At 62.4% G+C, this 57,671-nt stretch carries 25 protein-coding genes and 1 pseudogene (1 of these 26 running past the window's edge); 12 read left to right on the forward strand and 14 right to left on the reverse strand.

Annotated features, from left to right (window positions below):
- From CAF87_RS29065 to CAF87_RS21975, 3 genes and pseudogenes are all read right to left on the reverse strand, one after another.
- Nucleotides 1-145, reverse strand: a pseudogene (locus CAF87_RS29065) (IS30 family transposase); the annotation flags it as partial.
- A 102-nt stretch (nt 146-247) separates the two neighbouring features.
- Nucleotides 248-1,225, reverse strand: a complete 978-nt coding sequence (locus CAF87_RS21970) for an alpha/beta hydrolase (protein ID WP_085733029.1) — start codon at nt 1,223-1,225, stop codon at nt 248-250.
- Nucleotides 1,226-1,235: 10 nt separating this feature from the next.
- Nucleotides 1,236-1,679 carry a TspO/MBR family protein gene (locus CAF87_RS21975; RefSeq protein ID WP_085733257.1) on the reverse strand — a complete coding sequence of 148 codons (444 nt, stop codon included), beginning with the start codon at nt 1,677-1,679 and terminating at the stop codon, nt 1,236-1,238.
- Nucleotides 1,680-1,868: 189 nt separating this feature from the next.
- On the opposite strand from CAF87_RS21975, the gene CAF87_RS21980 reads away from it, so the two are divergent.
- On the forward strand, nt 1,869-2,702 hold the full coding sequence (locus CAF87_RS21980) for an oxidoreductase (protein ID WP_085733030.1): 834 nt from the start codon (nt 1,869-1,871) through the stop codon (nt 2,700-2,702).
- Between the two features lie 21 nt (nt 2,703-2,723).
- Nucleotides 2,724-3,662 carry an AraC family transcriptional regulator gene (locus CAF87_RS21985; protein WP_085733031.1) on the forward strand — a complete coding sequence of 313 codons (939 nt, stop codon included), beginning with the start codon at nt 2,724-2,726 and terminating at the stop codon, nt 3,660-3,662.
- On the opposite strand, the gene CAF87_RS21990 is transcribed toward CAF87_RS21985, so the two are convergent.
- From CAF87_RS21990 to CAF87_RS22000, 3 genes are read right to left on the reverse strand one after another with little or no spacing between them, the layout of a single operon-like run.
- The gene (locus CAF87_RS21990; protein WP_085733032.1) at nt 3,659-5,668 is read right to left on the reverse strand and encodes an FUSC family protein; all 2,010 of its coding nucleotides are present in this window, start codon (nt 5,666-5,668) and stop codon (nt 3,659-3,661) included. The genes CAF87_RS21985 and CAF87_RS21990 overlap by 4 nt on opposite strands.
- Nucleotides 5,665-6,717 carry a multidrug transporter subunit MdtN gene (gene mdtN / locus CAF87_RS21995; protein WP_085733033.1) on the reverse strand — a complete coding sequence of 351 codons (1,053 nt, stop codon included), beginning with the start codon at nt 6,715-6,717 and terminating at the stop codon, nt 5,665-5,667. Before mdtN ends, CAF87_RS21990 begins: the two co-directional genes overlap by 4 nt.
- A 9-nt stretch (nt 6,718-6,726) precedes the next feature.
- Nucleotides 6,727-6,996 (reverse strand): YtcA family lipoprotein, encoded by a 270-nt coding sequence (locus CAF87_RS22000; protein WP_085733034.1) that lies wholly within the window; start codon nt 6,994-6,996, stop codon nt 6,727-6,729.
- 248 nt (nt 6,997-7,244) lie between these two features.
- Here CAF87_RS22000 and CAF87_RS22005 point away from each other — a divergent pair, with 248 nt between their 5' ends.
- Nucleotides 7,245-8,501, forward strand: a complete 1,257-nt coding sequence (locus tag CAF87_RS22005; protein WP_085733035.1) for a CdaR family transcriptional regulator — start codon at nt 7,245-7,247, stop codon at nt 8,499-8,501.
- Between the two features lie 4 nt (nt 8,502-8,505).
- On the opposite strand, the gene CAF87_RS22010 is transcribed toward CAF87_RS22005, so the two are convergent.
- Nucleotides 8,506-9,090: a TetR/AcrR family transcriptional regulator gene (locus CAF87_RS22010; protein ID WP_085733036.1), complete on the reverse strand. Its 585-nt coding sequence runs from the start codon at nt 9,088-9,090 to the stop codon at nt 8,506-8,508.
- 211 nt (nt 9,091-9,301) lie between these two features.
- Between CAF87_RS22010 and CAF87_RS22015 the strand changes: the two genes are divergently transcribed.
- Nucleotides 9,302-9,979, forward strand: coding sequence for a type 1 glutamine amidotransferase domain-containing protein (locus CAF87_RS22015; protein ID WP_085708558.1), 678 nt, complete (start codon nt 9,302-9,304; stop codon nt 9,977-9,979).
- Between the two features lie 106 nt (nt 9,980-10,085).
- A complete protein-coding gene (locus CAF87_RS22020; protein WP_085733037.1) occupies nt 10,086-11,207 on the forward strand; it encodes an alkene reductase in 1,122 nt (373 codons plus the stop codon).
- 48 nt (nt 11,208-11,255) lie between these two features.
- On the opposite strand, the gene CAF87_RS22025 is transcribed toward CAF87_RS22020, so the two are convergent.
- The 3 genes from CAF87_RS22025 to CAF87_RS22035 all read right to left on the reverse strand — a co-directional run bounded on the left by CAF87_RS22025 (nt 11,256) and on the right by CAF87_RS22035 (nt 15,592).
- Complete coding sequence (locus CAF87_RS22025; RefSeq protein WP_085733038.1) at nt 11,256-12,791, reverse strand: diguanylate cyclase; 1,536 nt, start codon at nt 12,789-12,791, stop codon at nt 11,256-11,258.
- Nucleotides 12,792-12,988: 197 nt separating this feature from the next.
- Nucleotides 12,989-14,533 (reverse strand): class I SAM-dependent methyltransferase, encoded by a 1,545-nt coding sequence (locus CAF87_RS22030; RefSeq protein WP_085733039.1) that lies wholly within the window; start codon nt 14,531-14,533, stop codon nt 12,989-12,991.
- Nucleotides 14,534-14,635: 102 nt separating this feature from the next.
- Nucleotides 14,636-15,592 (reverse strand): threonine dehydratase, encoded by a 957-nt coding sequence (locus tag CAF87_RS22035; RefSeq protein ID WP_085733040.1) that lies wholly within the window; start codon nt 15,590-15,592, stop codon nt 14,636-14,638.
- Between the two features lie 104 nt (nt 15,593-15,696).
- Here CAF87_RS22035 and CAF87_RS22040 point away from each other — a divergent pair, with 104 nt between their 5' ends.
- From CAF87_RS22040 to CAF87_RS22070, 7 genes are all read left to right on the forward strand, one after another.
- The gene (locus CAF87_RS22040) at nt 15,697-16,533 is read left to right on the forward strand and encodes an AraC family transcriptional regulator (protein WP_085733258.1); all 837 of its coding nucleotides are present in this window, start codon (nt 15,697-15,699) and stop codon (nt 16,531-16,533) included.
- 142 nt (nt 16,534-16,675) lie between these two features.
- Nucleotides 16,676-18,175, forward strand: a complete 1,500-nt coding sequence (gene proP, locus CAF87_RS22045; RefSeq protein ID WP_085733041.1) for a glycine betaine/L-proline transporter ProP — start codon at nt 16,676-16,678, stop codon at nt 18,173-18,175.
- 130 nt (nt 18,176-18,305) lie between these two features.
- Entirely contained in the window at nt 18,306-19,145 is an 840-nt protein-coding gene (yghU, locus tag CAF87_RS22050) for a glutathione-dependent disulfide-bond oxidoreductase (protein WP_085733042.1), read from the forward strand.
- A gap of 38 nt (nt 19,146-19,183) precedes the next feature.
- Entirely contained in the window at nt 19,184-20,683 is a 1,500-nt protein-coding gene (glcD, locus tag CAF87_RS22055; protein WP_085733043.1) for a glycolate oxidase subunit GlcD, read from the forward strand.
- Complete coding sequence (gene glcE / locus CAF87_RS22060) at nt 20,683-21,747, forward strand: glycolate oxidase subunit GlcE (protein WP_085733044.1); 1,065 nt, start codon at nt 20,683-20,685, stop codon at nt 21,745-21,747. Before glcD ends, glcE begins: the two co-directional genes overlap by 1 nt.
- A 3-nt stretch (nt 21,748-21,750) precedes the next feature.
- Nucleotides 21,751-22,983 (forward strand): glycolate oxidase subunit GlcF, encoded by a 1,233-nt coding sequence (gene glcF / locus CAF87_RS22065; RefSeq protein WP_085733045.1) that lies wholly within the window; start codon nt 21,751-21,753, stop codon nt 22,981-22,983.
- Nucleotides 22,984-23,898: 915 nt separating this feature from the next.
- A complete protein-coding gene (locus CAF87_RS22070; protein WP_085708741.1) occupies nt 23,899-24,672 on the forward strand; it encodes a helix-turn-helix transcriptional regulator in 774 nt (257 codons plus the stop codon).
- 63 nt (nt 24,673-24,735) lie between these two features.
- Here CAF87_RS22070 and CAF87_RS22075 read toward each other — a convergent pair whose 3' ends face one another.
- The 4 genes from CAF87_RS22075 to CAF87_RS22090 form a co-directional block, all read right to left on the reverse strand.
- Nucleotides 24,736-26,694, reverse strand: coding sequence for a MacB family efflux pump subunit (locus CAF87_RS22075; protein ID WP_085733259.1), 1,959 nt, complete (start codon nt 26,692-26,694; stop codon nt 24,736-24,738).
- A 2-nt stretch (nt 26,695-26,696) separates the two neighbouring features.
- Entirely contained in the window at nt 26,697-27,845 is a 1,149-nt protein-coding gene (gene macA, locus CAF87_RS22080) for a macrolide transporter subunit MacA (protein ID WP_085733046.1), read from the reverse strand.
- 66 nt (nt 27,846-27,911) lie between these two features.
- Entirely contained in the window at nt 27,912-42,557 is a 14,646-nt protein-coding gene (locus CAF87_RS22085; RefSeq protein WP_085733047.1) for a non-ribosomal peptide synthetase, read from the reverse strand.
- Nucleotides 42,554-57,671 carry the 3' portion of a non-ribosomal peptide synthetase gene (locus CAF87_RS22090; RefSeq protein ID WP_085733048.1) on the reverse strand. It continues 1,151 nt past the right edge of the window, so only the last 15,118 of its 16,269 coding nucleotides appear in the window; the start codon falls outside the window, past its right edge; it ends in the stop codon at nt 42,554-42,556. The genes CAF87_RS22085 and CAF87_RS22090 overlap by 4 nt, the downstream gene beginning before the upstream one ends.

Raw genomic sequence — 57,671 nt, forward strand, 5'->3', positions numbered from 1 at the left:
CTGTTTCCGCCAAGATGCGCTGTATCGATGAATGGTTTCGATCAAAAAGTTGGGCGATGTGCTGGAGAGAGTCGCCTTTCTGCCAGTGATCCCACATCAACTTTTTCTGGCTTTCGGTGTAATAGATCCGCGGTCTCTGCTTCATCTGCAACACTCCTTCTGCTTACACAGAATTTAGTTGTGTTGCATCGACCGGTTGAATCCACAGCCGATAGCAGACATTCGTGGCCGCCGAAACCGGCCCTCATTAAAACACTCCCCCCTCAAGAATTTGCCCCGAAACCCAAGCCCGACCATACCCAACCACCCTCCCCGCCAACCCCAACGGAAAATGAATCACCCCATGCGCCGTTTCCGGCAGCAAATGCACTTCAACCTCCGCCGCCCTGCCCCAACGCTCAGCCAGTTCAAGCGTGTCATCCCTGAGCGGATCCAGCTCCGCCGCAAACATCAACGCCGGCGGAAACCCGGTGACGTCGCCGTACAGCGGAGACAACGGCGGCTGCCGGCGTTCTTCGTCGTTCAATCCCGGCGTGAGCATTTGCAGCGCTTCAACCATCCCCGGCCCATCCAGCAGCAAGGTCTCGGGCCCGGCATTGCGTACGCTGGGGGTTCCGGTCAGGTCGTAGACGCCGTAGTACAGCAGCGCTCCGCTCACCCGTTTGAGCATGTCCGGCCATTGTTTGAGTTGCAGCAGGGTCGCGGCGGCGAGGTGGCCGCCGGCGGATTCGCCCACGACGATAACGGGCAGGTTCGCAAATTCGTGGCATTCATCGCTCAGCAGCCAGCGGGCCGCCGTGAGGCAGTCCTGCATGACGCCTTCGATCGGGGTCGAGACCACAAGCCGATAATCGACCGAGACCACGGCCACGTCGCAGGCGTTCACCATGCCGATGTTGAGGTGGTCGTTCATTTGCGCATTGCCGATGACCCAGCCGCCGCCATGAAAATCCAGTACCACGCCTTTGGCCTTTGTCTTGGGTCGGATGATCCGCACCGGCACCGATGCGCCGTCGACGCCCACCACTTTGCGTTCGGCCTCGAGCCCGTGCTTGCGCAACTTTCTCGCGCCGCCCAATTGGCTGAGGCGCAGCAGCATCTGAATCGCTCGCGGCATGATGCGATTGCGGATGCGAAAGCGCGGCAGCCGGGCGAGCTTCTTGTTGAAGGCGCGTAATTGCGCCAACTCGTTTTCGTCTGCGTGCCAGTCCATTGATGTCTTCATTGCGTCCTTTTTATTCGCGGTTGTTGCGCAGAATAGAGAAATTCAACGCCGCCGCGACACACAGCCATGCCAGGTAAGGGAACAGGATCAAACCGGTAATCACGTCCAGGCGCAAGGCCAACACCACCATCGCGGCGACCACCAGCCACAGCAGCGTGATGATCAGCATGCCGGCAAAGAGGCGATGGGCGCCGAAGAATACCGGTGTCCACAAGGTGTTCAACGCAATTTGCGCTGCCCACAGGGCGAGGATCGTTTCGCTGCCGGGTGTCAGGGTCAGGCGATAACCGACCCACGCGAGCAACAGGTAGATCGTTGTCCAGGCAACGGGAAACACCCAGTTGGGCGGAGTGAAGCGTGGTTTGACCAGCGATTGGTACCACGGGCCCGGCTGGAAAATCATCCCGGTGCTCGCTGCCGCACCGCAGGCCAACAGGAAAATTAGAAAGGTCATCGTCTGTCCTTGGCTGATATCAGCGCGTTGGGTCTGTTCCAGCTTGGATGCCCGGAGCCATGCAAAAAGTTCATCGGGCGTTATCTCGCCTCCTTGATAGGAATAGGCAATGCTCAAAGACAAACCGACATAGGTGGGCGTTTCTTCGATGGATACCATGAGCTGAAACCCCATTCACCGGAGCCCGTCATGTCCACCACCAAAACCCTTTTCATTACCGGCGTCAGCAGCGGCTTCGGCCATGCACTGGCCAAAGAAGCACTCGCTGCCGGCCACCGCGTTATTGGCACCGTGCGCAAGGAAGCCGACTTGCACGCCTTTCAAGCGCTCTCCGTGGATAACGCTTACGGGGTGATGCTGGATGTCACGGACTTCGACCGGATCGACGGCGTCATTGCCGAAGTTGAGGCGACTCATGGCCCGGTCGATGTGTTGATCAATAACGCCGGTTACGGTCACGAAGGCATCTTCGAAGAGTCGCCGCTGGAAGACATGCGCCGTCAGTTCGACGTGAACGTGTTCGGTGCTGTCGCCGTGATCAAGGCGTTCCTGCCCTTCTTTCGCAAGCGCCGTGCGGGCCACATCATCAATATCACCTCGATGGGCGGCACGATCACGATGCCGGGCATCGCGTACTACTGCGGCAGCAAGTTTGCGCTCGAAGGCATCTCCGATACGCTGAGCAAGGAACTGGCGCCCTTCAATATCTTCGTGACTGCCGTCGCGCCGGGTTCATTTCGAACCGACTGGGCCGGTCGCTCGATGCAGCGCACACCGCGCAGCATTGCCGACTATGACGCCAGTTTCGATCCGGTGCGCAAGGCCCGCGAAGAAAAGAGCGGCAAGCAGCTCGGCGACCCGCAAAAAGCGGCTCAAGCGATGTTGCAGATCATCGCCAGCCCGTCACCGCCGGCGCACCTGCTCCTGGGCAGTGACGCGTTGCGCCTGGTGCGTGAAAAGCTCGAACACGCCGCCAGCGAGATCGATCAGTGGGAAGCGTTGACTCGCTCCACCGACCATTGAGCGGCCAATAGAGAGAACGCAATGAAGCAGGCCGACGCAGGCACCTCGCGCATGGTGCAGCTCATGGAAACCCTCGCACCAGTTGAGGGCTATAACCTCAGTGCGCTTGAAGGCGTGCGCTTCCTGCGTTCGAACCGGCCGCTGACCCGCACACCGGTGCTGTACGACCCGGGCATCGTGATTCTTTGCCAGGGCCAGAAACGCGGTTATCTGGGCGATGACGTCTACGTTTACGACGCCCAGCATTATCTGGTGGTGTCCGTGCCGATCCCCTTCATCATGGAAACCGATGCCACCGAGGCCGAGCCGATGCTCGCGATCTACATGCACCTCGACTTCCAGTTGGCCAGCGAGCTGATGCAGCAAGTGGATGACCTTCACGGCGCAAACGATGCGCAACCCAAGGGCATGTACGCCTCACCGATGGACGACAAGCTCCGTGCTTCGACGTTGCGTTTTCTCGAAGCCATGAGCATTCCGGGGGACGCGCAGATACTGGGGCCATCGCTGCTGCGGGAAATCTACTACCGCATTCTGACGGGCGAACAAGGCGGATCGATGCGTGCCGCGCTCAATCGGCAGGGGCACTTCGGCAAGGTGACCCGGGCGATCCGCAAGATCCACAGTTGTTATCAGGAGCGCCTCGACGTCGAGCAACTCGCCCACGAAGCCAGCATGAGCGTGCCGAATTTTCACCTGCACTTTCGCGGTGTGACGGACACCTCACCCATGCAATATCTGAAGTCGACACGTTTGCATCAGGCGCGGCTGTTGATGCTGCGCAATGCCATGACCGCTTCGGCAGCGGCGTTCAACGTGGGTTATGAGAGCGCCTCGCAATTCAGTCGCGAGTTCAAACGCTTCTTTGGCAGGACGCCGCAGGCGGAGATCGAATGGATGAAGGCGACGTACGCCTTGCCTGCGCCGACGACGCCCTCGGAATATGTTTCGTCGCATTAACTGGCGGGCAGGTTTTCCACACTCGCCAACAACTGAAGAAAATGCACTTTCAGTACATCGTCCGCCAGCCTTGCGCTGGCGTATTCCCGCAAGCGCTCCAGATCCCCGCTCGCGACTGCAAAGCCCTGCTGACCTTTCAGTTGCTGCGCGTAGTCAGCCAGCACGGCGGCAGTTTCGTTGCACAGTTCAAGGGATGTCAGCCAGGCTTCGCCTTGCGACTGACCGTGAGCCAGTTCCACCTGAAGCGCATCGATTGTCATGGCGATGGTTCTGAGTCGCACCAGCAATTCCTGCATACGAAAAACCAGCACTTCCTGATGACTCTCGGCGACCTGCCAACCGGGCTCAAGTGCAACCCGGGCCACCATCGCCTGGCAATCGGCCAACTCACTCCACACCCGCAAGTCACGGCGTGCCTCATCGGGTGTTCGCCTCGTTTTCAGCGAATCCGCGAGCCGGCCAACCAGCGTCGCCAATCGCTGGCGCAGCGTTTCACCCTCCGCCTCGGGCCATAGAAAGGCGTGAATCAACAGGGAGATCCCGACACCCAGCAGCACACCGATGATGCGATCACGAATCTCCGTCAGGTTGGTGCTGGGTTCGAACTGCTCCAGTAACGCCAGCGCAAAGGTGAATACGATCTGCACACCGGCGTAGCTGATTCGCTCGGAGCCAGCGGCGATCCAGGAGCCGAGCGCGATCACCGGCAATGACATGAACAACAGGCCGACGATCCCGTCGATGTGCGGAACCACCAGAATCACCATCGCCAATGCCAAAGCGCTGCCCACCAGCGCACCACCGACACGCAACGTCGCGCGCATCCCGGTGGCGCCAAGGCTGGGTTGAGCGACGATCAGGCAGGTCAGCATGATGGTGTGGATGCCTTGCCAGTCCGTGCCCATGTAGAACAGATAGCAAAGCGATGCGGCCAGCAGCGTCTTGACGGCAAACTGTGTGTACACCGGGTTTTCGAAGGCATCCGGCACCCACATCGGCGGCCCCTTCGCCTTGGTTTCCGGGGCGCTGTCAGCCGCCTGCACATTGAGAAAAGACAACAACTCCAGGCGCATTTCCTCGTACACGCCGGGCAGACCGGACGTATCGATCTGATCAAGGGCAGACAATCCTTCAGGCGCTTGACCCGTTCCCAGAGAAGCCTCCAGATCAAGCACTGCCTGATGCAACAACTCGGTGGCCCGTGCATTCGCTGTGGGCGGCGGCAGGTGAGCCGCCAGCGTCAGCAGTCGGGAAATACTGCTGATGCGCGCCAGATGTGCGGCCTGCTGACTGCGATAATCGGCGTCGCGCATGCAGGCGAATCGCAACAGTTGTTGCGACGCCAATACGCTGCGCTGAATCGCGGCGGCACCCAACGCCGCCCCGCTCTGCTCGCCACTCAGACACCGGGCAACCGTGAGCAACTGGGAGCGCAGATGATTCTGCAATTGCCTGACAGGCTCCGCCGGCAACAGCAATGTGTTGACCAACAGCGTCAGGCCGATGGCGTAACTGACCGCCACCCACACCCAGAGCACTAGACGCAAAACGGCCTCGGCCTGATCGGTCAGGTCGACGAAGGTCTGGGCATAGATCACCACAATGCCGACCACGAAAAACACCACGCCAATCCGCGTGACCCGTATCAGATACGCACTGCAGAAAAACAGCACGCTCGCCCCCAGAATTCTCAGCAGCGGGTATCCATAGGTGAACTTCAGAAGCAGGATGGTCAGGCCGATCGCCAGCGTCGCACCGACCAGGAACAGCACCCCGACCATGCGGGTCAGCACCACGTTGGTCTGCGTCACGTAGAAGACCACGATCAGCGATAACGCCAGCAACGGAACCTGCAGGGTCATCGAAATGATGATCACCAGCGCACTGCCCAGCAGCGTGCGCAACAGAAGGTTCATACGACCGGGATAGGGCTGAAGCTCATCGACCAGAAACCGGTACAGGCGCTCCAGACCGCTCCGGTTCCAGTCTTCCGCCGAGCGACTCATTGGCCGGTCTTGGCCGATTCGTCAGGGCGCAGCACCGCGACGGCCGAGGCGCCGATGCGGAACAGTTCCGGGTCGGGATCCTGCACCGAGATCTTCACCGGAAACCGTTGCGAAACCCGGACCCAGTTGATGGTGCGCTGGACACGCGGCAGGCCTTCGACCACGGTTCCGCCGTCATCCGGCAGCACACCGAAACTGAGCGAATCCACCCGGCCCTGAAAGCGCTTGCCGGTGTCGCCCAACAGATAAAGCGTGGCGGACGTGCCGGCCTTGATGCCTTTCAGATCGGTCTCGCGAAAGTTCGCCACCACGTACCAGTGGCGTGTATCGATCAGTGTGAAGATCGGTTTGTAGGCCGAGGCGAACTGGCCGACGGTGGTGCGCAAGGAGGCGATTCGCCCGTCGAAAGGTGCGCGCACTTCGGTGAATTCCAGGCTCAGTTCGGCCAGGGAAATCTGCGCCTCGACTTCGGCCCGCTGCGCCACCAGCGCATCCACGCCACTGACGGCGGCTCCGGCTCGTTGCGCCTGCAATCGGGAGGCGTTGAGTTCGGCAGCCGTCGAACGCTGGGCCGTCCGCGCCTGGTCCACCGCTTCCACGGACACGTAGCCCTTGGCGAGCAATTTCTCCAGACGTTGAAGGGTGTCGTTGGACTGCGTGGCCTGCGCCTTCGCCCGCTCGACCGATGCCACGGCCGATGCGGCTTCGTATTGCTGGGCGTTCACGCTGCGTTGAGTCAAACCGATTTGATGATTGAGGGTCACCAGCCGCGCCCGGGCCTGATCCAGTGCGTCCTGATACGGACGTGCGTCGATGCGGATCAACAGATCGCCCTGCTTGACCAACTGGTTGTCGCGCACCGGCATCTCGACGATCCGGCCGTTCACTTCCGGAACGACATCGATGGTGTCGGCATACACGTAGGCATCATCGGTACTGGGCCGGGTTTCGGTTTGCCAGAGCACGTAGCCCAGCAGCAGAAACGCCGCCAGCACGATCAGCAGCGCCGGCACACGGCTTGAATGCGGTTTTGCGTCGGGTTTATTCATGGCGGGCATTCATCCGTGGAAGACGACGAGCCACAACAGCATCGCCAGGAGACCGGTCAGTGCCGGGTAACTCAATGCCAGAGGAGAAATGCGTTCGCGCAGCGAATATTTGCCCAGTACCACATGGATCGCCGTGGTCGCCACAACGCCGCCGACAATGCAGAACAGCCAATCGGGAAAAGCCGCACCGAACAGTACAAGCGAGGGGGATGTCGAGCATCCACTGAGCAGGAGAACGACAGGTATCAGTGCCAGCCTGACGGGATCGGATGAAGGCATGTCTACCTTCGCAAGTGACGACTGACGCAAACCGGAACCTCTGGGCAAGGAATTGACCTGCGCACCTTACCGATCCGGCCACGGCCCCGATATTGGAAAAAAACATAACTTCGTTGTGACAGTAAACAACCGGAAAACCGGGCTAAAAGCGTTGTTGAACTGGCCTGGTGAACGTAAGAGTATAGAGCGCGCACAGACACTCGCCCGCGAGTGAAATCGACACTTTCAGGCGCCAAAAGGTGAACGCAATGACGCCCATTCCCACCCTCAGCGCTCGACTTGCAACGATCACCCGAGAGTTTGCGAACACCCCTTCCCTGCTCACCGCAAAGATCAACCACCAGCTCAACGGGATGGCAGGCTACAAAGACCTCACACCCGAAGCCCGCAAGGATCTGGAAAACTCCCTGAGCTACACCGCGCGCCTGTGGTGCGAAACGCTGCTGACCGGCGAGGGCTTGTCGCAGGACACTCGCCGAACGCTGAAGGAGATCGGTTGCCGGCGCGTCCATCAGGGTGTGCCCCTGCAATCGCTGATGCGCGGGTTCAGCCTTGGGGTGCGTGAAATCTGGAGCGGCTACCTGGAACTTGCCAGAGACGACGATGCGTTGAGCAAAGAGTTGTTGTTGCAGATTTCCGGCTACATGTTCGATTTCTTCGACGACATTGCCGAAGAAGTGGTCCAGGCGTATCTGGAAGAACAGATTCAGAAAGTTCGCTGGAGGGAGCATCTGCATCAGCGGCTTTATCACTTCCTGTTGCATTCACCGCACGATACCGAAGGATTCGAAGACACCCTGTTGGCACTCGGCCTGGACGCCAGCACGCCCCGCGTGGCGCTCGCGCTGGAACTGCCCTTGCGCCCTGTCCAGCCGTTGCAGCGCGAAGACGAATTCGACCGTATGACCCTGCAGATTGCCCGGCACCTGAAGATTCCCGTCAAGGAACTGATCCGCGTCTGGTACCGCGACAGACTGGTGATCTGGCTGCCGGGCATCAAAGGCGAAACCCTCACGCAATGCGACCAGCGCATGTGCGAAAGCGCCGCGTCACTGCCGGCGTTGCTGCCGTCGTTGCGTGGCATCGGCATCGGTCTGCTGAATCAGGGGATCGCCGGCTGGGTCGGCACGGCGGAAGAAGCGATCAAGGCCATCGACCTGTTCCCATTCAACGGGGCCGAAGTACGTGTCAGACGCTATTCAAGCGTGCTGATCGAAGACAGCGTGCGCAGCCACGACAACACTCTCAGATACCTGATGTCGCTCATCGAGCAGCTCAGCCATGAACCCGACCTGCTGCTGACACTGGAAGCGTTTTTCTCAAGCGGCCGTCACCGCGCCCAGACCGCCAAGACCCTCGGCATCCACCCGAACACCCTCAATTACCGGACAGGGCGCATCGAGAACCTGCTGGGCGCGGATCTGAATGACATCAACTGGGTGAGCCGGCTGGACACGGCTCTGAAACTTCGCCGGCATTCGATCAGCAAGGGACAAGAGCGCTGAAAGTTCAGGCGTCCAACAGTCGCCTGGTGGTCGTCATCGCCGTGTCCAGCGACTGCCCGGTCCGTTGCAACTTGTTCAACAAACTCGCCCCCAGCCACAGCTGATAGAGGGTTTCCGCCAGTTGCCGGGCATCGCCGTCGGGCAGGCATTGATCGGCCTGGCCCTGCTCGATGCAAGTGGTGATGCGCGCCACCACGCGCTCGGCGCCATCGCGCAAGGTCAGGCGCATGGCTTCGGACAGATCGGCCACCTCGGCACTGAGCTTCACCACCAGACACTCGTCACCATGCCCCTCCAGCGTGCAGCGGTCCTGCCAGCCTTGCCAGTAGTCCATCAGCCGCTCGCGGGCATTCAGGTCGGGCAGCGTCAGGCGCCGCTCCATGTCGGCCAGGTAACAGACGAAGTAATCCTCAAGCAGCGCCTGGCCGTACAGCTCCTTGGATTTGAAGTAGTGATAGAACGAGCCCTTGGGCACACCGGCGGTTTGCAGGATCTCGTTCAGGCCGACACTGGTGAAGCCCTTTTCGGCCATCATCCGGTGGCCGGTGTCGAGCAGGTGTTGGCGGGTGTCGTCGTAGGTCGGTTTCATCGGGGCGCAGATTACCAGGCAATAGACCAGTCGTTTAACTCGAAGGAACGGGAGTTTGCCACACCAGTCCATGAAAAACATGCGGATAAAAAATTACTAGACGACTGGTCTAATTGGAATCTATGCTGCGCCCCGACAAACCCTTTCCCCGGTGTCGATCGTGTGCGAATCCCTCGCACAGCCACGACACCCGACCCACCCAAGGTGCTCTATGAAAATCTTGATGGTTCTGACTTCCCACGATCAGCTCGGCAACACCGGCAAGAAAACCGGCTTCTGGCTCGAAGAGTTCGCCGCCCCTTACTACGCCTTCAAGGACGCCGGCGCCGATATCACCCTGGTCTCGCCCGCTGGCGGCCAGCCACCGCTGGATCCGAAAAGCGACGAACCCGACGCCCAGACCGCCGAAACCGACCGCTTCCGCAAGGATTCGGCGGCGCAACAAGCGCTGGCGAATACCGGGCGCCTGGCCGATGTCAGCGCCGAGGATTTCGATGCCGTGTTTTATCCAGGTGGCCACGGCCCGCTCTGGGATCTGGCCGAAGACAAGCATTCGATTGCCCTGATCGAAGCCTTCGCCCGCAGTAACAAACCTCATGGTTTCGTCTGCCACGCCCCGGGGGTGCTGCGGCATGTGCTCGGCGCTGACGGCAAAGCCTTGGTCAAGGATCGTGACGTCACCGGCTTCACCAATTCCGAAGAAGCGGCTGTCGGTCTGACGGATGTGGTGCCGTTCCTGGTCGAAGACGAGTTCCAGCGCCTCGGCGCCCGTTACTCCAAAGTCGCCGACTGGCAGGTGCACGTGGTGACTGACGGGAAACTGGTCACCGGCCAGAACCCAGCCAGCTCCGCCGCTGTCGCCGAGAAACTGTTGAAGCTGCTCGGCTGACATTTTCAGCCGTCATCCACCCGGACGCCGTGCGCGTGTTGCACGGCGTCTTTTTTGGCCCGACCACTAGTCGACTGGTCTAATAAACCCAATCCAAGGCACATCCATGAATCACAGCAGTTTCTTCAAACCCGGCACTTTGGGTCTGCACACCCTGAAAAACCGCATCGTGCTGCCGCCCCTCACCCGCCAGCGCAGCACCCAGCCGGGCAACGTTGCCAATGAATTGATGGCCGAGTATTACCAGCAACGCGCCGGCGCCGGTTTACTGGTAACGGAAGGCACGCAGATCGAGCCGCGCGGCCAAGGTTATGCGTGGACACCCGGCATTCATACCCCCGAGCAAGTCGCCGGATGGCGCAAAGTCACCGAGGCTGTCCACGCCCGGGACGGCGTGATCTTCGCCCAGCTCTGGCATGTGGGGCGCGTGTCCCATACGGCTTTGCAACCCGACGGTGCCGCACCGGTTTCGGCCTCTGCGGTAGCCACCGACCGGGTCAGCGTGTTCATCGAAACCGCGCCTGGTGCCGGCGCCCTGGTGCCACCGTCCGCCCCTCGCGCACTGACCACCGATGAAGTGCAGGAACTGGTTCAGCTGTACATCCAGGCCGCGCGCAATGCCATGGAGGCAGGTTTCGACGGGATCGAACTGCACTGCGCCAATGGTTATCTGGTGAACCAGTTCATCTCGGCCCACAGCAATCTGCGCACCGACCAGTACGGCGGCTCGCTGCACAATCGCCTGCGCTTTTTACGTGAAGTGGTGGCTGGAGTTGCCGAGTGCATCGGTCGTGAAAAAGTCGGTGTGCGTTTCGCCCCGCTGTTCACCACCACCGACGAGGCGCGTACCTACCTGGGCATGGTCGAGGAAGATCCGCACACCACTTACATCGAAGCGATCAAGGTGCTGCAGGACGTGGGCATCGCCTACCTGTCCATCGCCGAAGCCGACTGGGACGATGCCCCGGCGATGCCTCTAACGTTCCGTCAGGCAGTGCGCGACACCTTCAGCGGCGCGATCATTTACGCCGGGCGCTACACCGCAGCATCCGGTGCGCAGTTGCTCGATTCGGGGCTGGCGGATTTCGTGGCCTTCGGTCGCCCGTTCATGGCCAACCCGGACCTGCCGGCGCGCATCGCCAATGACTGGCCGCTGAATTCACTGAATCCGGCCACGGTCTACGGTGGCAATGCCGAAGGGTATGTGGACTACCCCGAGTACGCGTGATGACTGCCGATTATCGGTAAGGCGCAACACCCGACCGTTCAGCACTGCTCACACTGGCAGTGGTGAACGGGAACTGTCGCCGGGAGCCTGCCTTGCCATCCGGTTCCGCCCTGTGCTCTTCGCCTGATACAGCGCCTGATCTGCCGTCTCGATCAGCGCTTGCACCACGGCCAGTTGTGGACCCGCCGCCGCGGTGACGCCGATACTGACCGTCACCCGACCGAACGGGCTCGCCGGGTGAGCAATGTGCTCTTGCGTCAGTCGCTCCAGAATCAGTTGTGCCACGACCGACGCCCCCTCGCCATCGGTGTCGGGCATGATGATCGCCACCTCTTCCCCGCCATAGCGTGCCACCAGATCCGACGGTCGCCGCACACAGGCTTCAAGCACTTTTCCCACCCGTTGAAGGCAGGCGTCGCCGGCAACATGCCCCTGGGAATCGTTGAACAGCTTGAAGTAGTCGATATCGATCATCAGCAAGGCCAGCGATGTCCTGTCACGTTGAGCACGGCGCGCTTCCATGGCCAGTGTTTCATCGAAACAGCGGCGATTGGCGAGGCCCGTCAGCGCGTCCTTCATCGCCAGCAATTCCAGCTGCCGGTTTGATCCCAGCAACTGCTGTTGAGTGAGCCGCAACTCCCCTTCCACCTGGGTCCGTCGACGTATATCACGAATGAGAAACCAGCCGATCACGCCAGTGAGCCCCAGCAACGATGCGACCACCACGATCGACAGCAGCGCCTCCAGCCGCCACGCCGCCAGTGCTTCGCGCTTGCCGAGCGCGACCGTGGTGATCAGCGGCAGCTTTTCACTCTTGCGAAACGCGTAGAGCCGCTCCACCCCGTCGAGGCTGGACGTGAAGGACGCGGTGCCCACCGACTGATCCACCAGGTACTTCGCATAAATGGGCGACTTGGAGAAATTGCGCCCCATGTCCTGTTCGCGAAAGGGATAACGCACCAGCAGCGTACCGTCGGTGTAGGACAGACCGATGGCGCCTTCCTGCCCCACGTCGAGCTTGCCGAACAGTCGCAGGAAGTTTTCGACCCCCAGGGTGACCGCCACCACACCGGCGAACTCTCCGCGCGCGTCATTGAAGCGGCGACTGACGGTAATCACCCACTCCTGATTCGAGCGGCTACGGATGGGCGGGCCGATGAAGGGCTCGCGGGAAGGATCGTCACGGTGATGGATGAAATAGTCCCGGTCACTGCTGTTGACCCCGGCCGGAATCGGTCGGTTGGAGGACATCAGCCAGTGGCCGCGATTATCGTAGACGGTGATGCCACTGAGCTGCGGCATCAGCGGTTGCTGACGGTTGACCAGCGCATTCAGCCGTTCGATCTGCGCGGGGCCGCTGCCCTCGGTTTCCAGACGCTCGACGAGCCCGAGCAAGAGCAGCGAGCTTTGCCGGACGATGCCTTCGGAATAGGTCGCGAGCGCCTGGGTCAGGTTCAACCCGTGGACGTTCACCTCGTCCAGCGCCCGCTCCCGGGAGCTCAGCACCTTCCAGATGGTCAGCGACGCCAGGGAGCAACCGATGATAAACAGCAACAGCATCACGAGGTGGGTATCACGCTTCACATCAGTACCTTTTGGAAAGTCCGTTTTCCGTCACGGCCGTTGTCGGACCGGGGCCACAACAGCGACCGTATGTCCCGGGCTGCGCAGGATACAAGCAGTCCATCGAAGACGCAGCAACGGCGTGTCGGGCCCCCGATGAACTGTTCGCTGATCGGACGGCTCGATGAAAAAACCGGACCCCATAAGACTTTTTGCCGCTAGACGATTTTCAGCGCCTTGAGAATGATCAGCGACTGCCCGGCAAACGCCTCGGCCTGTTCGGTCAGCTCGGCAATATTTTCCTCGGCAGTCGTCAGCGCTTTGCCGTCCTTGAGCAGTCCTTCACCTTGGCCGCCAATGATGCCCCACGCCAGCAATGCCCACTCGGCTGGGCGGGTCTTGCCTTGTTTGATCGATATCAGGAACAACTGCTGGAATCGGCTGACTGTCACGCCACCACCCGTCACCGGACTGGCCAAGACCTGGATTTTGTGATCGAACAGCGAGCGTCTGCACAGTTGTAGATTGAGCGTATTGCAGCGTGTCTGCGCCAGCTTCTCGGCCGCTTCACTCTGGCATGGCGCCACGGCCCCCATAGCGATCAACACATTGATGGCCTGCTCCACATCGCCAAAACTCAGCGAAGGCGAAGCCTCCAGCAAGTGGCGCAGGGTTTTCGGCACGTAGCCGTCGTCCGCCAACGCATCGAGCACCGGGCCGTAAATCTCTGCCTGCAACGTGGCTGAGCCTGCGGGCCCCGTGACGCTGCCCGCGACACTTTCTGCCAGTTGCATCAGGACAAAACGGGTACTGAGCATGCGTTCGCGGTGCTCGCTGGCGGACAGCCGGTTGGCCCCGCGCACGTAGAGGTCCCGGCGGAAGTTCTGGTTGACGAAGTAATCACGCGCCTGCTCGCGCATGACCGGATGCTCGATGCCTTCCAGAAAGTCCATGCCTTCGGCGCTCAGGTTGAGCGGGTCCACCGTGTCCAGCGGAACGGCGGTGGTGGCGTAGTCGAGCTTGGCCGGGGCCAGGGCATCGACCACGTCGGTGAAATACATGCAATTCCAGTCGCGGTTGAAGTATTCATGGGCGACGTATTGGCGATTCTGGCCTTTGATGCTCTGGAGCTTGGCGTCCAGGTGAGGCGCCGAATTGGCATAGTTCGGTTTGGCCGCCAACAATGCTTCGGAGAACTGCAGCGCAGCATCGATACGCTGATCCGGGCGAGCAGACGTTTGTGTGGCGAAGCGGTCATGCAGGCTGAACAACTGGCGCAACGGTGCCAGCGGCGACCAGCCCGGGAAGCAGTTGTAGCTGATGTATACATGACCGCCCGGTTTGAGATGACGACGGGCAAACTCGACGATCAACTTGTGGTTGTCACGACTGACCCAGGTCCAGATGCCGTGCAGGCTGATGCTGTCGAACTGCGGCAGGTCATGGCGGGCCAGCAGTTGCTCGAAGCTGTCGTCATACAGCCGCGCATCGCTGCCCCAGTCGTTCGCCAGCCCGATGGCATGGGCGGCCTGGCCCGGATGGAAATCCGTACCGACGTAGGTGCCCGGATTACCCGCCGCATGGATATTGATCGAAACGCCCTGGCCAAAACCCAGCTCGCAGTGATAGCCGTCGGTGCTCTCCAGCGTGGCGAAACCACGCAACAACAAACAATAGCGCTGGAAAACCGGATTGATCTCCCGGCTATACCCGTAGGTGTAGCCTTCGTCGGTGAAATAACCTTCGTTCCAGGCTTTGCTCATGCGTGACACCTTTTTTATATCGAAAGTGAAAGTCGAACTTATAAGGGGTACTCAGGGCGAATCACAAGCGCAAAAGCGACGCCCGCAGCCAGCCGTCGTCTATCAGCCGATCACTCGCGCATACACCGACCGGTCGATGTTGCCTCCAGACAGAATCACCCCGACCTTTTTGCCCTGCATCCTGTCCCGCTCCTGCATCAATGCGGCCAGCGCGGCGGCGCCGGCACCTTCGGCGAGGTTGTGGGTATCGGTGTAATACACGCGCATGGCTTCGGCGATTTCGCTCTCGCTGACGGACACGATTCGTGCAGCACCGGCCCCATAGACATCGAACGCCTCGGCAATCGGCTTGCGCACGGCCAGCCCGTCGGCAAAGGTATTGGCCGAGGCGGTCTCGCAGATCGTTTTCGCCTCGAAGGACAACTTGGCGGCGGCCGCTTCGGTCGACACTACACCTACGACCTGGGTATCCCGCCCCAGCGCATCGCGGGCGGCGATCACGCCACAAATGCCTGAGCCGCAGCCGATGGGAACGTAGACGGTGTGCAGATCCGGTGTCGCGCTGAACAGTTCCAGCGCGTAGGTCGCCACGCCCTTGACCAGTTCGGTGTGGAACGGTGGCACCAGATAAAGTCCATGTTCCAGCGCCAGGCGCGCCGCTTCCTCACGGGCCTCGTCGAAATCACGCCCGTACTCGACCACTTCGCCGCCAAAGCCGCGCATGGCGTTGTTCTTTTCCAGCGAATTGCCCTCAGGCACCACGATCAACGCCTTCAATCCGACTGCACTGGCTGCCAGCGCAAGGCTCTGCCCGTGATTGCCACGCGTCGCGGAGACAATGCCTTTGACGTTGGGATGTTCGCGGCGCAGCCAGTGCATGAAGGTGATGCCCCCGCGCACCTTGAACGCGCCGGTGGGTGTGTGGTTTTCGTGCTTGACCCACACCGTGCAGCCCAGCCGCTCGGCCAGCAATGGCCAGCGGTATTGGGCAGTGGCCGGCATGACCTGGTAAACCTGGCGGGCAGCCTGTTCGATGTCTTCGCGAGTGAGTGAATGCATGGGAATCTCCTTGTGCGTGACCCCAGTCTAGGCACAGGCACATCACGTCGGCTTTCAAAAAACTGACCTGACTTTTGTCCCGGCTCTTCACTACTATGGCGTTCATGAGCCATCGCAACCGCCAGCCATCACCCGTTGCCCCGGAACCGGTCCGTCGTATCGAGGCCGGCCCGTGGGCAATCGAATTGCTGCCCGGTGCCGCGTACGCGACGCGCTATGTGGCGGCGCAGTCGGCCATCGGTTTTGCCTTCGACAGCCAGCGCGGCGTACACGCCATTGGCAGCGACCGGGTTCGCCCCTTCGATGCCATGCCCAATGGATTGGCGTTTGTGCCTGTCGGTTGTGACGTGATGTCCGAGTCACCCATGGGTGGTGAATACCTGCGGGTGGTCCGCACCGACGGCATTGCGCTGGCAGGTGAGCAAGCATTCAATAATCGCATCGACTCGCAGGCCATTCACCTTGCTTCGCGAATGCGCCGTGCCTTGTTGAATGCCTCAGTGGACGATGACTGGGAAACCTGGGCGCTCGCATTGGCCGAGCGCGTCGAAGGTAAAGACAGGTCACCGTGCCAAGTCGCGATGACTGGCAACCGAATGCGCCTGCTCGACGAATTCATCGACGCCGGCCTCGACGGTCCGCTCGGCATTCAAACCATGGCGCAACTGCTGGAATTGTCCGAAGGCTATTTCATTCGCGCCTTCAAACAGGCCACCGGCAAAAGCCCCCATAGCTACCTGATCGACCGGCGATTGGCCCGGGCTCGAGCGCTGATGCGCGACTCCACGGCCAGCCTGGCGGACATCGCCCTCGCCTGCGGTTTCAATTCCCAGGCGCACATGACCAGCGCGTTCAAACAACGACTTGGTGTAAGTCCGGCGCAAATGCGCGCAGGATCGCGTCACAATCCGGTCATTGGCAAAAATCCAAATCAGTGGTGAATTTTTTCGTGTCCGCCTGTATCTGATCTGAAAGAAGCCGTGCCATCAAAGAGATGGCATCGGCCAAGGCAAACCGCTCTGGCTCAACCCTCACCGGGTCTCGCGGTTTGCACTAAGACAGATCAGATGCAGAGTGAATCCCATGGAACCAAAGGAAAACGTCAGCCCGATCGGACTGAAAGACATCACCATTGTCGACGACGCCAAGATGCGCAAAGCCATTACGGCCGCTGCACTGGGCAACGCGATGGAGTGGTTCGACTTCGGCGTCTACGGCTTCGTTGCCTACGTGCTGGGCAAGGTCTTCTTCCCCGGCGCCGATCCCGGCGTACAGATGATCGCGGCACTGGCAACCTTCTCGGTGCCGTTCCTGATCCGGCCGCTGGGCGGACTGTTCTTCGGTGCGCTGGGGGACAAGTACGGACGGCAGAAAGTTCTCGCGGCGACCATCGTGATCATGTCGCTCAGCACCTTTGCCATCGGGTTGATCCCGTCCTATGCCTCGATCGGCATCTGGGCACCGATCCTTCTGCTGCTGGCGAAAATGGCCCAGGGATTTTCGGTCGGAGGCGAATACACCGGTGCTTCGATTTTCGTGGCTGAGTACGCGCCGGATCGCAAACGCGGTTTCCTCGGCAGCTGGCTGGACTTCGGTTCCATCGCCGGTTTCGTCCTCGGCGCCGGCGTGGTGGTGCTGATTTCCGCGATCATCGGCGAAGAAAAATTCCAGGAATGGGGCTGGCGCCTGCCCTTCTTCCTCGCCTTGCCGCTGGGCATGATCGGTCTCTACCTGCGCCATGCGCTCGAAGAAACCCCCGCGTTTCAGCAGCATGTCGAAAAGCTTGAACAAGGTGACCGCGAAGGCCTGGCCGGCGGCCCGAAAGTGTCGTTCAAGGAAGTCGCCACCAAACACTGGCGCAGCCTGATGACCTGCATCGGCGTGGTGGCGGCAACCAACGTCACCTACTACATGCTGCTCACCTATATGCCGAGCTACCTGTCGCACAACTTGCACTACAGCGAAAATCGCGGGGTGCTGATCATCATCGCGATCATGGTCGGCATGCTGTTCGTGCAGCCTGCGATCGGTTTCATCAGCGACAAGATCGGCCGTCGTCCCTTCATCATCTTCGGCAGCATCGGTCTGTTCATCCTCGCCATTCCCGCGTTCATGCTGATCAACAGCGGCAAGATCGGCCTGATCTTTTCCGGCCTGCTGATACTGGCCGTGGTACTCAACTTTTTCATTGGTGTCATGGCCTCTACGCTGCCGGCGATGTTCCCGACTCACATTCGCTACAGCGCGCTGGCCAGTGCCTTCAACGTCTCGGTGCTGATCGCCGGTGTGACGCCGACCGTCGTCGCCTGGCTGGTGGAAAGCACCCAGAACCTGTACATGCCGGCCTATTACCTGATGGTGACCGCCATCATCGGGCTGATCACCGGTGTGACCATGAAGGAAACCGCCAACAAACCGCTACGCGGCGCAGCACCTGCGGCCTCCGATATCGAAGAAGCCAAGGAACTGCTGCAGGAACACCACGACAACATCGAACAGAAGATCGAAGACATCGACGCCGAAATCGCCGCGCTGGAGGCCAAACGCGAGCACCTTGTGCAGCAGCACCCGCGAATCGAATAACGATATAAAGAGTTGATGGGACAACAGGGTGGAATTCAAACGCCCTTCTGTGGTGTTCTGTTCGTCAGGAGCCGGTGTTTTTTTCCGCCGGCTCACGCCCCTTCAGCAACCTGACGATGAGGTCCGTTTCATGAGCAAGGCGCCTTATGTACCACCCAAAGTCTGGAAACACAGCGCTCCGTCCGGCGGCCAGTTCGCCAACATCAATCGCCCGATTGCCGGACCGACCCATGACAAAATCCTGCCTGTCGGCAAGCATCCATTGCAGTTGTACTCGCTGGCCACGCCCAACGGCGTCAAGGTCACCATCCTGCTGGAAGAGTTGCTGGCCCTCGGGCACACAGGGGCCGAATACGATGCCTGGCTGATCCGCATCGGTGAAGGCGATCAGTTTTCCAGCGGCTTCGTTGAGATCAACCCGAACTCCAAGATACCGGCACTGCTTGATCGAAGTGTCGAGCCGGCCATCCGGGTTTTCGAGTCGGGCTCAATCCTGCTTTACCTCGCCGAGAAATTTGGCGCCTTCCTGCCCACCGATCTCGCCGGCCGCACCGAAACCCTGAACTGGCTGTTCTGGCAGATGGGCTCAGCGCCCTATCTGGGCGGCGGCTTCGGGCACTTTTATGCCTATGCGCCGGAGAAACTCGAATACCCGATCGACCGTTTCACCATGGAAGCCAAACGTCAGCTGGATGTGCTCGACCGACGTCTTGCCGAGAGTCCTTACCTTGCCGGCGACAGCTACACCATCGCCGATATCGCGGTCTGGCCGTGGTACGGGCAACTGGTGCGCAACAACGTGTACGGCGCGGCCGAATTCCTGTCGGCGCACGAATACACTCATGTGCAACGCTGGGCCGAGGACATCGCCAAACGGCCTGCGGTCATTCGTGGGCAACGCGTCAATCGGACCTGGGGCGATGAGGCGAGCCAGGTGCCGGAGCGACATGAGGCTGCTGATCTAGACTGATCGCTCGCACCCGATAACAAAAACCAAGGGGCGCCCACATGAACATTCTCTACGACGAACAGATCGACGGCGCCCTGCCGGACGTCGATAAAGCCGCGCTGTTGCAGGTGCTGCAAACCCGGTGGCCGGCACTGGAAATCCTGCATCAGCGCGAGGATCTCGCCCCGTACGAATGCGACGCTTTGTCCGCCTATCGCACCACGCCGCTGCTGGTGGTTTTGCCCCGGCATCTGGATGAGGTGCTGGGCATTTTGCGCACCTGCCATGAGATGAACGTGCCGGTGGTGGCCCGGGGTGCCGGCACCGGATTGTCCGGCGGCGCGTTGCCGCTGGAAAAAGGTGTGCTGCTGGTGATGGCGCGCTTCAACAACATCCTGCACATCGATCCGGCCGCCCGCACCGCGCGGGTTCAGCCCGGCGTGCGCAATCTGGCGATATCCCAGGCTGCCGCTCCGTTCGGCCTGTATTACGCGCCGGATCCTTCCTCGCAGATCGCCTGTTCCATCGGTGGCAATGTGGCGGAAAATGCTGGCGGCGTGCATTGCCTCAAGTACGGCCTGACCGTGCACAACCTGCTTAAGGTCGAGATCCTGACCGTCGAGGGCGAACACCTCACGCTCGGCTCCGATGCGCTCGACTCTCCGGGTTTCGACTTGCTGGCGCTGTTCACCGGTTCCGAAGGCCTGCTGGGTGTGATCACCGAAGTCACGGTCAAACTGCTGCCCAAGCCACAAACCGCCAAAGTTTTGCTGGCCGCGTTCGATTCCGTGGAAAATGCCGGCCGCGCGGTGGGCGATATCATCGCCGCCGGCATCATTCCTGGAGGCCTGGAAATGATGGACAACCTGGCGATCCGCGCCGCCGAAGACTTCATCCACGCCGGGTACCCGGTGGACGCCGAAGCCATTTTGCTCTGTGAACTCGATGGCGTGGAGGCCGACGTCCACGATGACTGCATCCGCGTGCGCCAAGTGTTGGAAAACGCCGGCGCGACGCAAGTACGTCAGGCCAGAGACGAAGCCGAGCGCATACGATTCTGGGCCGGCCGCAAGAATGCCTTCCCGGCCGTGGGCCGTTTATCGCCGGATTATTACTGCATGGACGGCACCATCCCGCGCCGCGAACTGCCCGGTGTGTTGCAGGCCATTGCGCAGTTGTCTGGCGAATATGGCCTTCGAGTGGCGAACGTGTTCCATGCCGGCGACGGCAACATGCACCCGTTGATCCTGTTCGACGCCAATCAACCCGGCGAGCTGGAACGCGCCGAAACCCTGGGAGGCAAGATTCTCGAATTGTGCGTAAAGGTCGGCGGCAGCATCACCGGCGAGCACGGCGTGGGCCGGGAGAAAATCAATCAGATGTGCGCGCAGTTCAACAACGATGAGCTGACCCTGTTCCACGCCGTCAAAGCCGCGTTCGACCCCGGCGGTCTGCTCAATCCGGGCAAGAACATCCCGACGTTGCACCGCTGCGCCGAATTCGGCGCCATGCATATTCATGCCGGGCAACTGCCCTTCCCCGAGCTGGAGCGTTTCTGATGGTCCGAGAAAAGGATGTCGACGACAGAGCTGCGTTGCTCGATCAGGTCAATCAGGCGTTGCAGGACGCCACGCCACTGCGGATTCAGGGCGCCAACAGCAAGGCGTTTCTGGGGCGCATCGTTGCCGGAGAAATCCTCGACACCCGCACCCATCGCGGCATCGTCAGCTACGACCCGACGGAACTGGTGATCACCGCACGTTGCGGCACACCGCTGAGCGAACTGCTGGCGGTGCTGGATGCGTCACAACAGATGTTGCCATGCGAACCACCGGCCTTCGCCGACGATGCGACGGTGGGCGGGATGATCGCCAGCGGACTGTCGGGCCCGCGCCGGCCGTGGTCGGGTTCGGTGCGGGATTTCGTGCTGGGTACGCGAATCATCACAGGGCATGGCAAACACCTGCACTTTGGCGGTGAAGTCATGAAAAACGTCGCCGGTTATGACCTGTCGCGGCTGATGGCCGGCAGTTACGGTTCGCTGGGAGTGATTACCGAGGTCTCACTCAAGGTCCTGCCCAAACCCCGTGAGTGCCTGAGCATCAGCCTGGAAATGGACAGCGAGCGTGCCTTGCAGCGCCTGGCGGAATGGGGCCAACAACCGTTGCCGATCAGCGCCGCCTGCCACGATGGGCAGCGTCTGCACTTGCGTCTGGAAGGTGGCGAAGGCTCGGTGGCGGCGGCCCGTGATCGGCTCGGTGGCGAACTGCTCGATGGGACTTATTGGGCAGATCTGAATGAACAGCGCCTGGACTTTTTCGACGAGGACCAGCCCCTGTGGCGCCTGTCGGTGCCGAACAACACCCCGCTGCTGGCCTTGGCCGGTGAACAAATGCTCGACTGGGGCGGCGCACAGCGGTGGCTAAAATCAGGCGCCGAAGCTGCTCTGATTCGCCAGGTGGTTTCGGCTGTTGGCGGCCATGCTACCTGCTACAGCCATGGTTTGATCGACGCGCCGTTTCATCCGCTGCCACCCGCCCTCCTGCACTATCACCGTCGCCTCAAGCAACAACTCGACCCCCGGGGCATCTTTAACCCCGGTCGTCTGTACGCGGAGCTTTGAGCCATGCAAACCACTTTCAGCGAAGAGGCTCGGCAACTGCCACGCGCCGAAGAAGCCGAAAGCATCCTGCGTACCTGCGTGCACTGCGGTTTCTGCAACGCGACCTGCCCGACCTATCAGTTGCTCGGCGACGAACTCGACGGCCCACGGGGTCGCATCTACCTGATCAAGCAAGTGCTGGAAGGCAACGAGGTCACCCGCAAAACCCAACTGCATCTGGATCGTTGCCTGTCCTGCCGCAATTGCGAAACCACCTGCCCGTCGGGGGTGGACTATCACAACCTGCTCGATATCGGCCGCGCCGTGGTGGATGCCGCTGTGCCGCGGCCCATCGGCCAACGCTTGTTGCGCGGAGGTTTGCGCGCAGTGGCGCCCGATGCTTCTTTGTTCAAGGGACTGCTCGGTGCTGGCCAGATCTTCCGCGCGCTGCTGCCCGAGACTCTGCAAACCAAACTGCCGCGCAGCACCTCTGCAACCGAGCGCCGCCCGGTAACCCGGCATGCCCGCCAGGTATTGATGCTTGAAGGCTGCGTGCAACCGGGATTGTCGCCCAACACCAATACGGCGGCTGCACGGGTGCTGGATCGACTGGGGATCGGCATTACTCCGGCGCTGAATGCCGGCTGCTGCGGCGCCGTGGACTATCACCTCGATGCCCAGGCCAAAGGACTTGAGCGCGCCCGCAAGAATATCGACGCCTGGTGGCCGGCCATCGAACAAGGCGCCGAAGCGATCGTGCAGACTGCCAGCGGTTGTGGTGCGTTCATCAAGGATTACGGGCACCTGCTGTGCAGCGACCCGGCCTATGCCGAGAAGGCGAAAGCCGTCAGTGCACTGGCGAAAGATCTGGTGGAAGTATTGCGTGAGGAACCGCTCGAGTCCCTTGGCATTCATGCCGATCAGCGCTTGGCTTTCCACTGCCCCTGCACCTTGCAACATGCACAGAGACTCGGCGGCGCGGTGGAGTCGGTGCTGACCCGGCTGGGCTTCAATCTCACGACCGTGCCGGACGCCCATCTGTGCTGTGGCTCAGCGGGCACCTATTCGATAACGCAACCGGCGCTGGCCCGGCAACTGCGCGACCAAAAGCTCAATGCACTGGAAAGTGGCCATCCGGATGTCATCGCTACCGCCAATATTGGCTGCCAGGCCCACCTCGACGGCGCTGGACGCACACCGGTCAGGCACTGGATCGAACTGGTGGATGCCGCGATGCCCTTGGTGAGCGACGCGTAGGATTGCTGGCAGTAGTCAAATGATGGGCGAAAAAAAACCGCCTTAGCGGGGCGGTTTTTCGGTAGGCCTCAGTTTGCGGCTGGGGCCTGTTTTGTCTCACGGACAGAACTGACGTGCCGGAATACTATTAATCTTTGGTCTTCGTTGCAACGTTATTTTGCGTGCTACACGAAGTCAAGGAAGATGCTGACGGACGTTAACCACCCCAAAACACGCTGACAGAAATAACGAATTACAAAACATATAAACCCTTTATCCATGATCCTCAAAATCCCGCCATAAGACAGGTTAATATGCCAGCGCTCATTCGCCAGTATGTCCATAAGGTTTGGCTGGAACCATAACGGTTTCATGCCCTTCGACACGGTTTTGCACCCGTGCCGGAATGATGGCTCGGAGGGATCACAACCGGCCACCTCATGGACAGAACTGACGTTTATGTCCGAAGGCACACATGGTCCGGTAAGTGCGCTGGAGGTCTGGCCCCCGACCTGGAGGCCAAAACGTATGAAGCTTATGCTGCGTACGCTGAGCCTCATATGGAGATCGTTTCAAGCGTTTCGCTTTTACGAGTTCCTGCGAGACCACTTTGACAACCTGAAGTAACGGTTGTCGATGCGGGAAAAAGCCCGTTTTGGCTTCGGCTGAAACGGGCTTTTTTTGTTCTTGAAAACTGTCACTTGTATGACTTTTTATAAAATTGATCCTGTTCTGCTGTAAGGCATTTCTCTGACATCTGTCATCCCGACATCCTCCTCACCGTCAGTTATGAGCTAATAGCACCTTCATTAAACCGTCGCTGAAACGTTGTACTAGGATAGGATCCAATTTCCTGATTCGCTGTCGCCGGGCATGGAGCTGTTTTCCGGTGGTTCAGGAACACGAGTACCACACTGCAACTCATGGATGAACGACATGAACTCACAGCTGTTTCCTCACATTGGCAAGGTCATCGCCAGCACTGGCAGCCGACATTTCCCACGGATGCTGCACGACCTGATCCTGACCCAACTGGCGGTGGACGCCACGCATATCCGGCAGATGCGCGTGGAACCGGTCGGACGCACGCAACCGCGCGGCGAACCCGAATGCATCAAGGAAGCGCCACTGCCGGCTGAAACGGTGTATTCCGAACTGAGCACCCTGCCGAGTGCCAATGATTTGCCCACTCCCGAACCCTCGACGGTCACCGACGCCTCGCAATTGCACCTGACCCGGCGCAAGGACGGTTATCGCTATGTGATCTCGGTCTACCGTTGTGGCCCGGCAAAACGCTTCTCCGCTCATGAGCGCAGTTTGTTGCAGGACATTTCCCCGGTGCTGCTGCCGATGGTGGAAAAACACATCAACGCCCTGCAACCGGCGAACACTGATGCCCAGGGGCAATCCCAGGAACAATCAGATTCCACCCTGCTGGGCCTGGAAACCCTGCGCCTGCGCTTTTGCGAACGAGTGGAGCAACTGGGGTTGAGCCTGTCGAACCGCGAGATGGAAGTGTGTGTGGGTCTGCTGGCCGGACGCACCGCGCCTGAACTGGCCGAACAGTTGCAACTGAAGGTCAACACAGTCGAAAGCTACCTCAAACGCGCAGCCATCAAACTGGGCATCAGCGGACGTCACTCGCTGATGCGCTGGATGTATTCGCCGAAGGACTGCCCGGCAGCCTGCGGCCCTTCGAACGCGGCCTGAAGGCTCACACACCTCTGACGAAACCGCCCTCCTGCAAAGGACGGCGGTTTTTTCGTGCTCGCTTCAATCCCGGGCCAGCGCCTCGATCGGATCGAGCCGCGACGCATTGCGGGCCGGCACGAAGCCGAACACGATGCCGATCAGGGTCGAGCAGATCACGGCAGTCAGCACCGAGGTCATCGAGAACACCATTTCCCATTCCTTGATGAACAGCGAGAACAGGTGGCCGATGGCATAAGACAGGGAAATACCGATAGCGCCACCCAGCAGACAGACCATCACCGCCTCCACCAGAAACTGCTGACGGATGTCCGACTGCCGCGCCCCGACCGCCATGCGGATACCGATCTCACGGGTACGCTCGGTGACCGACACCAGCATGATGTTCATCACGCCGATACCGCCCACCACCAGCGAAATCACCGCAATCAGCGACAGCAACAAGGCCAGTGAGCGGCTGGTTTTCTGCACGGTCTGCATCACGCTGTCGAGGTTGTTGGTGAAGAAGTCCTTGGTGCCGTGACGCTGCAGCATCAACTTGTTGACGTTGTCTTCCACCACTTTGCTCGGCTGGCCGTCCTTGATCCGTACACTGATGCTGTCCAGATAGCGCTGGCCCAACAGCCGTCCGGCTGCGGTTTCGTAGGGCACCCAGACGTTTAGCGACTTGCTCGACGAGAAGATGTTCTTGTTTTCAGCCGCCACACCGATCACGGTGCACGGCAGATTGCCGATCAGGATCACCTGCCCCAGCGGATCGACGCCCTCGCCGAACAACCGATGGCGGGTGTTGTGATCGATCACCACCACCTGCGCCTGACGCCGGGCATCGCTTTCACTGAACGGGATGCCTGACTCCATCTTGATTCCGCGCACCTGGAAGTACAGGTCGCTAACGCCGTTGACCTGCGCATCGAGGTCGATGTTGCGGTAACGCAGCAACAGATTGCGCCCGACCACCGGCGTAGCGCTGTCAACGTAATAGAGCTGATTGAGTGCCGTCACATCCGCCGGCACCAGGGTTTCGATGGCCGCCGATCGACTGTCACCGAAACTGGTGCCGGAATAGATATCGATGGTGTTGCTGCCGATGGCCTGAATGTCTTTCAAGACATAACGCTTGGCCCCTTCGCCGATGGCCGAAATCGACACCACCGAGGTGATGCCGATGACGATCCCGAGCATGGTCAGCAAGGTGCGCATGCGATGGGAGATCAGTGCGACCCAGGCCATGTTGAACGCTTCCTTGAACAACCCGAGACTGGCCACCAGACGCCGTGCTGCGGTGGACTTGGGCGGCACCGCGTCCTCATTGGTCAGCGCCGTGGTGTCGCGCTCGTTGCGGCGGTCACTGAGGATCTCGCCGTCGCTGACTTCAATGATGCGCTCGGCGTTGGCCGCGACCTTGGGATCGTGAGTCACCAGAATCACTGTGTGCCCGGCCGCGTGCAGCTCCAGCAGAATGCGCATCACCTCCTTGCCACTGGTGGTGTCGAGGGCGCCGGTGGGCTCGTCGGCGAGGATCACTTCACCGCCATTCATCAAGGCTCGGGCGATACTCACCCGCTGCTGCTGACCGCCGGAGAGCTGGCTGGGGCGGTGCGTCAGGTGCCCTTCCAGTCCCAGACGCGCCAACAGCTCACGGGCACGGGCGTGGCGCTGCGGCTCTGGCGTGCCGGCGTAGATCGCCGGCATTTCGACGTTGTGCATCGCGCTCAGATGCGGCAGCAAGTGATAGCGCTGGAAGATGAAGCCGAAATAGTCGCGACGCAGTTCGGCCAGCGCCTGATTGTCCAGATCACGGGTTTCCCGGCCGTTGATCTTGTAGCTGCCGGCCGTGGCGTAGTCGAGGCAGCCGAGGATGTTCATCAGGGTCGATTTGCCGGAGCCCGAGGCGCCGATGATCGCCACCATTTCCCCGGCATTGATCGTCAGGTCGATATTCTTCAACGCCAGAAATTCACGATCACCAGCGGTGAAACTACGGCTGATGCCGGTCAGTTGCAGCAGAGGTTCGGTCATGCTCATGCCCCTGCCACTTTCGCCACAGGATCACCGATCACCACTCGGTCACCTTCGGCCAGACCGTCGTTGACCTGCACCTTGACGTTGTTGTTGATCCCGGTCTGTACGTTGCGCGACTGCGCCTGGCCCTTGGCGTCCAGCACCCGCACCGGAAAACTGCCGTCGTTGTTGCGCGGGCCCAGCGCGGCCACCGGAATCGTCAACACCGATTTGGCGGTATCGAGCACCACCCGCACCTGAGCCGTCATGGAGATGCGCAAGCGGTGATCGGGATTGGGCACGTCGAACAGCGCGTTGTAGAACACCGCCGTGTTCTGTTTCGGCGTGCCGGCGGGCGGGGTTTCGAGGAAGTTCTGCGGCGCCGGCTCAGTGCCGCGCAGCTTGCCGTAATAACGCTTGTCCTCGCCGAGAATGGTGAAATAGACCTCCTGCCCCGGCGCAATGTGAATGACATCGGCCTCCGACACCTGAGCCTTGACGGTCATGGTGTCCAGGTCCGCCAGTTTCAACAGGATCGGCGCCAGTTGGTTGGCGATCACGGTCTGGCCTTCCTGGGTGACGATACCCACCACGTCGCCGTCGATGGGCGCGACGATCCGCGTGTAGGCCAGATTGACCTTGGCAGTGTCGATCTGGATATGCGCGCTCTTGATTTGCGCATCCAGCGATAACAGGTTGGCCTGCTGTACCTCGTAGTTCGATTGCGCGGTTTCGAAATCCTGCCGCGAGATCGACGCGTCCTCCTGCAGGTTCTGATAGCGCTCGTAGATTGCCTTGGTCTGGCGCAACTGAGCCTGGGTCGCCCGGCGCTGGGCTTGCAGGTTTTCCTCGTCGACCTGCGCCTGACGCAAGGTGTTCTGCAGCACCAGCGGGTCGATTTCCGCCAGCCACTGGCCCTTCTTGACCTTGTCGCCGACCTTGACCTTGAGCGACTTCAACTGCCCCGAGACTTGGGCACCGACGTCCACCTGCTTGATGCCCTCCAGCAATCCGGTGGCCAGCACCGCATTTTCAATGTCACCGCGTTCGACCGTGGCGGTCAGGTACTGCGGTGCTTCGGCCGGTGCCTGCACCGTGTAGAACACCAACCCGGCCACCAGCGTCAACGCGATTCCCAGACCGACTTTGCGCAACTTCGACTGTTCCATAAATGACCACAATTCCGTTCAGGGTTGAGCCCGGCCAGCGGCCGGGTTCCAGGATAAAAACTTCAATCAGGACAACACTTGACCTGCCGCCACCGTCAGTCCGTCATGCCACCACGCCGCAAGACTGAAGACGTTGGGCGCCTTGAGAATCGTGAAGTGGTTGCCGGGGCCGTACCACACCGCCAGATCCCGGGCCTCGCGCTGCCAGCCTTGGAGCATCGCTGCCTGTTCGCGCTGGTTGCCCGAAGCGTCCAGCGTCGGGTCGTCCACCAGCGCCAGACGCACCGGTCCGGTATAGGCCAGCGCCGGCTGATAGACCGTGCGCAGCGCCGTGGCGAAGGTACGCACCGGGCCCTGCATCGCATCAGCTGACGAGCGTTCGGACAGCACACCGGCACGCACCATGCCGTCATGCAGCAAGCGCATTTGCGTGGCGTCATCGGCTTCAGCGAAGGCCAGCGCATCGATGCCCAAAGACTTGCCGCCGGACAGTTGCAGCGACTCGATAAGCCGCAACAACGCCGCCGTCGTGGTGTACGGTTTGCCCACAACGCTGTTGCCACCCGGCGATTCGCTATCGATCAGGGTCAGGGACGCCACCTCGCGCCCCGCAGCCTGCAACTGCGCCGCCATGGCGTAGGCCACCCAGCCGCCGAACGAATGCCCGATCAGATGCACCGGCCCTTGCGGGTACAACTGCTCAAGTGCCCGCAGGTAGAACGTCGCCGCACTTTCGACCCGGCTGTGGGGCACGGTCGCGCCGTCGAGGCCTCGGGGTTGCAGGCCGTAAATCGGCCACTCCGGCCCCAGCGCCTCGGTCAGATGGATGAACCCGGTGACACTGTCGCCAGCCCCCGGCACACAGAAAATCGGCGCATGCCCGGCGTGACCGGTCTGGATCGTCAACAACGGCTGATACGCCCGGGATTCGATCACTGCCGAGGCCTGAACTGCCTGACTGAGCGCCTGACCAAGCACCTGCACATGCGGCGCCTGCATCATGCTCTGGTGATCGCCCGGCACGTCGATGCAATGCAGGAGCGCAGCCGGCACTTCATCCGACCACCCCAGGGTCGGGTGACGACGAGACAGCTCCGTCGGATGCTCCTGAGCCCGGAACAGATGCAACGGGATGCCCAATGGATTGATCCGGTAATGCGCCAGCGCGTGCCCGTGGGCGACCTCGCGGTCGAGGTAATGCCAAAGGTCTTGCGGTGCGGCGGCGGCCATCTCCGGATGCAGCAATTGCTCGTCCCGGCAGCGCTGCAACAACGACTGGAAGTCGATCTGTTCCAGTTCGGTCTGCAACACCGCCAGATGCGCCAGTGCGGCTTGCCCCGCGTCACCAAGAGAAGCCCGGTACATCGTGCAGTGCTGCAACAACTGACGCTTGTGCGCATGCTCGTCGCTCCAGCGCGCCTTGCCCTGATCGGTCAGGCGCGGCACGAAACTGTCGATCAGGCCAACGAACGCCACCGTCTCATCCATGCCAAGCAACTGCATTGCCACTTCGTAGGCCAGCACCCCGCCGAACGACCAGCCGGCCAGACGATAAGGCCCCTGCGGCTGCACCGAGCGGACGATCTCCACCATGCGCGCCGCCAGGCATTCCATGGTGCGCAGCGGTGCCTGGCCGAACGGGATGCCCGGCAGCCCGTAGATCGGGAAATCGCCGTCGATGTGCAGGCCCAGCGCCGGGAAGTAGGCGTTCATCCCACTGAACTCATGGACCAGGAACAACGGAGTGTCTGCGCCACCGGCCCGCACCACGACCAGCCCGTCATCCTGCTCTTCAACGCCTGTGCGCTGGCCGAGCAAGGTGCCGAGTGACTCGATGCTGGCGTGCTGGAACAGCTCGGCCAGCGTCACTTCCAGCCCGCTCTGCTGCATCAGATTGACCAGACGAATCGCCAGCAGCGAGTGCCCGCCCAGTTCGAAGAAGTTGTCGTGACGTCCCACCTGCTCGACCTGCAACACCTCGGCCCACAACTGCGCCAAAGTCTGTTCCAGCGGATTGGCCGGGGCCTCATAGGCGCGGCTGAGCAGCGCGTCCTGCGCCGGAATCGGCAACGCCTTGCGGTCCACTTTGCCATTGTTGTTCAGCGGCAAGGCGTCGAGTTGCACCCAGGCCGAGGGCACCATGTATTCCGGCAGGCGTGCCTGCAATTGGCTGCGCAAAATAGTGCTGTCGACGCCCTCATCGGCTGTGAAATAGGCCACGAGACGCAGCGGTTCCTGGCCGTCCTTACGGGCCAGCACGATGGCTTCCCTGACCCCTTCACAGTTCAGCAGGCGGTTTTCGATTTCTCCCAGTTCGATACGGAAACCACGGATTTTCACCTGATCGTCGTTGCGGCCGATGCATTCCAGCTGACCCGGTGCCAGCCAGCGTGCGAGGTCGCCGGTGCGGTAAAGCAACGCGCCCGGCTGATCACCGAACGGGTCTTGCAGGAATTTCTCGGCAGTCAGATCCGGGCGATTCAAGTAGCCCAGCGCCACGCCTTGCCCGCCGATATACAACTCGCCGGTCACGCCCATCGGCACCGGTTGCTGACGGGCGTCGAGCACGTAGACCTGGGTGTTGGAGATCGGCCCGCCAATCGGCACGCTGTCGGCATCTTCTGCCACTTCACGCACTTCAAACGTCGTGGCGTAAGTGGTGGTTTCGGTCGGGCCGTAGCAGTGGACGATGCGCAGCTCCGGCGCCTCGGCCAGCAAGCGGCGGAAGGCGGCCGGGTCGGCGCGTTCACCGCCACACAGCACAATGCGCAAGCCTTTGAGGGCTTCGGGGATCAACTGCACGTACTGGTTGAACAGCGCGGTGGTGACGAACAGTATCGTAATGCCGGTGTTGGCCAGCTCACGTCCGAGGTCATGTGGATTGAGTAACGTTGCGTGATCGATCACCACCACGCGCCCGCCGTTGAGCAACGGTCCCCAGACATCCATGGTGCTCGCATCGAACGCCGGGTTGGAGGCGAACGCCACGCGATCCTGCGGATTGAAATCGGCATAACCGTTGTTGATTACCAGCCGGCCGATGGCCCGGTGCGGCACCATCACACCTTTCGGCGTACCGGTGGAGCCGGAGGTGTACATGATGTAGGCCACGGATTCCGAAGACTGCGGCAGGTCCGGGTTGTGCGTCGGTTGCGCCTCGAGTTTCAGCGCATCCAGATCGATCCGGCGCACGGTGTAGCCGACTGACTCCGTGCTCAAGGTCAGCAGCGCTTTCGCCCCGCAGTCCTCAACCATGAACGCCTGGCGTTCGGCCGGCGCGTTGATGTCCAGCGGCACATAAGCCGCCGCGCATTTGCCGATCGCCAGTTGCGCGACCAGCAGATCCAGCGAACGCGGCAGCAGGATCGCCACAGGGTCGCCCGGCTGTACGCCCTGCCCGATGAGATGATGGGCCAGGCGATTGGCCCGCTCATTCAACGCAAAGTAGCTCAGCGATTGCGCACCATGCACCGCCGCCACCGCTTGTGGGTGCTTCGTGACCTGCTGTTCGAACAGACGATGAACCGTCAACGTCGCCGAGTAATCCCGCTGAGTGGCGTTGAACTCGACCAGCAATTGCCGCCGCTCATCCCGCGGCAAAATCGACAACTGGTCGATGCCCAGTTGCGGCGTCCGCTCCAGCGCCTGCAACAAGCTCTCGACCGCAAGATCCATGTAGTCGCAGATACGCCCGGCGTCGATCCCGGCCGTGGTCAACGCGGTCAGGCTGAAGTCTTTGCCCAGATCATCGACGCTCAGGCTCAGGCGGTAGTTGCTGTGTTCTTCGGCATCAAGCAACTGCATACCCTGCCATGCCGCCACGACTTCGTCGGAGGGCGTGCCCCCGCCACCACTGTGGCGGTAATTGAACAACGCATTGAACAGCGGCACCCCCGGCGCCATGGCGCTGCAACGTTGCACCAGCGCCAGCGGCGCATGTTCGTGATGCAGCAAGCGGTTCAAGCGTTGATGGGTCGCCAACGCGGCTTCCTTCACCGATTGCCCGTCCAGATCGATGCGCAGCGGCAGCGTGTTGATGAACACGCCCAGCGCCCGTTCGGCGCCTTCACCACCGTGCAAACGGCCGAGCATTACCGTGCCGAACACCACGTTTTCACGCCCCGACAGTTGCCCCAGCACGCTGGCCCAGGCCAAGTGCATCAGGCTGGCAGCGCTGATACCCAGGCGCCTGGCCTTGGCCCTCACCCGTTGGCTCAGCGCCGTACTCAGCAGCCGCTGCACATGCCCGTTGCCGCCGTCTGCGACAGTGTCCTGACCATACGGCAGGGTCGGCTCGTCGATATCGACGAGCATGTCGCGGAAGAATGTCTCATGCTCCTCCTCGCTCAGCCCCGAGCGTGTGCGGGCGACGTAAGTGCGATACGGCACCGGTTCGGCCAGCTGCCGCACCTGGCCGAGCAGGACTGCCTGCATCTCGTGGCGTAGTACCTCCAGTGCAATGTGATCCATCACCAGGTGATGGAACAGCAGCAGCGCCACCACGCGCCGATTGACCGCATCCCAGCTGTGCACCACGCGCATCAGCGGCGCCTGAGTGACGGCCATGCGGTAGTGTCGGGTATCGAACCGGCTGCGCAACTGGCTCAATGCATCCGTTTCACTCTCGTCCAACTCTACCGTTTCACACACCAGCGACGCCTGACGCCAGACCACTTGCACCGGTTCTTCCAGCCCGTCCCAGAACAGCGACGTGCGCAGAATGTCATGGCGTTCAATCACGGTCTGCAAGGCTTCGACGAACACCCGCAGACGCGATTCATCGGCAAACGCGAACTGCGCCTGCAGCACATACGGATCACCCTGAGGCGCCGATAAGTGATGGAACAGGATGCCGGCCTGCAACGGTGCCAACGGATAAATGTCCTGCACATTGGCCGCGCCGCCGGGAATGCTGGCGACGATGCGGTCAATGGCCGACTGATCCAGTGCAACCAGTGGCAGCATGTCCGGGGTGATGTGTTTGCAGTCCGGTGCTATCCGGTTGGCCGGGATTTCAGCCTCCGTCTCATCGCCGACCGCCGCGGCCAGAGCGGCGAGCGTCGGCTGGCTGAACAGCACACGTACATCGGCCGTCAGCCCGACATGACGCATCCGCGCCACCAGGTTGACCGCCAGCAATGAGTGTCCGCCCAGTTCAAAAAAGTTGTCGTGGCGCCCTACCCGTTCCACGTTGAGCAGTTCGGCCCAGAGCCCGGCCAGCAGGATTTCCACCTCGCCGACTGGCGCTTCGTACTCGCGAGTGATGACCGAAGCCTGATCCGGCGCCGGCAAGGCCTTGCGGTCGAGCTTGCCGTTGGGGCTCAGCGGCAACGCATCGAGATGTACGAACACCGCCGGCACCATGTAGTCCGGAAGGTGCTCCAGCAGATGACCACGCAGCACGTCGATTTCCAGCCGTGCACCGGTGTAATAAGCGACCAGGCGCTTGTCTCCCGGCACGTCTTCCCGAGCCAGCACCGCCGCTTCCTGCACGCCGCCGATGTCGGTCAGGCGGGACTGGATTTCACCCAGCTCGATGCGTAGACCACGGATCTTCACCTGATCATCGTTGCGACCCAGGTATTCGATGTTGCCGTCCGCCAGGTAACGGGCGACGTCGCCGGTGCGGTACATCCTTCCCTTGGGCTGGAATGGGTCCTGAAGGAAACGTTCGGCGCTGAGTTCAGGACGATTGAGATAACCACGCGCCACCTGCACGCCGCCGATGTACAACTCGCCGACCACGCCTTGCGGCACCGGTTGCTGCTGGGCATCAAGGATGTACATGCGGGTGTTGGCGATCGGTTTGCCGATTGGCGTGTTGTCCGGGGTTTGCTCCAGCGGACCAGAGCAATCCCACGCTGTGACGTCCACGGCCGCTTCGGTCGGGCCGTAGAGGTTGTGCAATCCGCTGCCCGGCAATTGCTGTTTGAAGCGCCGTACCAGACTGCCCGGCAACGCTTCACCGCTGCACATCACCTGCCGCAGACCGCTGCAACGAGCGGTGTCGCCATGGGCCAGGAACACGTCGAGCATTGACGGTACGAAGTGCAGCGTGGTGATGCGTTCGGCTTCGATTACCTCGCTGAGGTACAGCGGATCCTTGTGACCGCCGGGACGGGCCATCACCAACCGGGCGCCGGTCATCAGCGGCCAGAAGAATTCCCACACCGACACGTCGAAGCTGAACGGAGTTTTCTGCAGCACCGAATCTTCAGATGTCAGGCGATAAGCGTCCTGCATCCACAGCAAGCGGTTGACCACCCCGCTGTGCTCGTTGATCACGCCTTTCGGCTGACCGGTCGAACCCGAGGTGTAGATCACGTAAGCCGTGTGTTGCGGGGTCAGCCCATCGACCGACGGGTTATCCGCCGAAAACGATTGCCAGGTGTCGTGATCCAGATCGACCACCGGCACCGCGACTTCACCCAGCAACAAGCGGGTCGAGCCCTGCACCAACACTGCCGACGGCACACTGTCCTCCAGCATGTAGGCCAGCCGCTCCAGCGGATACGCCGGATCCAGCGGCACATAACCGCCGCCAGCCTTCAGAATCGCCAGCAGCCCGACTACCATTTCCAGCCCCCGCTCGACGCAGATCGCCACCCGCGCATCCGGGCCAACGCCCAGCCCGCGCAAGTGATGGGCCAAACGGTTGGCCCGAGCGTTCAGCTCGGCATAGCTCAGCCGCTGTTCGCCTGAGACCACCGCCACAGCCTGCGGCGACTGCAAGACCCGCGCCTCGAACAAGCCGTGGATACTTTGCTGAAGGTCGTAATCAACGTCAGTGGCATTGAAGTCATGCAACAAGTGCCGACGCTCATCCTCCGCCAGCACATCGACCTGCTCCAACAACGCCTGATCATTACCGACCATGGCCTGCAACAGCTGCTGCAAGTAACCGACATAACGTTGAACCGTCGATTCATCGAACAGCGCCGTGGCGTATTCCAGTGAACCACGGATCACGCCTTGGGCCTCACCCAACGTCAGCGACAGATCGAACTTGGCGAAGTGACTCGGCTCGGCCACGCCTTCCAATGTCAGATCACCGAGAGCCAGCGTCGCACCGCTGCCGCTGTCCCAGCTCAACAGCGTCTGGAACAACGGACTATGGGACAGGCTGCGCACCGGCCGGGTGATTTCCACCACTTGTTCGAACGGCAGGTCCTGATGGGCCTGCGCCTCAAGCGTGCGGGCCTTGACCCGGGCCAGCAACGCCTCGACGGTGAGCGCGCCCGAAGTGTCGATGCGCACGGCAAGCGTGTTGACGAACAGACCGATCAACCCTTCGATTTCCGCACGGTTGCGGTTGGCGACCGGCGAGCCAATCACCACATCAGATTGCCCGGACAAGCGACCGAGCAACATCGCCCACGCGCTCATTACCGCCATGTACGGCGTCACGCCGTGGCGTTGGCACAGCGCCTTGAGGCCTGCGCTCAAACGCTCATCCAGCCGGATGTCGACACTGCTGCCTGCGTAGTCTTGCTGGGCCGGACGTGGACGGTCAGTCGGCAGCATCAACAAGGCCGGCGCACCGGCCAGCGTCTGCTGCCAGTAATCGCTCTGACGCTGCAAGACTTCGCCGCTCAGCCAGCGGCGCTGCCACACGGCGTAGTCGCTGTACTGCAACGCCAGCGGCGGCAGCGGATCGGCCTCGCCGTGGCTGAACGCCTGGTACAGCGCCATCAGCTCACGGGTCAGGACGCCCATCGACCAGCCATCGGAGACGATGTGGTGCAGGGTCAGCAGCAACACATGATGATCATCGGCCAGTCGTACCAAGCGCCCGCGAATCAGCGGATCATCCTGCAAGTCGAACGGTCCCGAGGCTTCGCCCTGAATCAGCGCCTGCAAGGCTTCGTCGGCCTGCGGATGCTGGCGCAGGTCTTCGACCCGCAGCAGCACTCCGCTGTCGAGCGACGCAATCAGCACTTGGGCTTCATTGTTGAACTGGGCAAAGCGGCTGCGCAGGGTTTCGTGACGCTCGACGATCCGTGCCAATGCCCGTTGCAGGGCCACTTCGTCGAGGCGACCGCGCAGGCGCAGGCCGAGGGGAATGTTGTAGGCAGTGTTCGCCCCTTCCAGTTGCGCCATGAACCACAACCGTTGCTGGGCAAACGACAACGGCAGCGTGCCGTCCCGCGGCGCCGGCATGATCGCCGGTTGCGTGCAGCGTCCGGCCTGGGCCAGCACCTCGGCGACAGCGGCGAGCTCGGCGTTGGCAAACAGTTCGGCGAGGGTCAGTTCCACCCCCAGCCGCTGGCGCACCTGAGACAGCATGCGCATCGCCAGCAGCGAGTGGCCGCCCAGTTCAAAGAAATGATCCTGACGCCCGACCTGCTCGACCTGCAGCACCTCGGCCCAGATCTGCGCCAGGGTGGTTTCCAGTTCACCTTGCGGTGCCTGATAGTTGCGGGTGAACAAGGCGCCGCGATCCGGCACCGGCAAGGCCTTGCGGTCGACCTTGCCGTTGGCGGTCAGCGGTAGCGCCTCGAGTCTGACGAAGGCCGCCGGCACCATGTATTCCGGCAGTTGACCGAGCAGATGCGCCCTCAGGTCGGACAACGCCAGCGCTTCGCTCTGCGCCTGTTCAGTGAAATACGCCACCAGCCGAACCTGCCCGGGTTCGTCTTCGCGGGCCACCAGCACCGCCTCCTGGATACCCGGCAAATGGTTCAGGCGAGTTTCGATTTCCCCCAGTTCGACACGCACACCACGGATTTTCACCTGATCGTCGTTGCGCCCCAGGTACTCGATGGAACCGTCGACGCGCCAGCGCGCCAGGTCGCCGGTGCGATACATCCGGCCGTGGTTGAACGGGTCGCGCATGAAACGTTCTTCGGTCAGGTCCGCACGATTCAGGTAGCCCCGGGCCACACCGGCGCCACCCACATACAGTTCTCCAGCCACGCCAACCGGCACCGGACGCTGCTGTTCATCGAGCAGGTACACCGTCGCGTTGGTGATCGGTTTGCCGATGTGCAGCGCCTGCCCCGCTTCGACAATGCCCGAGGTGGCAACCACCGTGGCCTCGGTCGGGCCGTAGTTGTTGACCACATCGAAAGACTGCTGACGATTGAACTGACGCAGACGGTCGCCACCGATCAGCAGCGTGCGCAGGGTCGGATGTTCGAGATTCTGGCTGAAGGCGTATTCGGCCACCGGTGTCGGCAGGAAGCTCACGTCCAGCGGTTGCGCACACCACCAGTCGAGCAACGCGTCCACGTCTTCGCTGCCATCACGGGCCGGTGCCAGGTGCAGGGTCGAGCCGGCGCACAGGGCCGGCCAGACTTCCCAGGCCATGGCGTCGAAACCGAATCCCGCGAGGCTCGACGTGTGGCGCCCGGCGCCCAGAGCGAATGCCTTGCAGTGCCAGTCGACAAGGTTGCTCAAGGTGTGGTGTTCGACCATCACGCCCTTGGGCAGGCCGGTGGAGCCCGAGGTGTAGATGACGTAGGCCAGGTGTTCGCTGGTCATGCCAGGCACCTGCGGATTGCCGGTCTCGGTGTCCGGCCAGGCCTGCAAATCGAGGTCGATCGCCGGCACGTCCAGCACCGGCAGTCGTTCACGCAAATCACTCAGGCACAGCACCGCCACGGGCGCACTGTCGCTCAGCAGATAGTTCAAACGCTCCGCCGGATGCGCCGGATCCACCGGCACATAACCGGCGCCGGCCTTGAGAATGGCCACCAGCCCGACCAGCGTATCCAGCCCGCGTCGGGCAACGATGGCCACGCGATCGTCAGGACGAACGCCCAGCCCGATCAGGTGATGAGCCAAGGTGTTGGCCTGCCGGTTCAGCTCGGCAAAGGTCAACGCCTGCCCCTGACAGACCGCCGCGACCGCTTCGGGCCGCTCGATCACTTGCGCTTCGAATCGCTGCGCGATGGTCTGCCCCGTCAAAAATTCCGCGTGCGTGGCGTTGAACGCAACCAGCAACTGTTCACGCTCGTGAGCCTGAACCATGTCCAGCTGTTCCAGAGGCGCCTGATCATTGGCGACCATCGCATGCAGCAGTTGCTCGAAGTAGCCAACATAACGCTGGATTGTCGATTCATCGAACAACGCCGTGGCGTATTCCAGCGCTCCGCGAATTCCGCTGCGGGTTTCCCCCAGGGTCAGCGACAGGTCGAACTTGGAAAACCGAGCCGGGCCGCCCACGCTTTCCAGCGCCAGATCACCCAGCGCCAGCTCCGGTCCCACGCTGTTTTCCCAGCTCAGGGTGGTCTGGAACAACGGACTGTGGGACAGGCTGCGTGCCGGCCGGGTGACTTCCACCACCTGCTCGAACGGCAAGTCCTGATGAGCCTGAGCCTGCAATGTGAGGGTCTTGACCCGGGCCAGCAGCGCCTCGACGCTGAGCCCGCCGGAGGTGTCGATGCGCAGGGCCAGGGTATTGATGAACAAGCCGATCAGCCCTTCGACTTCCGCGCGACCACGGTTGGCAACCGGCGAGCCGATCACAACGTCCGGCTGGCCGGACAAGCGACTGAGCAACAGTGCCCAGGCGCTCACCATCGTCATATACATCGTCACGCCATGGCGCTGGCTGAGTGCCTTGAGGCCAGCACTCAGCGGTTCGTCGAGCCGGAACTCGACACTGCTGCCGGTGTAATCCTGCTGCGCCGGACGCGGACGGTCGGTTGGCAGCACCAGCAAGGTCGGGGCACCGGCCAGCGTCTGCTGCCAGTAATCGCTCTGCCGCTGCAGCACTTCGCCGCTCAACCAGCGGCGTTGCCAGATCGCGTAGTCGGCGTATTGCAGCGCCAGCGGCGGCAGCGGATCGGCCTCACCCTGGCTGAACGCTTGATACAGCGCCATCAGTTCACGGGTCAGCACGCCCATCGACCAGCCATCGGAGATGATGTGGTGCAGGGTCAGCAGCAACACATGGTGATCGTCGGCCAACCGAACCAGTCGCCCTCGAATCAACGGATCGTTCTGCAAGTCGAACGGTGTCGAGGCCTGTTCACGGATCAACGCCTGCAAGGTTTCGTCGGCCTGTGGATGCTGACGCAGATCCTCGACCCGCAGCAGGCCGCTGTCGACCGCCGCAATCATCACCTGCACGTCATCGTTGTGCGGAACAAAGCGGCTGCGCAGGGTTTCGTGGCGGTCGACGATCCGTGCCAGTGCCTGTTGCAGCGCCGCCTCGTCGAGATGGCCGCGCAAACGCAGGCCCAGCGGAATGTTGTAGGCGGTGTTGACCCCTTCCATCCGCGCCAGGAACCACAGCCGCTGCTGGGCGAACGACAGCGGCAGCGCGCCGTCGCGTGGCACCGGCAACATGGCCGGCTGCGAGCTGCGTCCGGCTTGGGCCAGCATTTCGGCTACCGCCGCCAGTTCGGCATTGGCAAACAAGTCGCCCAAGGCCAGCTCGACGCCCAGACGTTGGCGAACCTGGGACACCATGCGCATCGCAAGCAACGAGTGGCCACCCAGTTCGAAGAAGTGATCCCGGCGCCCGACCTGCCCGACCTGCAGCACTTCGCCCCAGATCCGCGCCAGCGCGCTTTCCAGTTCGCCGTGCGGCGCTTCGTAATGGCGGGTGAACAACGCCGCTCGATCCGGCGCAGGCAGGGCCTTGCGGTCGACCTTGCCGTTGGCGGTCAACGGCAACGCATCCAGCCGGACGAACGCTGTCGGCACCATGTACTCGGGCAACTGCGCCAGCAGGCAGGCGCGCAGCTCAGCCACCGGTTGCGGTTCGACCTGAGCCTGTTCGGTGTAATAGGCGACGAGGCGCGGCTGGCCGGGCTCGTCTTCACGGGCCAGCAATACCGCTTCCTGAATGCCGGGGAGCTGGTTGAGACGGGTTTCAATCTCGCCCAATTCGATGCGCACGCCGCGAATCTTCACCTGATCGTCGTTGCGTCCCAGGTATTCGAGGGTGCCGTCGTCCTGCCAGCGCGCCAGGTCACCGGTACGGTACATGCGCCCGCCGTTGAACGGATCGTCGAGAAAACGCTCGGCCGTCAGGTCGGGACGATTCAGATAACCCCGGGCAACCCCGGCGCCACCGACATACAACTCCCCCGCCACACCAATGGGCACCGGACGTCGCTGATCATCCAGCAGATAGACCGTGGCATTGCTCACCGGCCGACCGATGTGCAGCACCTGCCCGGCTTCGACCTTGCCCGAGGTTGCCACCACCGTGGTTTCGGTCGGGCCGTAATTGTTGATCACATCGAAATGCCGGTGACGGCTGAACTGCCGCAGGCGATCCCCGCCGATCAGCAGTGTGCGCAGGGTCGGGTGTTCGAGGTTTTGACTGAAGGCGTATTCGGCCACTGGGGTCGGCAGGAAGCTCACATCCAGCGGTTGCGCGCGCCACCAGTCGAGCAAGGCGTCGATGTCTTCGTTGCCGTCGCGGGCCGGGGCCAGGTGCAGCGTCGCGCCGGCACACAGGGCCGGCCAGACTTCCCAGGCCATGGCGTCGAAACCGAACCCGGCAAGGCTTGACGTGTGACGACCGGCGCACAGGTCGAACGCGCCGCAATGCCAGTCGACGAGATTAGACAGGGTGCGGTGTTCGACCATCACGCCCTTGGGCAGACCGGTCGAGCCCGAGGTGTAGATCACGTAGGCCAGATGCCCGGTCGTCAGTCCCGGCACCTGCGGATCGAGGGCCAGGCTCAGTGGCCAGGTACGACGGTCGAGGTCGATCACCGGGACGTCCAGCGTCGGCAACCGATCGCGCAAATCGCTCTGGGTCAGCACCACCGCCGGGGCACTGTCGCTGAGCAAGTAGCCCAGGCGCTCGGGCGGATACGCCGGGTCAACCGGCACATAACCGGCCCCGGCCTTGAGAATCGCCAGCAGCCCAGCCAGCGTATCCAGCCCGCGGCGGGCGACGATGGTCACGCGGTCATCAGGGCGAACGCCCAGGCTGATCAGATGATGAGCCAGGGCGTTGGCGTGCAGGTTCAGCTCGGCATAGGTCACTTGCTCACCGAGGAACACCGCCGCCACCGCTTCCGGCCGTTCGACGACTTGCGCTTCGAAACGCTGATGAATCGTCAGCCCATGCGAATAGTCGGCCCGGGTGGCGTTGAAGCCGCGCAGGATCTGCTCGCGCTCTGCGTCTGGGAGGATCGGCACCTGGCTGACCGGTGAATCCGGCGCCTGCTCCAGCGCGGACACCAGACCGTTCAGGGCGCCGAGCATGTAATCGCACACCCGTTGCGGATCGACTTCAGTGGTGGCGAGCAGGGTCAGGCTGAAGGCGTCGCCCAGGTCGTCGATACTCAGGGTCAGCGGATAGTTGGTGCGCTCTTCCGAGTGCAGGGTAGTGATGCCTTCCCATGCCGACAGGGTTTGGGCGCTGACGGACGCAGCGCCATGGCTGTGGCGGTAATTGAGCAAGGCGCTGAACAGCGGCGTCGGCGCAGCCACGCTGCTGCAGCGCTGGGCCAGCGCCAGCGGCGCGTGTTCATGGCGCATCAACGTGGTGAGACGCGCGTGGGTTGCCTGCACGGCGTTGCGCACGCTCTGAGCATCGACGTCCACCCGCACCGGCAAGGTGTTGATGAAAATGCCCAGCGCCCGGTCGGTGGCTTCTGCACCTTGCAGGCGGCCCATCAACACTGTGCCGAACACCACGCGTTGCTTGCCGGCAAGCGTGGCCAGCACCTGTGCCCAAGCCAAGTGGAACAGACTGGCCGCACTCACTCCGAGCTGCCGTGCCTGCCCCCGCAGGCGTTGGCCCAAGGCCGGTTCGACCGGCACGCTCAGTTCGGTGATGCCGTGGCCGTCGCCCTGTACATCCTGCAGGCCGAACGGCAAGGTCGGTTCGTCGATATTGCCGAGCATGTCGCGGAAGAACGCCTCGTGCTCGCTCTCATTGACACCCAGCCGCGCCTGCGCCACGTAGTCACGAAACGCGACCGGCCGCCCCAGCAGATTGCCCTGCCCCGTGAGGAACGCGCGCATCTCATGGCGCACCACGTCGAGCGCCGAGTGATCCAGCGCCATGTGATGAAACAGCAGCGTCGCGACCACCCGTTGCCCGGCTTCGTCCCAGGCGTGGGCCAGACGCATCATCGGCGCCTGGCTCACGTCCATGCGGAATTCCCGGGCATCGAAACATTCGTGCAAATGCGTCAGCGCATCACCTTCGGCGTCGATCTCTTCCACCGGCAATTCGGCCTCACGCCAGACCACTTGCAGCGGCGTATCCAGCCCCTCCCAGACCACCGCCGTACGGAGAATGTCGTGGCGATCGATGACGGCTTGCAAAGCCTGAACGAACGCGTCCAAACGTCCGCGATCGGCAAAGGCGAAATGCGCCTGCATCACATAGGGATCGCCCTGGGTGGCGCTGACGTGGTGGTAAAGAATGCCTTCCTGCAACGGCGCCAGCGGGTAGATGTCCTGCACGTTGGCCGCGCCGCCCGGCACGTCGTCGACCAGACGGTCGATGGTCGCCTGATCGAGCTCGGCCAGGGTCAGCATCGCCGGAGTGATGCGCGTGGTGCCGGGTGCAATGACATTGGCCGGCACCTCGACCTGACCGCTCTTGGTCGCTGAATATTGCCCGGCCTTGATCAGCTCGATCAGCGCCGGTTTGTGCTCGCGCAGCAACGCCAGCACCGCCGGGTCGCTCAGCGCCTGTTTGTTGCCCTGTACGCGCAACTGGTCGTCGGTGACCGCTAACTGGATGTCTTTCGCTTTAAGTGTTGCCAACAGTTCGATCACGTTCACAGGACGATCTCCATTCTTTCCGTAATTGCGGCGTATCCGGCCAGGGTCGGTTGTTCGAACAACGCCCTGACCTCGGCTTCCATGCCTTCCTGACGTAACCGGCCGATCAGACTGACCGCCAGCAATGAGTGCCCGCCCAGTTCAAAAAAGTTGTCGTGGCGCCCTACCCGCTCTACGTTGAGCAGCTCGGCCCACAGTCCCGCCAGCAGGATTTCCACTTCGCCGACCGGAGCTTCGTATTCGCGAGTAATGAACGAAGCCTGATCCGGCGCCGGCAAGGCCTTGCGGTCGAGCTTGCCGTTCGGACTCAGCGGCAGCGCATCAAGGTGCACGAACACCGCCGGCACCATGTAGTCCGGCAGGTGCTCCAGCAGATGGCCGCGCAGCACATCGATTTCCAGTCGGGCGCCGGTGTAATAGGCCACCAGGCGTTTGTCCCCCGGCACATCCTCGCGAGCCAGCACCGCTGCTTCCTGCACGCCGCCGATGTCGGTCAGGCGGGACTGGATTTCCCCGAGCTCGATGCGCAGACCGCGGATCTTCACTTGGTCGTCGTTACGGCCCAGGTATTCGATGTTGCCGTCGGCCAGGTAACGGGCGACGTCGCCGGTGCGGTACAGGCGGCCGTTTGGCTGGAACGGATCGTTGAGGAACCGCTCGGCGCTGAGTTCAGGACGATTCAGATAACCCCGTGCTACCTGCACGCCACCGATGTACAACTCGCCGACCACACCTTGCGGCACCGGTTGTTGCTGGGCATCAAGGATGTACATCCGGGTGTTGGCGATCGGTTTGCCGATTGGCGTGTTGTCTGGCGTTTGCTCCAACGGCCCAGCGCAATCCCACGCCGTGACGTCCACGGCCGCTTCGGTCGGACCGTACAGGTTGTGCAATCCAGACCCCGGCAATTGCTGCTTGAAGCGCCGCACCAGACTGCCCGGTAGCGCTTCGCCGCTGCACATCACCTGACGCAAACCGTGGCAACGCGCGGTATCGCCATGGGCAAGGAACACGTCGAGCATCGACGGCACAAAGTGCAGCGTGGTGATGCGTTCTTGCTCGATCACTTCGCTCAGGTACAGCGGATCCTTGTGGCCGCCCGGACGGGCCATCACCAACCGGGCGCCGGTCATCAGCGGCCAGAAGAATTCCCACACCGACACGTCGAAGCTGAATGGCGTTTTTTGCAGCACCGAATCTTCAGCCGTCAGGCAATAGGCGTCCTGCATCCACAGCAAGCGGTTGACCACCCCGCTGTGCTCGTTGATCACGCCTTTCGGCTGACCGGTCGAACCCGAGGTGTAGATCACGTAAGCCGTGTGTTGCGGGGTCAGCCCATCGACCGACGGGTTATCCGCCGACAACGATTGCCAGGTGTCGTGATCCAGATCGACCACCGGCACCGCGACTTCACCCAGCAACGAGCAGGTCGAACCCTGCACCAGCACCGCCGACGGCGCACTGTCCTCCAGCATGTAGGCCAGCCGCTCCAGCGGATACGCCGGATCCAGCGGCACATAACCGCCGCCGGCCTTCAGAATCGCCAGCAACCCGACCACCATTTCCAGCCCACGCTCGACGCAGATCGCCACTCGCGCATCCGGGCCGACGCCCAAGCCACGCAAGTGATACGCCAAACAGTTGGCCCGCTGGTTCAGCTCGGCGTAGCTCAGTCGCTGCTCACCGGAAAGCACCGCCACAGCCTGCGGCGTGCGCAAGACCTGCGCCTCGAACAAGCCATGGATGCTCTGCTGAAGGTCATAACCGACTTCGGTCGCGTTGAAGTCGAACAACAGCCGCTGCCGCTCCGCCCTCTCAAGAACCGGCAAACGATTCATCGCTTGCGTCGGTGCCTGCTCGAGCGCCTCCACCAACGCCAACAACGCCGTCTGCATGTAGCCGCAAATCCGCTGCGCGCCGATGTCCGCCGGCACCATGGCGATCAGCGAGAAGCCGTTGCCCAGGTCATCGACGTTCAGGCTCAGCGGGTAGTTGGTGCGTTCTTCACTGCTCAGGGTCTCGATGCCTTGCCAGGCCTGAACCACGCTGTCCGCATGCTCGGAACCGTGGCTGTGTCGATAGTTGAGCATCGCGCTGAACAACGGCGACGGCGCCGCAATCCCGCTGCAACGCTGGGCCAGTGCCAGCGAAGCGTGCTCATGCCCCAGCAACGCGGTGAGACGCTGATGTGTCGCCTTGACCGCTTCGCGCACCGGGGTGTCGCCCAGATCGACCCGCAACGGCAAGGTGTTGATGAACATGCCCAGTGCACGGTCGGCGCCCTGGCCGCCCTGCATTCGGCCCATCAGCACGGTGCCGAACACCACGTTGTCCTGCCCGGAGGTCGCCGCCAATACCTGGGCCCACGCAAGGTGGAACAGGCTGGCCACGCTGATGCCCATCTGCCGTGCCTGACTGCGCAGGCGCAGGTTCAGGCCGCTGTCGAGTACCTGCTGCACTTCCTCGATGCCGCGTCCGTCGCCGCGCACATCGCGCAGGCTGAACGGCAGGGTCGGCTCGTCGATGTCACCCAGCATGTCGCGGAAAAACGCTTCATGCTCCGACTCCGTAACGCCCAACCGCGCCTGCGCCACGTAATTGCGATACGGCACCGCCGCCGGCAACGGCTCATCGGCACCACGCAAATACGCCTGCATTTCATGGCGCACCACTTCCAGCGCGGTATGGTCGAGCACGATGTGATGGAACAGCAGCATCGCCACCACCCGGCCACGGGCCGGATCCCGGGCATACACCAGACGCAGCAACGGCGCCTGGGCGATGTCGAGGCGGTAATGCCGGGCATCGAATCGGGCGTGCAACTGTTCAAGGATGTCGCCGGCCGCAGGGTCCAGCACGACCTCCTGCACCACCAGTTCAGCCTGACGCCACACAACTTGCACTGGCACGCTCAAGCCTTCCCACACCACACCCGTGCGCAGCACGTCATGGCGGTCGATGACCTGTTGCAATGTCGCACTGAAACGCTGCACACGTTCAAGACTGTCGAATGCGATACGCGATTGCAACAGGTAGGGATCGCCTTCTCCCGCACTCAAGTGGTGGTAAAGAATGCCTTCCTGCAACGGCGCCAGCGGATAGATGTCCTGCACGTTGGCGGCGCCGCCCGGGACGCTGGACACCACGCGGTCGATGGCGGCCTGATCCAGCGTGACCAGCGTCAGCATCTCTGGAGTGATGCGGGAGCAATCGACCGCGATGCCGTTGGCCGGCACTTCGATTTCGCGACCGCTGCCCACGGCCGCAGCCAGTGCGGCCAGGGTCGGCTGACTGAACAGCACGCGCACATCGGTACTCAGGCCGATCTGGCGCATGCGTTCGATCAGGCTCACCGCCAATAGCGAGTGACCGCCCAGCTCAAAAAAGTGATCGTGACGTCCAACCCGCTCGACGTTCAGCACCTCGGCCCACAACCGGGCCAGGGCGATTTCGGTTTCGCCAAGCGGAGCCTCGTAGTCGCGCACCAGCACCGACTCGGCGCCGGGAGCCGGCAGCGCCTTGCGATCCACCTTGCCGTTGGGGCTCAGTGGCAGGCTGTCGAGCGCCACGAAGGCCGACGGCACCATGTAGTCCGGCAGGCGTGCGAGCAAGTGTTCGCGCAACGCCTCGATCCCCGGTTGCCCGACCTCGGCGTGCCAGGTGAAGTACGCCACCAGACGTTCTTCACGCACCAGCACCACGGCTTCACGCAGGGCCGGATGGCTCAGCAATTGCGCTTCGATTTCACCCGGTTCAAGGCGCAGACCACGCAGCTTGACCTGGAAGTCGTTGCGCCCGATGAATTCGAGCTGGCCATCGGCGCGGTAGCGCACCAGGTCGCCCGTGGCATACAACCGATCGCCGGCCACGAACGGGCTCGGGATAAACCGTTCAGCCATCAACTGCGGCAGCCCCAGATAGCCCCGCGCAACCCCGGCACCGCCAATGAACAACTGACCGATGACGCCCATCGGCACCGGCCGCTCGGCGGCATCCAGTACATACAGACGGGTGTTGTTGATCGGCCGTCCGATCGGCAAGACGCCGTCCGGCACCGGCATCGACGGTTCCAGCGTCCACACCGTGCTGTCGACCGTAGCTTCGGTCGGGCCGTAAACGTTGTGCAAGCGCACCTGCGGCAGACGCTCGCGCACAAGGCGCGCCAGCGCCGGTGTCAGGTCGCCGCCACCACAGAACACATCGGTTAGACTGCTGCACTGGCTGACATCGTCCTGTTCAAGGAACTGTTGCAGCAACACCGGCACAAACTGGATCACGCTGATCCGCTGCTCACGAATCACCTGCACCAGATACACCGGCTCGCGGTGTCCTTCTGGACGCCCCAGCACCAGCCGCAGCCCGGTGCTCAACGGCCAGAACAGCTCCCAGACCGAGGCATCGAAACTGAACGGGGTTTTCTGCAACAGTGCGCCGTCCGTCACGACGGGACACAGCTGCGAACTCCAGTGCAGCAGGTTGCCGACGCCGCGATGCTCGACCATCACGCCTTTCGGCGCCCCGGTAGAGCCGGAGGTGTAGATCACATAGGCCAGGTTCGAACCACTCAGGCCCGGTACTTGCGGGTTGTCCTGCGGGTTGAATGTCCAGTGGTCCTGATCCAGATCAATCACCAGAGCGATGCTTTCGTCGAGCAATGCGCGAGTCGCCCCATGCACCAGCACCGCCACCGGGGCGCTGTCCTTGAGCATGTAGTCCAGACGCTCCGCCGGGTACGCCGGGTCCAGCGGCACATAGGCACCGCCCGCCTTGAGGATGCCGAGCAGCCCGACCATCAGTTCCAGCCCGCGCTCGACGCAGATTGCCACACGCGAATCCGGCCCCACGCCCAGTTCGCGAAGGTGATGGGCCAGACGGTTGGCCTGAGCATTGAGTTCGGCGTAGGTCAGCCGCTGTTCACCGGCCTGCAACGCAATGGCTTGTGGCGTGCGCCGTACCTGCGCTTCGAACAACCCGTGAACGGTTTGCTCCAGATTGTCTGCGGTGCCGGTGACGTTAAGGTCGTACAGCACCCGCTGACGTTCTGCGCCTTCAAGGATCGGCAAGCGATTCAGTGGCTGATCCGGCGCCTGTTCCAGGGCATCCGCCAGTTTCTCCAGCGCGATCTGCATGTAGTCGCAGATCCGCTGTGAACCAATGTTCGCCGGGGTCATGGCAGTGAGCACGAAACCGTTGCCCAAATCATCGACGCCCAGACTCAGCGGATAGTTGGTGCGCTCTTCGCTGCTCAGGGTCTCGATGCCTTGCCAGGCCTGACGCAGGTTTTGCTGCTGCGCCTCGTCGGCGCTGTGCCGGTAGTTGAGCATCGAACTGAACAGCGGCGACGGCGCGGCCACACCGCTGCAACGTTGGGCCAGCGCCAGCGAAGCGTGCTCATGACCGAGCAATGCGCTCAGGCGCGCATGCGTCGCCCGAGCCCCTTCGCGCACCGGGGTTTCACCAAGATCGACCCGCAGCGGCAAGGTGTTGATGAACATGCCCAGCGCCCGGTCGGCCCCTTCGCCGCCTTGCATCCGGCCCATCAGCACCGTGCCGAATACCACCCGTTCCTGCCCGGACGTCGCCGCCAGCACCTGCGCCCACGCAAGGTGGAACAGGCTGGCCACGCTGATGCCCAGTTGCCGGGCCAGGCTGCGCAGACGCTGACCGGTTGCAGCGGTCAGGGCCTGTTGCGTTTCCTCGATGTCGCGACCGTCGCCTTGCACATCCTGCAAGCCGAACGGCAGAGTCGGCTCGTCGATGTCGCCGAGCATGTCGCGGAAGAACGTTTCGTGGTCCTGCTCGCTGACACCCAGCCGCGCCTGCGCCACGTAATTGCGGTAAGGCACGGCGGCGCCCAGCGAGGCTTCGCGTCCCTGAAGGCAGGCGAGCATTTCGTGCTGCACCACGTCCAGTGCGGTGTGATCCATCACCACATGGTGGAACAGCAACATCGCGACCACCCGGTCATGGGCCGGATCACGGGCATACACCAGGCGCAGCAACGGTGCCTGGCTGATGTCGAGGCGGTAATGACGGGCATCGAAACGCCCGTGCAATTGCTCGAGGATGTCGCCCTGCGCAGGGTCGAGCACAATCTCCTGCACCACCAGTCCGGCGTGACGCCACACCACCTGCATCGGCGCGGCCAGTTCCTGCCAGATCACCGCCGTGCGCAGGATGTCGTGGCGGGCAATGACCTGGCGCAGCGCCGCCGCGAACGCTTCCACACGCTCGACGCTGTCGAAGGCCAGCCGCGATTGCAGCAAATAAGGATCGCCCTGTTCGGCACTCAAGTGGTGATAAAGGATGCCTTCCTGCAACGGCGCCAGCGGATAAATGTCCTGCACGTTGGCAGCGCCGCCGGGCACTGTGGCAACGATGCGGTCGATGCTCGGCTGATCCAGTTCCGCCAGGCTCAGCAAGTCCGGGGTGATATGGGTGCAATCAGCAGGAATGCGGTTTGCCGGTACTTCGATCTCACGACCGCTGCCCACCGCAGCGGCCAGCGCAGCCAGCGTTGGCTGGCTGAACAGCACACGCACGTCGGTGTTCAGGCCGATCTGGCGCAGACGTTCGATCAGGCTGACGGCCAGCAGCGAATGGCCGCCCAGTTCGAAGAAGTTGTCGTGGCGACCGACCTTTTCCAGTTTCAGGACGTCGGCCCAGATCTGCGCCAGTGCGGTTTCCACCGGGCCTTGCGGAGCTTCGTATTCACGGCTGAGCCAGGCGTTCTGATTCGGTTCCGGCAAGGCCTTACGGTCGAGTTTGCCGTTGGCGGTCAGCGGCAAGGCGTCGAGTCGCACGTAAGCTGCCGGGATCAAGGCTTGCGGCAGAAGCGTTTGCAGATGATTACGCAGGGCTTCGATATCGGCCGGTGCACGCTCGGTGAACCACGCCAGCAACTGCCCGTCGCGCACCAGCGCCACGGCGTCCTGCACCGTCGGATGGCTGGCCAGCGCGGCTTCGATTTCCCCCAGTTCGACCCGCACGCCGCGCAGTTTCACCTGATCGTCGTTGCGGCCCAGGTATTCGATATTGCCGTCCACGCGCCACCGAGCGAGGTCGCCGGTGCGGTACATCCGCGCCTGCGGCTGATCGCTGAACGGATCAGTGAGAAAGCGTTCGGCGGTCAGGTCGGGACGGTTCAGGTAACCCCGCGCAACGCCGGCACCGGCGACGTACAACTCGCCCGTCACCCCCACCGGCACCGGGCGCTGCTGATCGTCGAGCAGATAGATGCGGGCGTTGGCCATCGGCCGACCGATGTGCAGTGGTTGACCGATTTCAACAGGACCGGAAGTGGCGACCACCGTGGCCTCGGTCGGGCCGTAGTTGTTGATCACCGCGAAGGTTTGCGCACGATTGAACTGACGCAGTTTGTCGCCACCGATCAGCAAGGTGCACAGGGTCGGGTGTTGCAGCTCGCGGCTGAAGGCGTATTCGGCCACCGGAGTCGGCAGGAAGCTCACCTGCAACGGCTGCGCTTGCCACCACTCAAGCAGTTCATCGAGATGTTCATTGCTCACCGATTCCGGCGGCAGGTGCAGGGTCGCGCCGACGCACAGCGCCGGCCAGACTTCCCAGGCCATCGCATCGAAACCGAACCCGGCAACGCTGGCGGTGTGGCTGCCGGCGTGCAGGTCGAAGGCTTCGGCGTGCCAGTGCACGAGGTTTTCCAAAGTCGCGTGTTCGACCATCACGCCTTTCGGCTGGCCGGTGGAGCCCGAGGTGTAGATGACGTACGCCAGATTTGCCGGGGTCAGGTACGGCAGTTGCGGGTTGCTGGCGGGCAGATGTTGCCAGGCGTCGTTGTCCAGATCGATCACCGGCATCATGCCCGGCAGATCCCGGGTCGAGGCCTGGACCAGCACGGCCACCGGATCGCTGTCCTGCAACAGGTAGGCAATACGTTCCGCCGGATGCGCCGGATCCACCGGCACATAACCGGCGCCAGCCTTGAGAATCGCCAGCAGCCCGACCAGCATCTGCGGGCCGCGACGCACGCAAATGGCGACGCGGTCGTCCGCTTGCACGCCGAGGCCGATCAAGTGATGGGCCAGTTGGTTGGCGCGCTGATTGAGCTGCCCGTAGGTCAGTTGTTGTGCACCTTGAATCACGGCGAGGGCATTCGGGTTGCGCTGGGCCTGCGCCTCGACCAGTGCGTGAATCGTCGCACCACGAGGATAGGCCGTGACCGGAGGATTGAAACCTTCGACCAGACGTTCCAGCTCCGCAGTCGAAAGGATCGGCAAGCGGTTCAACGGCTTTTTCGGCGTCTGTTCCAACGCCTGCACCAGTTGCTCCAGCGCGGTGTGCATGTAACTGCAAATCCGTTGCGCACCGATCTGACTCACCGCCAGAACCGACAAGGCGAACCCTTCGCCCAGATCGTCCACGCTCAGGGTCAGCGGGTAGTTGGTGCGCTCTTCGCCACCGAGTTTCTGCACGCCCTCCCAGATGCCCTGGCCGTTCTGCGACGGCTGCGCGGGGGCGCTGTGACGGTAGTTGAACAAGGCGCTGAACAGCGGCGACGATGCCGCGACACCGCTGCAACGCTGGGCCAGCGCCAGCGAGGCATGTTCATGCCCCAGCAGCGCGGTCAGTCGCGCATGAGTTGCCTTGACCCCGTCCCGCGCACCGACGCCGACATCGATGCGCAGCGGCAGGGTGTTGATGAACACCCCCAGCGCCCGGTCGGCGCCGTCGCCGCCCTGCATCCGCCCCATCATCACCGTGCCGAACACCACATCGCGGCGGTTCGACAGCACGCCCAGCACTTGCGCCCAGGCCAGGTGCATCAGGCTGGCGGCACTCACGCCCAGTTGCCGTGCCTGTTCACGCAGACGCACATTGAGCTCGGCCGCTACCGGTTGTAGCGCTTCTTCGATGCCATGACCGTCGCCCTGCACATCCCGCAGCCCCAGCGGCAGGGTCGGCTCGTCGATGTCCCCGAGCATCTCGCGGAAAAACGCTTCGTGTTCCTGCTCGCTCAGTCCCAGGCGCGCCTGGGCCACATAGTTGCGATAGGGAATCGGCGCTGAAAGGTGGTCGATCTCACCGAACATCACACCGCGCATTTCATCGACGATCACTTCCAGCGCGGTGTGATCGAGGATCAGGTGGTGGGACAGCAGGATCGCCACCACGCGCTGCCGTTTCGGATCTTCGGCATACACCATGCGCAGCAGCGGCCCCTGGCTGATGTCGAGGCGGTAGTGACGGGCATCGAAGCGCTCGTGCAACTGTTCAAGGATGTCGCCGTTTGCTGAATCCAGCGCGACGTGCTGAACCACCAGCTCGGCGTGGCGCCACACCACTTGATGAGGCGTCGCCAGGCCTTCGTGGACAACGCTGGTACGCAGGATGTCGTGGCGTGCGATGACCTGCTGCAAGGTGTCGGTGAAGGTGCGCAGGCGCTCGACACTGTCGAAGGCCAGACGCGATTGCAGCAGGTACGGGTCGCCCTGCTCCGCGCTCAAATGGTGATAAAGGATGCCTTCCTGCAGCGGCGCCAGCGGATAGATGTCCTGCACGTTGGCGGCGCCGCCCGGCACCGTGGCGACGATCCGGTCGATACCGGCCTGATCCAGTTCGGTCAGGCTCAGCAGGTCCGGGGTGATGTGAGTGCAATCAGCAGGAATACGGTTGGCCGGCACTTCGATTTCGCGACCACTGCCCACCGCTGCCGCCAGCGCGGCCAGGGTTGGCTGGCTGAACAGTACGCGCACGTCGGTGCTCAGGCCGATCCGTCGCAGGCGCTCGATCAGGCTCACCGCCAGCAGCGAATGGCCGCCCAGTTCGAAGAAGTTGTCGTGGCGACCGACCTTTTCCAGTTTGAGGACATCTGCCCAGATTTTCGCCAGTGCGGTTTCCACCGGGCCTTGCGGAGCTTCGTATGCCTGGCTGAGCCAGGCGCCCGGAGCCGGCAGCGGCAAGGCTTTGCGGTCGACTTTGCCGTTGTTGTTCAGTGGCAAGGCGTCGAGCTGCACCCAGGCCGAGGGCACCATGTATTCCGGCAGGCGTGCCTGCAATTGTTCGCGCAGACTGGCGCTGTCGACGCCTTCATCGGCCGTGAAATACGCCACCAGACGCAGCGGTTCCTGGCCGTCCTGACGGGCCAGCACGATGGCTTCCCTGACCCCTTCGCAGCTCTGCAGGCGGTTTTCGATTTCTCCGAGTTCGATACGGAAACCACGGATTTTCACCTGATCGTCGTTGCGCCCGATGCATTCCAGTTGCCCCGGTGCCAGCCAGCGTGCGAGGTCGCCGGTGCGATACAGCAGCGCTCCTGGCTGATCACCGAACGGGTCTTGCAGGAATTTCTCGGCAGTCAGATCCGGGCGATTCAAGTAGCCCAGCGCCACGCCTTGCCCGCCGATATACAACTCGCCGGTCACGCCCATCGGCACCGGTTGCTGACGGGCGTCGAGCACGTAGACCTGGGTGTTGGAGATCGGCCCGCCAATCGGCACGCTGTCGGCATCTTCTGCCACTTCACGCACTTCAAACGTCGTGGCGTAAGTGGTGGTTTCGGTCGGGCCGTAGCAGTGGACGATGCGCAGCTCCGGCGCCTCGGCCAGCAAGCGGCGGAAGGCGGCCGGGTCGGCGCGTTCGCCACCACAGAGCACGATGCGCAGGCCCTTCAGTGCCTCGGGGATCAACTGCACGTACTGGTTGAACAACGCAGTGGTGACAAACAGGATCGTGACGCCCGAAGCCGCCAATGTCTGTGCGAACACGTTTGGATCAAGCAAGGTGTCGTGATCGATCACCACCACGCGCCCGCCATTGAGCAACGGTCCCCAGACATCCATGGTGCTCGCATCGAACGCCGGGTTGGAGGCGAACGCCACGCGGTCCTGCGGATTGAAATCGGCGTAACCGTTGTTGATCACCAGTCGACCGATGGCCCGGTGCGGCACCATCACCCCTTTCGGTGTGCCGGTGGAACCGGAGGTGTACATGATGTAGGCCACGGATTCCGAGGACTGCGGCAGGTCCGGGTTGTGTGTCGGTTGCGCCTCGAGTTTCAGCGCATCCAGATCGATCCGGCGCACGGCGTAATCAACCGTTTCAGTGCTCAAGGTCAGCAGCGCTTTCGCCCCGCAGTCCTCAACCATGAACGCCTGACGTTCAGCCGGCGCGTTGATGTCCAGCGGCACATAAGCCGCCGCGCACTTGCCGATGGCCAGTTGCGCGACCAGCAGATCCAGCGAACGCGGCAGCAGGATCGCCACAGGGTCGCCCTGCTGTACGCCCTGCCCGATGAGATGATGGGCCAGGCGATTGGCCCGTTGATTCAGTTCTTCATAGCTCAACGCGGTGTTGCCATGCGCCGCAGCCACAGCTTGCGGATGCCGTTTCACTTGCTGCTCAAACAGACCGTGAACCGTCGAGTCCGACGGATAATCCCGCTGGGTCGCGTTGAACCCGACCAGCAACTCCCGCCGCTCTTCCGGAGGCAAAATCGTCAACTGATCGACGCCCAGTTGCGGCGTCCACTCCAGTGCCTGCACCAGACTGTCGAAAGCAATATTGATGTACTCGCAGACCCGCGCACCATCGATGCCCGGCACCGCTTGCACACTTAGACGCAAACCTTCGCCAAGGTCGTCGACGCTGACCACCAACGGATAGTTGCTGCGCTCGCGGGAGCTGAGCAATTCAATGCCGTCCAGGGTCAGGCCGGCAGCCTGCGGTGCGCTGTGGCGATAGTTGAGCAACGTGCCGAACAGCGGCAACGCCCCCGAAATCCCGCTGCAACGCTGGGCCAGTGCCAGTGACGCTTGCTCATGCGCGAGCAATTGCGCCAGCCGTTCATGGGTGGCGAGCACGCTGTCGCGCACCGCCGTGGCGGTCACGCTGACGCGCAGCGGCAAGGTGTTGATGAACAGGCCCAACGCCCGGTCCGCGCCCTCGCCGCCCTGCATCCGACCCAGCAGCACCGTGCCGAACACCACCTCGTCCCGGCCGGAAATCTGCGCCAGGACCTGCGCCCAGGCCTGATGCGCCAGACTCGCCACGCTGATGCCGAGCCGCCGTGCCTGCTCGCGCAGACGCAAGGCCAGCGCGGTGTCCAGCGTAAGTTGGCTGTCGACCACCGCGCTGCCGTCGCCGTGCACGTCCTGCACGCCGAACGCCAGGGTCGGCTCGTCGATGTCGCCGAGCATGTCGCGGAAAAACTCTTCATGCACCTCGACATCCGCGCCGAGTCGGGCCTGTGCGACGTAGTTGCGGTACTGCACCGGGGTCGCCAGTTCGGCGGCGTGACCGTGCAGCACGCTGTTCATCTCGCTCACCAGCACTTCCAGCGCGGTGTGATCGAGCATCAGGTGGTGCATCAGCAGGATGCCGACCCAGCGCTTGTGCTGCGGATCCTCGGTGTAGGCAAAACGCATCATCGGTGCGCGGCCCAGATTCAGACGGTAGTGACGCGGGTCGAAACGCGCCTGCATCTGTTGCAACACGTCACCTTCCAGTGCTTTGTCATCCACCCGCTCAAGCGCCAGTGGCGCCGCACGCCAGACCACTTGCACTGGCTCTTCGAGGCCTTCCCAGACCACGCTGGAGCGCAGGATGTCATGGCGCGCGATCACCACGTTGACGGCACGGACGAACGCCTTGATCGACTTGATCCCGTCAAACACGAACTGCGCCTGCAACACGTAGGGATCACCGGTCGTCGCCGCCATGTGGTGATACAGAATCCCCGCCTGCAAAGGTGCCAGAGCGTAGATGTCCTGCACGTTGGCGACGCCACCGGGGACACTTTCAACGATCCGGTAGATGCCGGCCTGATCGAGTGAGGCCAGAGGCAGCATGTCTGGCGTGATGTATCGGCAATCAGGGGTGATGCGATTGACCGGTACTTGAACGCCGGACGACTCGCCCAGGGTTGCCGCCAGTCCCGCCACGGTTGGCCGGCCGAACAGGACCCGCACGTCGCAGCTCAATTCCTGCTGGCGCATGCGCTCCACCAGTTTCACCGCCAGCAAGGAATGGCCGCCCAGTTCAAAGAAATTGTCGTGTCGACCGACCTGCTCGACGTTCAGCAGGGTCTGCCAGATCTCGGCGATTCGGCATTCCACATCACCGACCGGTGCCTCGTACCTGCGCAGCAACTGGCCGCATTGATCCGGTGCCGGAAAGGCCTTGCGGTCAAGTTTGCCGTTGGGACCAAGGGGCATGGCGTCGAGATGGACGAATGCCGTCGGCACCATGTAATCCGGCAACTGCTCCAGCAGATGGTTGCGCAGTACACCGATGTCCAGCGGCTTACCGCTGTAATACGCCACCAGCCGTGGATCGCCGGCCAAGTCTTCGCGCACCAGCACTTCGGCGGTGAGCACGGTGTCGAGTTGCATCAGCCGCGCCTGGATTTCCCCGAGTTCGATACGCAAGCCGCGAATCTTCACCTGATCGTCGTTGCGACCGAGGTATTCGAGGTTGCCGTCGGCCCGATAGCGGCACAGGTCGCCGGTGCGGTACAGCCGCGCGTTCGGCTGATCGCTGAACGGATCGTCGAGGAAACGCTCGGCAGTGAGCGACGCAAGATTCAGGTATCCACGCGCCACCTGCACGCCACCTATGTACAGCTCGCCGGCCACGCCCAGCGGCAACGGTTGCAACTGCTCATCGAGAATGTACAAACGGGTGTTGCTGACGGGCCGTCCGATTGGCAACAACGCCTCTGGCAGCCGCATCGACGGCTCCAGCGTCCACACCGTACTGTCGACCGTGGTCTCGGTCGGGCCATAAACGTTATGCAAGCGCACCTGCGGCAGACGCTCGCGGACTTTACGGGCCAACGCAGGCGTCAGCTCGCCGCCGCCACAGAACACATCAGTGAGGCTGGTGCACTGGCTGACGTCCTCCACGTCGAGAAACTGTTGCAGCAGCGCCGGAACGAACTGGATCACGCTGATGCGCTGCTCGCGCACCACTTGCGTCAAGTACGCCGGTTCGAAGTGCGCGTCGGGGCGCGCCAGTACCAGACGCAGACCCGATGTCAGCGGCCAGAACAGCTCCCAGACCGAAGCGTCGAAACTGTAAGGAGTTTTCTGCAACAGGGCGCCGTCCGCCACGGGCGGGCACACCTGCGAACTCCAATGAAGCAGATTGCCCAGGCCACGGTGCTCGACCATCACCCCTTTCGGCGTACCGGTGGAACCCGAGGTGTAGATCACGTAGGCCAGGTTCGAAACATTCAGGCCCGGCACCTGAGGGTTTTGATCGGGGTAGTCCTGCCAGTGATCCTGATCGAAATCGAGCAACGGCACGCTACCCGCCTCGAACAGCGCCCGGGTCGCGCCGTGCGCCAGCAGCGCCATCGGAGCACTGTCCTTGAGCATGTAATTCAGACGTTCCGCCGGGTACGCCGGATCCAGCGGCACGTAAGCGCCGCCGGCCTTGAGAATGCCCAGCAGGCCGATCACCAGTTCCGGCCCGCGTTCGACGCAGATCGCCACCGGCGTATCCGGCCCGACACCCAGCTCACGCAACCGGTGAGCCAGGCGATTGGCCCGGGTATTGAGTTCAACATACGTCAGTGATTGGGCATCGGCCTGCAATGCAACGGCCTGCGGCGAACGCTCGACCTGAGCCTCGAACAGGCCATGAACGGTCTGTTGCAGATCGAGCTCGACGCGGCTGTCATTGAAGCCCAGCAACAATTGCTGACGCTCGGCCTCCGGCAAAATCGGCAACTGGTTGATCAGCGTCTGGGGCGATTGCTCCAGGGCATCGAGCAAGGCGTCGAGTGCGGTTTGCACATAGGCGCAGACCCGTTCGGCACCGATGCTGGTCGGGGCGATGGCGGACAACCGGAAACCACTGCCCAGGTCATCGACGCTCAGGGTCAACGGATAGTTGGTCGGTTCCTTGCCACTCAGAACCTGGACGCCGGGGGCCAGTTCGATCACCGCGGCAACATCACCGACAGCGCTGTGACGGTAATTGAGCATGGCGCTGAACAACGGCGTCTGCGCATTCAACGCGCTGCAACGCTGGGCGAGTGCCAGCGAAGCCTGTTCATGGGCGAGCAAGGCGCTCAGCCGTCGGTGCGTGGCGAGCACGCCGTCGTGGACGCTTTGCGCACCGACATCAACCCGCAGC

The sequence above is a fragment of the Pseudomonas sp. R38(2017) genome, from assembly GCF_002112395.1.
Classification (GTDB): domain Bacteria; phylum Pseudomonadota; class Gammaproteobacteria; order Pseudomonadales; family Pseudomonadaceae; genus Aquipseudomonas.

Excerpts from the sequence above, each read along its gene's own strand:
- CAF87_RS21970 (WP_085733029.1), bottom strand. The coding sequence starts at position 1,225 with ATGAAGACATCAATGGACTGGCACGCAGACGAAAACGAGTTGGCGCAA.
- CAF87_RS21975 (WP_085733257.1), bottom strand. The coding sequence starts at position 1,679 with ATGACCTTTCTAATTTTCCTGTTGGCCTGCGGTGCGGCAGCGAGCACC.
- CAF87_RS21980 (WP_085733030.1), top strand. The coding sequence starts at position 1,869 with ATGTCCACCACCAAAACCCTTTTCATTACCGGCGTCAGCAGCGGCTTC.
- CAF87_RS21985 (WP_085733031.1), top strand. The coding sequence starts at position 2,724 with ATGAAGCAGGCCGACGCAGGCACCTCGCGCATGGTGCAGCTCATGGAA.
- CAF87_RS21990 (WP_085733032.1), bottom strand. The coding sequence starts at position 5,668 with ATGAGTCGCTCGGCGGAAGACTGGAACCGGAGCGGTCTGGAGCGCCTG.
- mdtN (WP_085733033.1), bottom strand. The coding sequence starts at position 6,717 with ATGAATAAACCCGACGCAAAACCGCATTCAAGCCGTGTGCCGGCGCTG.
- CAF87_RS22000 (WP_085733034.1), bottom strand. The coding sequence starts at position 6,996 with ATGCCTTCATCCGATCCCGTCAGGCTGGCACTGATACCTGTCGTTCTC.
- CAF87_RS22005 (WP_085733035.1), top strand. The coding sequence starts at position 7,245 with ATGACGCCCATTCCCACCCTCAGCGCTCGACTTGCAACGATCACCCGA.
- CAF87_RS22010 (WP_085733036.1), bottom strand. The coding sequence starts at position 9,090 with ATGAAACCGACCTACGACGACACCCGCCAACACCTGCTCGACACCGGC.
- CAF87_RS22015 (WP_085708558.1), top strand. The coding sequence starts at position 9,302 with ATGAAAATCTTGATGGTTCTGACTTCCCACGATCAGCTCGGCAACACC.
- CAF87_RS22020 (WP_085733037.1), top strand. The coding sequence starts at position 10,086 with ATGAATCACAGCAGTTTCTTCAAACCCGGCACTTTGGGTCTGCACACC.
- CAF87_RS22030 (WP_085733039.1), bottom strand. The coding sequence starts at position 14,533 with ATGAGCAAAGCCTGGAACGAAGGTTATTTCACCGACGAAGGCTACACC.
- CAF87_RS22035 (WP_085733040.1), bottom strand. The coding sequence starts at position 15,592 with ATGCATTCACTCACTCGCGAAGACATCGAACAGGCTGCCCGCCAGGTT.
- CAF87_RS22040 (WP_085733258.1), top strand. The coding sequence starts at position 15,697 with ATGAGCCATCGCAACCGCCAGCCATCACCCGTTGCCCCGGAACCGGTC.
- proP (WP_085733041.1), top strand. The coding sequence starts at position 16,676 with ATGGAACCAAAGGAAAACGTCAGCCCGATCGGACTGAAAGACATCACC.
- yghU (WP_085733042.1), top strand. The coding sequence starts at position 18,306 with ATGAGCAAGGCGCCTTATGTACCACCCAAAGTCTGGAAACACAGCGCT.
- glcD (WP_085733043.1), top strand. The coding sequence starts at position 19,184 with ATGAACATTCTCTACGACGAACAGATCGACGGCGCCCTGCCGGACGTC.
- glcE (WP_085733044.1), top strand. The coding sequence starts at position 20,683 with ATGGTCCGAGAAAAGGATGTCGACGACAGAGCTGCGTTGCTCGATCAG.
- glcF (WP_085733045.1), top strand. The coding sequence starts at position 21,751 with ATGCAAACCACTTTCAGCGAAGAGGCTCGGCAACTGCCACGCGCCGAA.
- CAF87_RS22070 (WP_085708741.1), top strand. The coding sequence starts at position 23,899 with ATGAACTCACAGCTGTTTCCTCACATTGGCAAGGTCATCGCCAGCACT.
- CAF87_RS22075 (WP_085733259.1), bottom strand. The coding sequence starts at position 26,694 with ATGACCGAACCTCTGCTGCAACTGACCGGCATCAGCCGTAGTTTCACC.
- macA (WP_085733046.1), bottom strand. The coding sequence starts at position 27,845 with ATGGAACAGTCGAAGTTGCGCAAAGTCGGTCTGGGAATCGCGTTGACG.